General features: G+C 64.9%; 52 protein-coding genes (2 of these 52 running past the window's edge). 35 read left to right on the top strand and 17 right to left on the bottom strand.

Features of this window, described 5'->3' with window-relative positions:
* Both AB3147_RS01030 and AB3147_RS01035 read right to left on the bottom strand, forming a co-directional pair.
* A protein-coding gene (locus AB3147_RS01030; protein ID WP_175123893.1) for a glutamate synthase-related protein crosses the window boundary here: on the bottom strand, positions 1-871 show its start. 3,869 nt of this gene lie to the left of the window's left edge; 871 of the gene's 4,740 nt are visible here — the first part of the coding sequence; its start codon is at positions 869-871; its stop codon lies beyond the left edge, outside the window.
* 505 nt (positions 872-1,376) lie between these two features.
* A complete protein-coding gene (locus AB3147_RS01035; protein WP_175123892.1) occupies positions 1,377-2,141 on the bottom strand; it encodes a hypothetical protein in 765 nt (254 codons plus the stop codon).
* Between the two features lie 238 nt (positions 2,142-2,379).
* Here AB3147_RS01035 and fghA point away from each other — a divergent pair, with 238 nt between their 5' ends.
* The 3 genes from fghA to rpoH all read left to right on the top strand — a co-directional run bounded on the left by fghA (position 2,380) and on the right by rpoH (position 5,058).
* A complete protein-coding gene (gene fghA / locus AB3147_RS01040) occupies positions 2,380-3,246 on the top strand; it encodes an S-formylglutathione hydrolase (RefSeq protein ID WP_367351244.1) in 867 nt (288 codons plus the stop codon).
* A gap of 97 nt (positions 3,247-3,343) precedes the next feature.
* Positions 3,344-4,033 (top strand): hypothetical protein, encoded by a 690-nt coding sequence (locus AB3147_RS01045; RefSeq protein ID WP_105236942.1) that lies wholly within the window; start codon positions 3,344-3,346, stop codon positions 4,031-4,033.
* Between the two features lie 140 nt (positions 4,034-4,173).
* Positions 4,174-5,058 (top strand): RNA polymerase sigma factor RpoH, encoded by an 885-nt coding sequence (gene rpoH, locus AB3147_RS01050; RefSeq protein WP_175137069.1) that lies wholly within the window; start codon positions 4,174-4,176, stop codon positions 5,056-5,058.
* Between the two features lie 358 nt (positions 5,059-5,416).
* On the opposite strand, the gene cpdA is transcribed toward rpoH, so the two are convergent.
* Positions 5,417-6,256, bottom strand: a complete 840-nt coding sequence (gene cpdA / locus AB3147_RS01055) for a 3',5'-cyclic-AMP phosphodiesterase (protein WP_218342366.1) — start codon at positions 6,254-6,256, stop codon at positions 5,417-5,419.
* 197 nt (positions 6,257-6,453) lie between these two features.
* On the opposite strand from cpdA, the gene AB3147_RS01060 reads away from it, so the two are divergent.
* The gene (locus AB3147_RS01060) at positions 6,454-9,285 is read left to right on the top strand and encodes a cation:proton antiporter (protein ID WP_367351245.1); all 2,832 of its coding nucleotides are present in this window, start codon (positions 6,454-6,456) and stop codon (positions 9,283-9,285) included.
* A gap of 93 nt (positions 9,286-9,378) precedes the next feature.
* On the opposite strand, the gene AB3147_RS01065 is transcribed toward AB3147_RS01060, so the two are convergent.
* A complete protein-coding gene (locus AB3147_RS01065; protein WP_367351246.1) occupies positions 9,379-10,191 on the bottom strand; it encodes an NUDIX hydrolase in 813 nt (270 codons plus the stop codon).
* Between the two features lie 288 nt (positions 10,192-10,479).
* On the opposite strand from AB3147_RS01065, the gene coxB reads away from it, so the two are divergent.
* The 5 genes from coxB (at position 10,480) to AB3147_RS01090 (ending at position 14,653) form a co-directional block, all read left to right on the top strand.
* Entirely contained in the window at positions 10,480-11,637 is a 1,158-nt protein-coding gene (coxB, locus tag AB3147_RS01070) for a cytochrome c oxidase subunit II (RefSeq protein WP_175137072.1), read from the top strand.
* 104 nt (positions 11,638-11,741) lie between these two features.
* Entirely contained in the window at positions 11,742-13,349 is a 1,608-nt protein-coding gene (gene ctaD / locus AB3147_RS01075; protein WP_175123886.1) for a cytochrome c oxidase subunit I, read from the top strand.
* Positions 13,350-13,379: 30 nt separating this feature from the next.
* Positions 13,380-13,505, top strand: a complete 126-nt coding sequence (locus AB3147_RS01080; RefSeq protein ID WP_217467855.1) for a cytochrome oxidase small assembly protein — start codon at positions 13,380-13,382, stop codon at positions 13,503-13,505.
* 11 nt (positions 13,506-13,516) lie between these two features.
* Entirely contained in the window at positions 13,517-13,741 is a 225-nt protein-coding gene (locus AB3147_RS01085; RefSeq protein ID WP_056565538.1) for a DUF2970 domain-containing protein, read from the top strand.
* A gap of 36 nt (positions 13,742-13,777) precedes the next feature.
* Positions 13,778-14,653, top strand: coding sequence for a cytochrome c oxidase subunit 3 (locus tag AB3147_RS01090; protein ID WP_175123885.1), 876 nt, complete (start codon positions 13,778-13,780; stop codon positions 14,651-14,653).
* 164 nt (positions 14,654-14,817) lie between these two features.
* On the opposite strand, the gene AB3147_RS01095 is transcribed toward AB3147_RS01090, so the two are convergent.
* Positions 14,818-15,018, bottom strand: a complete 201-nt coding sequence (locus AB3147_RS01095) for a twin transmembrane helix small protein (protein ID WP_105236947.1) — start codon at positions 15,016-15,018, stop codon at positions 14,818-14,820.
* 36 nt (positions 15,019-15,054) lie between these two features.
* Here AB3147_RS01095 and AB3147_RS01100 point away from each other — a divergent pair, with 36 nt between their 5' ends.
* The 5 genes from AB3147_RS01100 (at position 15,055) to AB3147_RS01120 (ending at position 19,109) form a co-directional block, all read left to right on the top strand.
* The gene (locus AB3147_RS01100; RefSeq protein ID WP_175123884.1) at positions 15,055-15,867 is read left to right on the top strand and encodes an SURF1 family protein; all 813 of its coding nucleotides are present in this window, start codon (positions 15,055-15,057) and stop codon (positions 15,865-15,867) included.
* A gap of 77 nt (positions 15,868-15,944) precedes the next feature.
* Positions 15,945-16,520 (top strand): SCO family protein, encoded by a 576-nt coding sequence (locus AB3147_RS01105; RefSeq protein ID WP_367353505.1) that lies wholly within the window; start codon positions 15,945-15,947, stop codon positions 16,518-16,520.
* A gap of 21 nt (positions 16,521-16,541) precedes the next feature.
* Positions 16,542-17,579 carry a COX15/CtaA family protein gene (locus AB3147_RS01110; protein ID WP_175137074.1) on the top strand — a complete coding sequence of 346 codons (1,038 nt, stop codon included), beginning with the start codon at positions 16,542-16,544 and terminating at the stop codon, positions 17,577-17,579.
* A gap of 13 nt (positions 17,580-17,592) precedes the next feature.
* Positions 17,593-18,486, top strand: a complete 894-nt coding sequence (gene cyoE / locus AB3147_RS01115) for a heme o synthase (RefSeq protein ID WP_175123882.1) — start codon at positions 17,593-17,595, stop codon at positions 18,484-18,486.
* Between the two features lie 17 nt (positions 18,487-18,503).
* Entirely contained in the window at positions 18,504-19,109 is a 606-nt protein-coding gene (locus tag AB3147_RS01120; RefSeq protein WP_175137075.1) for an SCO family protein, read from the top strand.
* Between the two features lie 39 nt (positions 19,110-19,148).
* Here the strand turns inward: AB3147_RS01120 and AB3147_RS01125 are convergent, their stop codons facing one another.
* Positions 19,149-19,367 carry a DUF3717 domain-containing protein gene (locus AB3147_RS01125; RefSeq protein WP_175123880.1) on the bottom strand — a complete coding sequence of 73 codons (219 nt, stop codon included), beginning with the start codon at positions 19,365-19,367 and terminating at the stop codon, positions 19,149-19,151.
* 133 nt (positions 19,368-19,500) lie between these two features.
* Between AB3147_RS01125 and AB3147_RS01130 the strand changes: the two genes are divergently transcribed.
* The 6 genes from AB3147_RS01130 (at position 19,501) to AB3147_RS01155 (ending at position 26,419) form a co-directional block, all read left to right on the top strand.
* Positions 19,501-20,184 carry an outer membrane lipoprotein gene (locus AB3147_RS01130; protein WP_367351247.1) on the top strand — a complete coding sequence of 228 codons (684 nt, stop codon included), beginning with the start codon at positions 19,501-19,503 and terminating at the stop codon, positions 20,182-20,184.
* A gap of 44 nt (positions 20,185-20,228) precedes the next feature.
* Entirely contained in the window at positions 20,229-21,083 is an 855-nt protein-coding gene (locus AB3147_RS01135; protein ID WP_343736846.1) for a PhaM family polyhydroxyalkanoate granule multifunctional regulatory protein, read from the top strand.
* A 69-nt stretch (positions 21,084-21,152) separates the two neighbouring features.
* Positions 21,153-22,526, top strand: coding sequence for a bifunctional UDP-N-acetylglucosamine diphosphorylase/glucosamine-1-phosphate N-acetyltransferase GlmU (gene glmU, locus AB3147_RS01140; protein ID WP_175137078.1), 1,374 nt, complete (start codon positions 21,153-21,155; stop codon positions 22,524-22,526).
* Positions 22,523-23,911, top strand: a complete 1,389-nt coding sequence (locus AB3147_RS01145; RefSeq protein WP_367351248.1) for an MFS transporter — start codon at positions 22,523-22,525, stop codon at positions 23,909-23,911. Before glmU ends, AB3147_RS01145 begins: the two co-directional genes overlap by 4 nt.
* Positions 23,912-24,041: 130 nt before the next feature.
* Positions 24,042-25,364 (top strand): UDP-glucose dehydrogenase family protein, encoded by a 1,323-nt coding sequence (locus tag AB3147_RS01150; RefSeq protein WP_367351249.1) that lies wholly within the window; start codon positions 24,042-24,044, stop codon positions 25,362-25,364.
* Positions 25,361-26,419: a glycosyltransferase family 4 protein gene (locus AB3147_RS01155; protein WP_175123874.1), complete on the top strand. Its 1,059-nt coding sequence runs from the start codon at positions 25,361-25,363 to the stop codon at positions 26,417-26,419. Before AB3147_RS01150 ends, AB3147_RS01155 begins: the two co-directional genes overlap by 4 nt.
* 59 nt (positions 26,420-26,478) lie before the next feature.
* Here AB3147_RS01155 and AB3147_RS01160 read toward each other — a convergent pair whose 3' ends face one another.
* The gene (locus AB3147_RS01160) at positions 26,479-26,967 is read right to left on the bottom strand and encodes an Lrp/AsnC family transcriptional regulator (RefSeq protein WP_367351250.1); all 489 of its coding nucleotides are present in this window, start codon (positions 26,965-26,967) and stop codon (positions 26,479-26,481) included.
* A gap of 150 nt (positions 26,968-27,117) precedes the next feature.
* Between AB3147_RS01160 and glmS the strand changes: the two genes are divergently transcribed.
* The 11 genes from glmS (at position 27,118) to AB3147_RS01215 (ending at position 40,603) form a co-directional block, all read left to right on the top strand.
* Positions 27,118-28,950 carry a glutamine--fructose-6-phosphate transaminase (isomerizing) gene (gene glmS / locus AB3147_RS01165; protein WP_367351251.1) on the top strand — a complete coding sequence of 611 codons (1,833 nt, stop codon included), beginning with the start codon at positions 27,118-27,120 and terminating at the stop codon, positions 28,948-28,950.
* A 321-nt stretch (positions 28,951-29,271) separates the two neighbouring features.
* Complete coding sequence (locus tag AB3147_RS01170; RefSeq protein WP_438860958.1) at positions 29,272-29,772, top strand: sigma-70 family RNA polymerase sigma factor; 501 nt, start codon at positions 29,272-29,274, stop codon at positions 29,770-29,772.
* Complete coding sequence (locus AB3147_RS01175; protein ID WP_367351252.1) at positions 29,769-30,713, top strand: DUF4880 domain-containing protein; 945 nt, start codon at positions 29,769-29,771, stop codon at positions 30,711-30,713. The genes AB3147_RS01170 and AB3147_RS01175 overlap by 4 nt, the downstream gene beginning before the upstream one ends.
* An 81-nt stretch (positions 30,714-30,794) precedes the next feature.
* Complete coding sequence (locus AB3147_RS01180; protein ID WP_239216438.1) at positions 30,795-33,158, top strand: TonB-dependent siderophore receptor; 2,364 nt, start codon at positions 30,795-30,797, stop codon at positions 33,156-33,158.
* Positions 33,159-33,698: 540 nt separating this feature from the next.
* Positions 33,699-34,460, top strand: coding sequence for an enoyl-CoA hydratase/isomerase family protein (locus AB3147_RS01185; RefSeq protein ID WP_175137083.1), 762 nt, complete (start codon positions 33,699-33,701; stop codon positions 34,458-34,460).
* Positions 34,457-36,076 (top strand): AMP-binding protein, encoded by a 1,620-nt coding sequence (locus tag AB3147_RS01190; protein WP_367351253.1) that lies wholly within the window; start codon positions 34,457-34,459, stop codon positions 36,074-36,076. The genes AB3147_RS01185 and AB3147_RS01190 overlap by 4 nt, the downstream gene beginning before the upstream one ends.
* Positions 36,073-37,008: a hydroxymethylglutaryl-CoA lyase gene (locus tag AB3147_RS01195; protein WP_367351254.1), complete on the top strand. Its 936-nt coding sequence runs from the start codon at positions 36,073-36,075 to the stop codon at positions 37,006-37,008. Before AB3147_RS01190 ends, AB3147_RS01195 begins: the two co-directional genes overlap by 4 nt.
* Before the next feature lie 52 nt (positions 37,009-37,060).
* Entirely contained in the window at positions 37,061-37,588 is a 528-nt protein-coding gene (locus AB3147_RS01200; RefSeq protein WP_175137086.1) for a MarR family winged helix-turn-helix transcriptional regulator, read from the top strand.
* Positions 37,589-37,661: 73 nt separating this feature from the next.
* A complete protein-coding gene (locus AB3147_RS01205; protein ID WP_367351255.1) occupies positions 37,662-38,396 on the top strand; it encodes an enoyl-CoA hydratase/isomerase family protein in 735 nt (244 codons plus the stop codon).
* Positions 38,393-39,589: a CaiB/BaiF CoA transferase family protein gene (locus AB3147_RS01210; protein ID WP_367351256.1), complete on the top strand. Its 1,197-nt coding sequence runs from the start codon at positions 38,393-38,395 to the stop codon at positions 39,587-39,589. The genes AB3147_RS01205 and AB3147_RS01210 overlap by 4 nt, the downstream gene beginning before the upstream one ends.
* A 42-nt stretch (positions 39,590-39,631) precedes the next feature.
* Entirely contained in the window at positions 39,632-40,603 is a 972-nt protein-coding gene (locus AB3147_RS01215; RefSeq protein ID WP_367351257.1) for a Bug family tripartite tricarboxylate transporter substrate binding protein, read from the top strand.
* Positions 40,604-40,734: 131 nt separating this feature from the next.
* Here the strand turns inward: AB3147_RS01215 and AB3147_RS01220 are convergent, their stop codons facing one another.
* Positions 40,735-41,685: an NAD(P)H-dependent flavin oxidoreductase gene (locus AB3147_RS01220; protein ID WP_175137090.1), complete on the bottom strand. Its 951-nt coding sequence runs from the start codon at positions 41,683-41,685 to the stop codon at positions 40,735-40,737.
* Between the two features lie 270 nt (positions 41,686-41,955).
* Between AB3147_RS01220 and AB3147_RS01225 the strand changes: the two genes are divergently transcribed.
* Entirely contained in the window at positions 41,956-42,660 is a 705-nt protein-coding gene (locus AB3147_RS01225; protein ID WP_175123867.1) for a hydrolase, read from the top strand.
* Between the two features lie 68 nt (positions 42,661-42,728).
* A complete protein-coding gene (locus AB3147_RS01230; RefSeq protein ID WP_367351258.1) occupies positions 42,729-44,333 on the top strand; it encodes an MFS transporter in 1,605 nt (534 codons plus the stop codon).
* A gap of 92 nt (positions 44,334-44,425) precedes the next feature.
* Here AB3147_RS01230 and AB3147_RS01235 read toward each other — a convergent pair whose 3' ends face one another.
* Positions 44,426-44,680, bottom strand: coding sequence for a hypothetical protein (locus tag AB3147_RS01235; RefSeq protein ID WP_367351259.1), 255 nt, complete (start codon positions 44,678-44,680; stop codon positions 44,426-44,428).
* A gap of 105 nt (positions 44,681-44,785) precedes the next feature.
* Between AB3147_RS01235 and AB3147_RS01240 the strand changes: the two genes are divergently transcribed.
* Entirely contained in the window at positions 44,786-46,195 is a 1,410-nt protein-coding gene (locus AB3147_RS01240; protein ID WP_367351260.1) for an aminotransferase-like domain-containing protein, read from the top strand.
* Positions 46,196-46,614: 419 nt separating this feature from the next.
* Here the strand turns inward: AB3147_RS01240 and AB3147_RS01245 are convergent, their stop codons facing one another.
* Genes AB3147_RS01245 through AB3147_RS01265 form a run of 5 tightly spaced genes read right to left on the bottom strand, consistent with a single transcriptional unit; the run spans position 46,615 to position 51,707 of the window.
* Positions 46,615-47,904, bottom strand: coding sequence for a TRAP transporter large permease (locus AB3147_RS01245; RefSeq protein WP_367351261.1), 1,290 nt, complete (start codon positions 47,902-47,904; stop codon positions 46,615-46,617).
* Between the two features lie 3 nt (positions 47,905-47,907).
* Positions 47,908-48,516: a TRAP transporter small permease subunit gene (locus AB3147_RS01250; RefSeq protein WP_367351262.1), complete on the bottom strand. Its 609-nt coding sequence runs from the start codon at positions 48,514-48,516 to the stop codon at positions 47,908-47,910.
* A 16-nt stretch (positions 48,517-48,532) separates the two neighbouring features.
* Positions 48,533-49,585, bottom strand: coding sequence for a TRAP transporter substrate-binding protein (locus AB3147_RS01255; RefSeq protein ID WP_367351263.1), 1,053 nt, complete (start codon positions 49,583-49,585; stop codon positions 48,533-48,535).
* 59 nt (positions 49,586-49,644) lie between these two features.
* Entirely contained in the window at positions 49,645-51,027 is a 1,383-nt protein-coding gene (locus tag AB3147_RS01260) for an amidase (RefSeq protein WP_367351264.1), read from the bottom strand.
* On the bottom strand, positions 51,024-51,707 hold the full coding sequence (locus tag AB3147_RS01265; protein ID WP_175123860.1) for an RraA family protein: 684 nt from the start codon (positions 51,705-51,707) through the stop codon (positions 51,024-51,026). The genes AB3147_RS01260 and AB3147_RS01265 overlap by 4 nt, the downstream gene beginning before the upstream one ends.
* Before the next feature lie 113 nt (positions 51,708-51,820).
* Between AB3147_RS01265 and AB3147_RS01270 the strand changes: the two genes are divergently transcribed.
* Positions 51,821-52,753 (top strand): LysR family transcriptional regulator, encoded by a 933-nt coding sequence (locus tag AB3147_RS01270; RefSeq protein ID WP_175123859.1) that lies wholly within the window; start codon positions 51,821-51,823, stop codon positions 52,751-52,753.
* Between the two features lie 82 nt (positions 52,754-52,835).
* On the opposite strand, the gene AB3147_RS01275 is transcribed toward AB3147_RS01270, so the two are convergent.
* From AB3147_RS01275 to AB3147_RS01285, 3 genes are all read right to left on the bottom strand, one after another.
* The gene (locus tag AB3147_RS01275) at positions 52,836-53,834 is read right to left on the bottom strand and encodes a Bug family tripartite tricarboxylate transporter substrate binding protein (protein ID WP_367351265.1); all 999 of its coding nucleotides are present in this window, start codon (positions 53,832-53,834) and stop codon (positions 52,836-52,838) included.
* A gap of 293 nt (positions 53,835-54,127) precedes the next feature.
* Positions 54,128-55,156: a methionine synthase gene (locus AB3147_RS01280; RefSeq protein ID WP_175137100.1), complete on the bottom strand. Its 1,029-nt coding sequence runs from the start codon at positions 55,154-55,156 to the stop codon at positions 54,128-54,130.
* Between the two features lie 23 nt (positions 55,157-55,179).
* A protein-coding gene (locus AB3147_RS01285; RefSeq protein WP_218342345.1) for a DUF1852 domain-containing protein crosses the window boundary here: on the bottom strand, positions 55,180-55,916 show its 3' portion. 250 nt of this gene lie beyond the right edge of the window; the window shows 737 of its 987 coding nt (coding positions 251-987); its start codon lies off the right edge, out of view; its stop codon occupies positions 55,180-55,182.

Genomic DNA, 55,916 nt, shown 5'->3' on the forward strand with positions numbered 1-55,916 from the left:
CGCGCAGCCAGTTGAAGTTGCCCTTGACCGTATTGATTTCGCCGTTGTGGGCAATCATGCGGTACGGGTGGGCCAGCGGCCAGGCGGGGAACGTGTTGGTCGAGAAACGCTGGTGGACCAGCGCCAGCGCGGACACCGTGCGGGTGTCGGCCAGGTCGCGGTAGTAGCGGCCGACCTGATCGGCCAGCAGCAGGCCCTTGTAGACCACGGTACGCACCGAGGCCGAGGGCACGAAGTATTCCTTGCCGTGCGCCAGATGCATGTTCTGGATGGCGTGGCTGGCGGTCTTGCGGATGACGTAGAGCTTGCGTTCCAGCGCGTCCGGCACCATCACGTCGGCGCCGCGGCCGATGAACAGCTGGCGGATCACGGGTTCGCAGTCGCGGACGGTGGGCGACATGGGCATGTCGACATCCACCGGCACGTCGCGCCAGCCCAGCACAACCTGGCCCTCGGCGCGCACCGAGCGCTCCAGTTCCTGTTCGCAGGCCAGGCGCGACGCCGTTTCCTTGGGCAGGAACACCATGGCCACGCCGTACTCGCCGGGCGGGGGCAGGATGATGCCTTGCTGGCTGAGTTCGTCGCGGTACAGCGTGTCGGGGATCTGGATCAGGATGCCTGCGCCGTCGCCCATGAGCTTGTCTGCGCCGACCGCGCCGCGGTGGTCCAGGTTCTCAAGAATCTTCAGACCCTGCTGGATGATCGCGTGGCTTTTCTTGCCCTTGATGTGGGCAACGAAGCCGACGCCGCAGGCATCATGTTCGTTCTTGGGGTTGTACAGGCCCTGGGCCGAAGGCAGGCCGATGCGGGTCGCATCGATGGCAACTGCCTTGGAGGTGGGACAGGATTCGGTCGGGGTAATTTGGGGCATGGCGCGCTCCGCAGTGGGCCTGCGTCTAATGTTGCAGTGCAGGAGTCGGACAATACCCCCGGCGCAAGTAGGGTGCAACAGGAACAAACGGGGTATGACCCTAATTAAATAGGTGCGCCGTCATAGTGCATGAATATAGGGACACAACAACGGCCGCGCCGTTATTGGCTGTCTCTGGAGCAGATCTTTTGGCGCAGTCACTCGGGCGTCCAAAGCGGTGCAAAATCACGCTATACGTCCCTATTTAAAAGGATGTTTTTTCTGTGCGCGATCAATGTCAGGTGTGGCGAAATTGCACCTTGTCGTCGCGCAGGTCCCGCGATGATGTGAGTCAAGCGCACGCGCGGATCGCGCTTTTGCGGCGCAGATGTCGCCAAGCGCACGAGCAGATCGTGTTTTTGCGGCGCCGACTCCGCGGGCTGCCCGAATGCCTCGCGGCGGCAGCGCGGCACCGCAATGCCCGGACGCAGACAAACAAAACCCGCCGTGATGGCGGGTCGGGGGGTCAGGAGTTGTTGACCGGTGGCGTGGTGGTTGGTGGCGTCGGCGGGCTGGACTCATTGTCCGCGGGCGCCGCGGCCGGCTTCTTGCGGGGCCGGCCACGCTGGCCGGGTGCCACACGCCGGCTGGCCGTATGAGCCAGGCTGGCAATAAAGCTGGGACCGCCCAGCGCCCACTGGCCAGAGACCGCCTGGTCGATGCGTTGGGTTTCCTCGCGCGACAGCCCATCCTGAAGCCGCTTGCGGTAATTGGCCTGCCGGTCGAACGGCGTATTGCCGCAAGCCCAGTAGTCGGCGTGATCGGACTGCCATTGAGCCGGCGCGGCACTGGTGTTGCCGGTATGGCTGGACGCGGACGACCAGGGCCAGGAATCGGGGTCCTGCGAAGCCCCGCTGCGAACCGGATACGTTTCCAGCCAGACCAGCGAGGGCAGCACCCACGCGCCGGGTTCCAGCAGCGCCGACCGGTAACGGCCGGCGAACACCCGCCCGCCGCGCAGCCGCGCCGCAAGATTGCGGCCCAGCGTCTGCATCAGCCGCGGCAGGCCTTCTTCGTCTGCGGGCGTGGCAAGCAGCAGAATGCGGTCGTTGGCGAGGAGCCAGCCGTGCACCGATACGCGGTGCCGCTGGGCCGACTCGCCCAGCCACGTGGCGAGCTGATTCAGGATGTCGGCGGGCGCGGGTTGCGATGGCGCCGCCAACGGCTGAATAAAGTTGGCCTGCACCAGTTGGGGCAGCCCAGGGGCATACAGACGGGGCAGACGGGCCATAGTGTCAGGGCTTGCGTATCAGGAAGAACGGGTTGTCTTCACACACGGTATATAAATAGTGCCACGGTGGGCGCTGGTCAAGTGCCGTGATCACAATCTGAGCGCGGAATCGTATTTTTTTGTGGCGAGCGCTCATTGAGGGGCAGGTTAACATTCGGCGACGGAACGTCGCACCGTGGATTCCCCTAACCCGCCGACGTTTTATCCACCTCGATTTATTTTTCTCCGGAGCAAGCCCATGGCCGCGTCCCTCGAACTCATCTCGCAGCATCGGTGCTTCGGCGGCACGCAGCGCTACTACCGCCACGACTCCACCGAGATCGGCCTGCCCATGCGGTTTTCTGTGTACGTGCCGCCGCAGGCTGAGCACGGCCCGGTGCCGGTGCTGTTCTACCTGGCGGGCCTGACCTGCACCGAAGAAACGTTCATGATCAAGGCCGGCGCGCAGCGGCTGGCAGCGGAATTGGGCGTCATGCTAGTGGCGCCCGACACCAGCCCCCGCGGCGCTGGCGTACCCGGCGAGGACGAAAGCTGGGACCTGGGCACCGGCGCCGGCTTCTATGTCGACGCCACCACGACTGCATGGCGCGATCACTACCGCATGTACAGCTACGTCACGCAAGAACTGCATGGCATCGTCACCGGCGGCGCACTGCCGGGCGACGCGTCGCGCACCGGCATCTTCGGACACTCCATGGGCGGCCACGGCGCGCTGGTGCTGGCGCTGCGCAATCCCGGCAAGTTCGGTTCGGTCTCGGCGTTTGCACCGATCGCGGCGCCCAGCCAATGCCCGTGGGGCAAGAAGGCGTTCGGCGCCTACCTGGGCGCGCAAACCGAAGACTGGGCGGCCTACGACGCGTCCGCCCTGATGCGCGGACTGCAGCAGCCCTTCCCCGGCGGCATCCTAATCGACCAGGGCGAAGCCGACCAGTTTCTGGCTGAACAGTTGTATCCCGAGGTATTCGAGGCGGCCTGCGCCGCCGCCGGACAGCCGCTCACCCTGCGCCGCCAGGCCGGCTACGACCACGGCTATTACTTCATCTCGACGTTCATCGAGGATCACATCCGGTTTCACGTCGAACGGCTTGGAAAACCGGACGCCTGAAGACGCGCTTCTATACTGGGAAGCCTGCCGCGGCGGGTGGCGGCTTCCTGCGCCCGCCGCGCTGTACGACGCGGCGGCTTGAATAGGAACGCCTGATTTGATCAACGGAATTGCTCCCTTCGCCTGGATCCTGCTGGGCGCCGTCATCGTCCTGTTGCCCGGCATCGTCATGCTGCTGGGCAGGGGTGGTCCCCGCGACGAACGCGGACGCCGCATGTTCCAGTTCCGGCCGGTGCGCCGGGCGTGCGGCCTGCTGCTGGTTTGCCTGGGATGCGTATCGGGCCTGCTCGCGCTGTCGCTGGTGCAGTTCGTTCGCCTGACTACCGACCAGCCGGTCGCCCGCATCGACATCCGCCAACAGGCCGAGGGGCAGTTCCAGGTCAATGCCAATGCGCCGGGCATCGGCGACAAGCAATATGTACTTTACGGCGACCAGTGGCAGATCGACGCCCGGGTCGTGCGCTGGAAACTGCCGGCACTCATGGCCGGCGTGCCGCCCCTGTATCGGCTGGAGCGCCTGTCGGGCCGCTACAGCGATGCCGCCCGCGAAGCGACGGCCACGCGCTCGGTGCATCCCCTGGACGACTGGCCCGCGCCGGACCTCGGATCCTTAAAGAAAAGTTTTCCGAACTGGTTCCCCTTTGTCGATGTCCAATTTGGCAGCGGCGCCTACATGCCCCTGTTCGACGGGGCCCGTTACCAGGTCTTCATGGACCCGCGCGGCGCGCTCTTCATCCGTCCGGACGGCGAAGCCACCGCCGAAGGGCTGAAGCGCCTCGGGTGGTGAACCGCCCCGGCTCCCGAATAAACGGGGACGCGTCACGGAATTGAAACTTTGACGCGTCGCAACAGTCGAATTAGCACTCCTATTACTTGAGTGCTAACATCGAATTCATGTCGTTTTCTCGCCATCCGGAGACCCCCGCTATGAAGCAACCCAGTACCTCGTTGACCGCCTCCGGCAACGCTCTGGCGTTGGCCATCGCCAATCCGGGCGCTCTCGGTACGATCGACGCTTATATTTCCGCGGTCAACCGCCTGCCGGTGTTGTCCGCGGATCGCGAAACGGAACTCGGCCGCCGCCTGCGCGACCAGGAAGATCTGGGCGCCGCCCGTGAGCTGATTCTTTCGCACCTGCGTCTTGTGGTGTCCGTGGCCCGTCAGTATCTGGGTTACGGCCTGCCCCACGCCGACCTCATCCAGGAAGGCAACGTCGGCCTCATGAAGGCCGTCAAGCGTTTCGACCCCGAGCGCGGCGTGCGCCTGGTGTCCTTCGCGGTTCACTGGATCAAGGCCGAAATCCACGAATACATCATCCGCAACTGGCGGCTGGTCAAGGTGGCCACGACCAAGGCGCAGCGCAAACTGTTCTTCAATCTGCGCAGCATGCGTCCCGACGGCCAGACCCTGGATCCCGAACAGGTCGACCACATCGCTCGCGAGCTGAACGTGCGCAACGAAGACGTGAGCGAAATGGAAGTCCGCATGTCCGGCCGCGACATGTCGCTGGAAAACCAGGACGACGACGACGACAGCTACGCGCCGATCGCCTACCTGTCCGACGAAGGCCGCCAGGAACCCACGCGCGTGCTGGAGCGCGCTGCGCGCGATCACCTGCAAAGCGCCGGCCTGACCACCGCGCTTGAAGCGCTGGATCCGCGCTCGCGCCGCATCGTCGAAGCCCGCTGGCTGCAGGACGACGGCGGCGCCACCCTGCACGAGCTTGCGCAAGAGTTCGGCGTGTCGGCCGAACGCATTCGCCAGATCGAAGCGGCGGCGCTCAAGAAGATGCGCGGCAACCTCGCCTCGTGATTGCTGTCCCGCGCATAACAAAGGCCGCACATTGCGGCCTTTTTCTTTGGCGTCTGACATTGCGCGCCGCGTTCAACAGCCGGCCGATGACAATGGGACGGCCAATAAATTGATACAAATTCGGGGGCAAATTTTCTGCGTTCGCAGAAACTTAATGAGGAAGGCGCCGCCTAACTTCATGTAGACCGCGAACTTCGGTTAGCAGTCTTGTCATCCGTCTCGGCTTCTCCTCTTTCCCCTCCCCTATGAGACGGATGCTTACGGGGCACCTAGCATATCGGTGCCCCGTTTTTTATGCGCGCTCGGAACGCAGCGCCCATAAAAAACGGCGCCTGTTTCGACGCCGTCCTCGGACAGATCAAGCCGCGCGCGCGCTGTCTGGCGGTTGCAGCGCGGAGTGCCACAGCGCGTCCTGCACGCGGCGCACGCCGGTCGCCATCGATCCATCCTGATAAAGCTTGATCCACCGGTAGCCCGGCGCCATGTTGTCGACGATGTGCTTGCCGTCGCGGATGCTGAACTGAAAGCATGTGGACGGCGTGGCCAGCATGCGCAGGTTGTGGCGGCGGCGGTCGAACTCGTGGTGCACATGGCCCCACAGCAGCACGCGCACCTGCGGAAACCGTGCAAGCAGTTTGAAGAGCGCCTGCGGGTTGTCGATCATCATCGAGTCATGCCAGTGGCTGTCGATCTGCATCGGGTTGTGGTGCATCGCCACCAGCGTGTGGCGGTTGGGCGCCTGGGCCAGCGCCGCTTCCAGCATGTCGAGTTCACTGTTGCACAGATGGCCGGCGTTCGAGCCGGGCACCGTCGTGTCCAGCGTGACGACGCGCCATGCGCCCACGTCCGTCACCGGCATCGACCAGTCGGACAATTCCTGGCGCAGGACGGACGGTTGATCGTGATTGCCCGGCAGGCAACGGATCGTTGCACGATCCAGCGCGGCCGATTCGGACAGGATACGCGCAAAGCGCTGGTAGCCCGCGGCCTCGCCATCCTGCGACAGGTCGCCGGTGGCGAGCAGCAGGTCGGGATGTTTGCCATCGGCCTCGATCTGGCGCAGCACGGCGCGCAGGCTCGCGTCGGTATTGACGCCCAGCATCGACGTTTCGGGCTCGCCGAACAGATGGCTATCGGTCAACTGGACGAGCATCGCGGGCGCGTCGTGGCGCCGGGTCAAGGTGTGGATGCGTGCCACGTGCCGCTCCTGCAAAAGTTCGCGTGATGCCACATTACCCAAAAAACATGGCGCGGCACGTTTCGCAAGCGTCCATTGGGGTAACGAAACGTGCATTCTCCACGATTCCCGTCACGTCCCGACCGCGAGCGCCGGAAAAAAGCCGCTATTCTTGTGGAACTTTCCACACGCACTACGATCGGGACGCGGCGCTACCCATGGATGTTGGTTTTCTTGTATTTGGTCTTGCGGGCCTGCTCACGCTGGTCTGCTTCATGCCGCCTCTGGCCGGCCGCGTCAAGCTGCCCTATTCGGTGCTGCTCGCCATCGTTGGCTGTCTGCTGGGGATCGTGATTCACGTGCACGGCTGGGCGCCGGCCTGGATCGGCGACTTTCTCGATTCGCTGGAGCGCTTCGAGATCTCGTCAGAGACCTTCCTGATGGTGTTCCTGCCGGTGCTGCTCTTTGAGACGGCGCTGTCGATGAACGTGCGGCGTCTGATGGACGACATCGGTCCGATCCTGATGATGGCCATCGTGGCGGTGGTTGTCTGCACGGTTGTGGTCGGCGTGACACTGGACGCCATCTCGCCCTATGGATTGGTGGTGTGCCTGCTGCTCGGCGCCATCGTGGCCACGACCGACCCGGTGGCGGTGGTCGGCATCTTTCGCGAAGTGGGCGCGCCCAAGCGACTGACGACGCTGGTCGAGGGCGAGAGCCTGTTCAACGATGCGGCGTCCATCGCGCTGTATTCGGTGCTGCTGGCGGTGTTGAGCGGCAAGGGCGAATTGTCCGTCAGCGGCATCTTCAACGACTTCATCGTGCACTTCATCGGCGGCGGCGTGGCCGGCTTTGCGATGGGGCGTCTGGCCTGCTTCCTGTTTGCCTGGCTGCGCGGCTTTCCTACCGCCGAGATCACGCTGACCCTGACGCTGGCCTACCTGTCCTTCTTCATCTCCGAGCATTACCTGAACGTCTCGGGCGTGGTGGCCACGGTGATCGCGGGCCTGGTGGTGGGCTCCACCGGCCGCACGCGCATGTCGCCGACCACCTTCGAGCATCTGTCCAGCGCGTGGGAGCAGTTTGGCTTCTGGGCCAACTCCCTCATCTTCCTGTTTGCGGCGATGCTGATCCCCAAGCTGATGGCGGCGGCCGATTGGCAGGAACTGGTGCTGGTGGGCGTGGTGTTCGTGGTGACGCTGGTGGCGCGTGCGATTGTGGTGTTCGGGCTGCTGCCGCTTTTGGGACTGACGCGGCTGGGCACCAAGGTCAGCAATCCGTACAAGGTGGTGATGCTGTGGGGCGGCCTGCGCGGCGCCGTGTCGCTGGCGCTGGCGCTGGCGGTGACCGAACAGACCGGCGTGCCCGAAGAGGCGCGCCAGTTCATTGCCGTGGCGACGACGGGCTTCGTGCTGATGACCTTGTTCGTCAACGGCATCAGCCTGCGGCCGCTGATCCGGATGCTGGGGCTGAACCAGTTGTCGCCCGTCGAGCGCACCATCCGCAACCAGGTGCTGGCCGTGGCGCTGGAAGACCTGCAGGGCAAGACCGAGGAAGTGGCCAAGGCCGAGCATATCGGCAACGAAGTGCGTGACCGCATCCGTGCGGTGTTCGACGCCAGCCTGGCCAGCGTGCACGACGGCCGGGTCAGCCAGATGACCGACGAGCAGCGCGTGGCCGTGGGCTTGGCGATCGTGGCGCAGCGCGAAGAGGAAATGTTCTTCGACATCCTGAAGGCGCAGATCGTGGACTGGCGCATGGCGGAAACGCTGCTGGCGCGGGCCGAGCGGCTGGAAGACGCCATCCGGCTGGGCGGCGTGGAGGGCTTTGAGCGCGCTATTGCTGCCGACGTCCGCTATTCGACGGGCTTCCGGCTGGCGCTGCGGCTGCATTACGTATTCGGATTCCAGGGATGGCTGGCGCGCGAGCTCGGCCAGCGCTTTGCCAACCTGATGAGCAAGCGGTCGGTCGCGCAGCGCCTGATCGGCTTTGCTCGTGAGCAGATCACGCCGCTGCTGGGCGAAGAGGCCACGCAGCGCATCGTGTCGCTGCATCAGCGCCGCCTGGACCTGATCGAGAACGCGATGCAGGCGCTGAACCTGCAATATCCGTCGTACGCCCAATGGCTGCAGGAGAGTTACTTGGGCCGCGTGGCGCGCGAGCTTGAACGCATCCGCTACCGCGACATGCTTGAGCAGTTCCTGATCAGCGGCGAGGTCTATGCCGACCTGACCGAGCAACTGAAAAGCCGCTGGGCGCACATCGACAAGCATCCCCCGCTGGACATCGAAATGAGTGCGGCCGAACTCATCAAGCGCGTGCCGCTTTTTGAAGGCCTGTCGCCCGACTCCCTGCGCGCCATCAGCAAGCTGCTCAAGCCGCGCCTGGCCCTGCCCGACCAGCGGGTGTTGACTAAAGGGCGGCACGGCGAGGAGATGTGCTTTGTAGCGTCGGGCGCGGTCGCGGTCCATCTGCCCGACAACACCATGATCGAACTGGGCAGCGGCGAATTCTTTGGCGAACTGGGCTTGCTAGGCGAAGAGCAACTGACGCCGGACGTGACATCGCTGGGGTACAGCAAGCTGCTGATGCTGTCTTCGCGCGATTTCCATGCGCTGCTGGCCCGCGACGAAAACCTGCGCGATCGCATTCAGGTCGTGGCCAAGCAGCGTCTGCGGGCGATTGAAGTCTGGAAGCAGTTTTCGCAGGCTTCCGCGGCGGCGGCGGCCACGCCCGCGCCGGTGGCGGGGCCTAGCTCCGCGCAGGCGGCCGAAGCGGCGGAAGCGGCCGGCGCAGGCGGTCCGCCGGAAGGCGAGGACCTGCGGGCGGCGCGTGAACTGCGCGGCGAGCCGGCTGACGGCGGAGAGATTCCGGGCGCCAATGCGTCGGACGCCGGTGCCCCTGGTGTCAAGGCCCCGGTTGCCAATGCACCCGTTGCCAGCGCGCCGGACGCCAATGCCCCGGACGCGAACGCCCCGGGCGCCGATGCGCCGGGCGCCGCTGCGCCCAGCGGCCCCGTGCTGGGAACGCCGGAACCAGCGTCCCGCTAGCCGCACTCTGCCGGGCGCGCCACCGCGCGCGTGCCGGCAGTTTCATTTGAGGGTGACTGGGCCCGCCCCGTGGGCGTGGCCCGATCCAACGATTCAGATCTTGATGTCGCCGGCGGCCTGGCGCCGCATGATGTCTTCGACCAGCACCAGGGCCGCTTCCAGCGTGAACTCGCCTTCGGCGATATGGTGCAAGGCCGTCGCGACGTCGACGGTGGCGATTTCCATGACCTCGCCATCACGGTTGGCGGGCCGCGCGTCCGGAGCAAGGATGCACGTGCTGGTCAGCACATCTTCCACCTGATAGCCCTCGGGCAGCCGGCGGTGGATGCGCAAAATCGTGCGCAGCGGCGTGCGGCGCGCGAGGTCGGGTTCGTCCAGGCCGGCTTCTTCGCCGCATTCGCGCACCAGCGCCAGTTCCAGATCCTCGCCCCTTCCTGCCAGTCCGCCGACCAGCGTGTCCCACATACCGGGATCGGTCGACTTGCTGAGCGAGCGCCGGGCGACCCACAGCTTGCCGTCGGGCGTCCACGCATTGAGATGCACGGCCTTGGTCAACAGACCGAGCGGCCGCACGGCGGCGCGTTCGATGACGCCCAGCGGCTCGTCGCCATCCAGAACGTCCAGCAATTCATCGCGCCAGCCGCGCAGGCAGTTGGCTTGGCGCAACAGTTCCGCGGCCTGTTCCAGCACGGCGTCGAGCGCATTGCCGGGGGCAAGGCCTTCGCCGATGCGCAGCGCCGTGTCGTCCGCGTGCGTTTCCGGTGCATCGCGCAGCGCATCGCAGGCTGCGTGCGTGGCCCAGCCGCAGCGGCGCCCCGCTATATATAAAGCGCGCGCGCCTTCTGGGGCGGGCTCCTGCGCGCGGGCGCACAGGGCGGCATACAAATCGGGCAACTGCTTTTGCATCGTGGCGCCAAGGAGATGAGGTTGCTGGCGATTTTAAGCCACCCGGTTTACGGCCCGTAGTCAAGGGGCGAGCGCACATGGGGGCGGGCCGCATGAATTCAAGAGCACTAAATTACATCTGTTTGCGCGTCCGCTATAATCCGCCAGTTTCTTTGTGATTTCGAGAGGGAACGACAGGGCCGCTCTATCTCCCTGCATCGCCCTGCCATCTAATAATTGCGTGTTGCCCGTATTCCGGTGACTTCCGCCACCAGCAAATGGGCCTTCGCGCCGTATTTCGAGGTAAGCATGAAGAAGTGGAGAGGGATACTGGGGGCTTGTGCGATGCTGATTGGCGGCGTGGCCGGTGCCCAGGTGCAAAACATGCCCGGCGGTCCGAAGGTCAATCAGCTGAACCTGCATGAAGGCGTCACCGCGATTTCGCGCGACATCATGTGGCTGCATTGGTTGCTGCTCACGATCTGTATTGTGATTTTCATCGGCGTCTTTGGAGTGATGTTCTACTCCATCTGGGCGCACCGGAAGTCCCGCGGCCACAAGGCGGCGACCTTCCACGAACACCTGGGCGTCGAAGTCGCCTGGACTGTCATCCCCTTCATCATCGTCATCGCCATGGCGCTGCCGGCCACCAAGACGGTCGTCGCCATGAAAGACACTTCCAGCGCGGACTTGACCGTCAAGGTCACCGGCTACCAATGGAAGTGGGGCTACGAATATCTGGACGGCTCGGCCGCCGGCATCAAGTTCCTCTCCACGCTTTCCACGCCGCGCGCCCAGATCGAGAACCGCGAGCCCAAGGGCGAGTTCTATCTGATGGAAGTGGACAATCACCTGGTCGTCCCCGCCAACAAGAAGATCCGCATCGTTCTCACGGCGGCCGACGTCATCCACTCGTGGATGGTTCCGGACTTCGGCGTGAAGCAGGACGCCATCCCCGGGTTCCTGCGCGACACCTGGTTCAACGCCGAAAAGCCTGGCATCTATCGCGGCCAGTGCGCGGAATTGTGCGGCAAGGACCACGCCTTCATGCCCATCGTCGTGGAAGTCCTGGCGCAGCCCGACTACGATAAGTGGGTTGAAGACCAAAAGAAGAAGATGGCGGCAAACGCCGACGATCCCAATAAAGAGTGGACGGAAGCTGAACTGGTTGCCCGCGGCGAAAAGGTTTTCGCGGCAAATTGCGTGGCCTGCCACCAGGCCAACGGCAAGGGCATTCCCGGCTCCTTCCCGCCGCTCGACGGAGACAAGGTTGTTCTGGGCCCCAAGGGGGAGCAGATCAACACCGTGCTGAAGGGCAAGCCCGGCACCGCCATGGCGGCGTTCGGCGGGCAGCTCAACGATGTCGAGATCGCAGCGGTCATCAGCTATACGCGCCATGCCTGGAGCAACGCCGGCAAGGGGCAGGACCCGACGGTTCTTCCGAAGGACATCACGCCCGCGCGCTGATTGCGCGTGGGCCGTTCCTTCACCGGTAGAACCGGTTCCGTTTAGTCAGAGATACCCTGCCGCCCCGTTGAACGGGGCTGGCACTCAGCAGGAAGGAGTCCATCATGAGCAGCGTCACTGTAGACCACGTGTCGCCGGGCCACGGCCACGGTCACGATGACCACCACCACGGCGTGCCCACGGGCTGGCGCCGGTGGCTTTTTGCAACGAACCACAAAGACATCGGGACGATGTATCTCATCTTCTCGTTCGTCATGCTTCTGGAGGGCGGCACGCTCGCCCTTCTGCTGCGCACCGAGCTCTTCGAGCCCGGCCTGCAGTTCTTCCGCCCCGAGCTGTTCAACCAGTTCACCACGATGCACGGCCTGATCATGGTGTTCGGCGCGATCATGCCGGCCTTCGTGGGCTTTGCGAACTGGATGATTCCGATGCAGATCGGCGCATCCGATATGGCGTTCGCGCGGATGAACAACTTCAGCTTCTGGCTGCTGCCGGTCGCCGCGATCATGCTGACCGCCTCGTTCTTCGTGCCGGGCGGCGCCACCGCCGCGGGCTGGACGCTGTACGCGCCGCTGTCGCTGCAGATGGGCCCCGGCATGGACCTGGCCATCTTCGCCATCCACATCATGGGCGCGTCGTCCATCATGGGCGCGATCAACATCATCGTGACCATCCTGAACATGCGCGCGCCCGGCCTGACGCTGATGAAGATGCCGCTGTTCTGCTGGACCTGGCTGATCACGGCGTTCCTGCTGCTGGCCGTGATGCCGGTGCTGGCCGCGGCCATCACCATGGTGCTGACCGACCGTCACTTTGGCACGGGCTTCTTCAATGCCGCCGCCGGCGGTGACCCGGTCCTGTACCAGCACGTGTTCTGGTTCTTCGGGCACCCCGAGGTCTACATCATGATCTTGCCGGCGTTCGGCATCGTGTCGGCCATCGTGCCCGCGTTCGCCCGCAAGAAGCTCTTCGGCTACGCCTCGATGGTGTACGCCACCGCCTCCATCGCCGTGCTGTCGTTCATCGTGTGGGCGCACCACATGTTCACGACGGGCATGCCGGTGACCGGCCAGCTCTACTTCATGTACGCCACCATGCTCATCTCCATCCCGACCGGGGTGAAGGTGTTCAACTGGGTCGCGACGATGTGGCGCGGTTCCATGACGTTCGAGACGCCGATGCTGTTTTCCATCGGCTTCATCTTCGTGTTCACGATGGGCGGCTTTACCGGTCTGATCCTGTCCGTGGCCCCGATCGACATTCAGGTCCACGACACCTATTACGTGGTGGCGCACTTCCACTACGTGCTGGTGGCCGGTTCCCTGTTCGCGCTGTTTGCCGGCGCCTACTACTGGGTGCCCAAGTGGACGGGCCGCATGTACAGCGAAAAGCTGGGCAAGCTGCACTTCTGGTCGACGCTGATCTCGTTCAACGTGACCTTCTTCCCGATGCACTTCCTGGGTCTGGCCGGCATGCCGCGCCGTTACGCCGACTACGCCGCGCAGTTCACGACGTTCCATCAGCTCGCCACCATCGGCGCGTTCTGGTTCGGCCTGTCGCAGCTGATTTTCCTGGTTGCGATCCTGCGCTGCTACATGGGCAAGGGTGAACCGGCCCCGGCCAAGCCGTGGGAAGGCGCCGAAGGACTGGAATGGACGGTGCCGTCGCCCGCGCCGTTCCACACCTTCGAAACGCCGCCCGAAGTGAAGTAAATCCCTATCCATGTTCCAGGTAGCACAGCAATGACACCCGAGCAGCGCCGCCGTAACAAGATCGCAGGACTGGTTCTTCTGGTTTTCGTCGTTGCCGTGTTTGCCTGGACGGTGATCCGCGGTTCGGCCTTGCTGACCGGCAAGGCCGTCGGCTAGGAGCCGAGGCCATGAGCGACGACCTTCGCGAAACGTCTCAGCGCAAGCTGAGTTTCCTTCAGACGATGAAGGCGGTGGCGTGGGGGTTCTTCGGTGTGCGCAAGGGCGCGGGCTACCGTGAGGACAGCGCCAAGCTCAATCCGGTCCACGTGATCGTGGCCGGACTGCTGGCAGCGGCAATCTTTGTGACTGTGCTGGTTTTAATTGTTCGTTGGGCCGTATCCAGCCTGACTTGAATTACCTAAATCTAAATCTGTACCAGGGAGAAAGCCATGAGTGCAAGCCACTCGGTTCAAGGTAAAGAGGCACCGTACTACTTTGTCCCCGCCGACTCGGGCCATCCCGTGCGCATGGCCGTGGCACTGCTCTTCATGGGCCTGGGAGCCGCGGCCTGGGTCAACGGCGCGGACTGGGGCAAGTGGTCCGTGCTGGTGGGGTTCATCGGCGTGGTCATCGTCATGTATTACTGGTTCGGCGATGCCATCCACGAGTCCGAGACCGGGCTGAACAGCAAGCGCATCGACGGTTCGTACCGCTGGAGCATGAGCTGGTTCATCTTCTCCGAGGTCATGTTCTTTGCGGCGTTCTTTGGCGCGCTCTGGTACACGCGCACGATCACGACGCCGTGGCTGGGCGACATCGACCACCGCCTGATGCTGTGGCCGGATTTTCAGGCCGCGTGGCCGAACTTCGGTCCGGCTGGCGTGGTGGAACCGTTCCAGACCGTGGGTCCTTTCTGGCTGCCCACGATCAACACGGCCCTGCTGCTGAGCTCCGGCGTCACGCTGACCATCGCCCACCATGCGCTGCGTGAAAACCACCGCGGCAAGGCGAAGTTCTGGCTGGCGGCCACCGTCATCCTGGGCTTTGTGTTCGTGGCCTGTCAGGCGTTTGAGTACATCCACGCCTACCAGGACCTGAACCTCAAGTTCAACTCGGGCGCGTACGGGTCGCTGTTCTACATGCTGACCGGCTTTCACGGGTTCCACGTGATCCTGGGCGCCACGATGCTCACCGTCATCCTGATCCGCCTGATCCGCGGCCATTTCACGCCGGACCATCACTTCGGGTTCGAAGGCGCGGCCTGGTACTGGCACTTTGTCGACGTGGTGTGGCTGGGCCTGTACCTGTTCGTGTACTGGTTCTGACGTCGTGGTTCTGATCGCGGCCGGCGGCGCCGGCTGCGGTTGCAGCACGGGAAAGCGCGAAGGGATGGCTGGGCGGCAAGCCGGCATCCATCGCGCTTTCAGGCTATTTGGAGGGGCGCGCCGGCAATGCGGTGCAGGACCCGGGGAACCGGGACCCGTGCAGCCTATCTAAAACCGGTGCTTTCGATCCAGCCCATGTGATGGGCGAACAGCACGAACAGGAACAGGGCGACCGACAGGCCGATGCGGACCGTCAGCGCGTTGACCGTGCGGTTGGTGGTACCTTTGTCCCGCATCAGGTAGACCAGGGCGGATGCCAGACTGGCCAGTATCCCGATGAAGGCCAGAACGACGAAAACGCGCATTGTGGTCTCCCGACTATTCAGATTCAGCAACGACAGATGTCCCGACCGCATTCCACCCGCTACACGGTAGCCGCCTTATTGCTGCTTGGCCTGGCCGTGATGGTCCTGGTGTCGCTGGGGCAATGGCAGTTGCGCCGCAGCGATGAGCGACGCGCCATTCTGGCCTCGATCGAAGCGGGCCGCAAGCAAGCGCCGCTGGCGTTGACGCCGTCAACGCCGCCCGCCGACATGACGCCCTGGCGCGTGGCGCAAGCAAGCGGCACGTGGCTGCCGCAATTCAGTGTACTGCTGGACAATCGCAACCATGAAGGCCGGCCGGGCTACTGGCTGGCCACGCCGCTGCTGCTGGACGCGGCCACGAATCGCGCGGTGCTGGTGCTGCGGGGCTGGCTGCCGCGCGTCATCCAGGGCCAGGGCGAGCCGCAACTGCCCGCCACGCCCGAGGGCGTGCAGACCGTGCAGGGCGAGCTGTCAGTGCGTGTGCCGCGCATGTTCGAGCTGTGGTCGCTGAGCGGCGCGGAAACCTCCACCCTGCCCGCGGCGCTGCCGGTGGCGGGCGGCACGGTGCCGCAGGTGCAGAACCTGCCGCTGGACGCCTATGCCCGCGCGACCGGACTGAATTTTTTGCCCACGGTGCTGAGCCAAGGCGGCCAGGCCGATGATGGCCTGGTGCGCGACTGGCCCCAGCCCTCTGTCGATTTCCAGCAGAACACGTCGTACGCGGTACAGTGGTTCGCTTTTGGCGCAATTGCCGCCATTGCATGGCTGGTGGTGCTGGGGGGCGCCATCCGCCGCTCACGCCAGCGCGTGGACCAGCAGGCCCAGGCGCGCATGCGTGCGCGCAGATGACCAACGCTAATCCAGGATAAAAAGTGGCTCGCGACATTCCAACCAACAAGCCCGCAGTCAAGCGTTCGCTGACGCCCATGGTGCTGGTGTTCCTGTGCTCGCTGGCGCCCATCGTCGCGGCGTTCGTGGTCTACCTGAACCCGCAGTGGTGGCCCACCGATTCCAGCAATTACGGTACGCTGCTGTCGCCCCAACGGCCCATGCCCGCGGCGTCCGAACTGCGTCTGACCACGCTGGACGGCAAGCCCTTCGATCTGGAAAGCCTGAAGGGCAAATGGCTGCTGGTGGCCGCCGACGGCGCGGCCTGCCCCGAAAGCTGCGCGCGCAAGCTGTTCATCACGCGCAACAGCCACGCCAGCCAGGGCAAGAACGTGGACCGCCTGGCGCGCGTCTGGTTCATCACGGACGACGCGGTGGTGCCGGACAAGGTGCTGGAGGCCTACAAGGGCACGGTGATGGTGCGCGTGGATCCGGATCAGCTGGCGCGGTTCCTCCTGGCGCGCGACACGGCCGCCGGCCAGCCCGGCCTGCAGGATCCGATCTGGGTGATCGATCCGCTGGGCAACCTGATGATGCAGTATCCCGCCGAGGCGGATGGCGAGCGGGTGCGCAAGGACATCAGCAAGCTCGTCTATAACTCGCGCATTGGTTGAATGTAGGTTTTTGATTTGAATATGGAACGCATCAAAGCGCGTTATCGCAAGCTCGTCTTCTTTACCTGGTTCCTGACGCTGGACCTCATCATGTTCGGCGCCTTCGTGCGCCTGACGGATTCCGGCCTGGGCTGTCCGGATTGGCCCGGCTGCTACGGCAGCGTCACGCCGATCGGCGCGATGGGCGACATCCACGAGGCCTCGCAGGCCATGCCCTTCGGGCCGGTGACGTTGTCCAAGGCCTGGATCGAGATGATCCACCGCTATGTCGGCGCCATTCTGGGCATGCTCATCATCGGCATCGTCTACATGGCGTGGCGCTATCGCCGCGAACTGGGCCGTTCGCCCGCGCTGGCCATCACGACGCTGGTCGCCGTGTGCGTGCAGGGTGCGTTCGGCGCCTGGACCGTGACCCACAAGCTCATGCCCGCCGTCGTGACGGCCCATCTGGTCTTTGGCCTGTCGGTGCTGGCGCTGATGACCTGGCTGTCTTCGCGCGAGCGTCCGCACCTCCCGGTGAGCGCGCAGGCCGTGCGCTGGAAACCGTGGGTGGCGGTCGGATTCGGACTTCTGCTGGTGCAGGTCACCTTGGGCGGCTGGGTCAGCACCAACTATGCGGCGCTCGCCTGCATGGACTTTCCCACCTGCCACGGGGTGTGGGTGCCGGAAATGGACTTCCACGGCGGCTATTCCGTCATCCGGGGCCTGGGCGAGCTGCCCTCTGGCGAAATGATCTCGCAGCCCGCGCTGACGGCGATCCACTGGGTGCACCGCAACTTTGCCTTCGTGGTGTTCGTCTACCTGGGCATCCTGGCGTGGCGGCTGCGCGCCGCCGAGCCCGGCCTGCGCGGCCCGGCCACGCTGATGCTGGCCCTGCTGGCCGCGCAGCTGTTTACGGGACTGACCACCATCTTCTTCCAGTGGCCGCTGCTGATCGCCGTGCTGCACAATGGGGGCGCTGCGGGCCTGACGCTGGCGGCCGTGGTTTTGATGGTGCGGCTGGCGTCGGCCGGCCGCGAGCCGGTGGGGCGGTACGACCCCAATTTGGTGCGCGTTTAAAATGAGGTCCACTATGACCAGTCTTGCCGCTCCTCAATCCGGATTGCTCCGCCAGTACCTCGTTCTCACCAAGCCGCGCGTCACGCAGCTGGCAGTGTTTTGCGCCGTGATCGGCATGTTCCTCGCGGCGCCCGGCATTCCCGACATGCGCCGTGTGCTGTTCGGCACGATCGGCATCTGGCTGCTGGCCGCTGCCGCGTTCGCCATCAACTGTCTGATCGAACAGGAAGTCGACGCCCGCATGCTGCGCACCGCGCGCCGGGCCACGGCGCGCGGCACCATTTCGGCATTCCAGGTGCTGAGCCTGTCGGGCCTGTTGGGCGGCGCGGGCATGTTCGTGCTCTACAACATGGTCAACCCGCTGACCATGTGGCTGACGTTCGCCACGTTCGTGGGCTACGCCATCATCTACACCATCATCCTCAAGCCGCGCACGCCGCAGAACATCGTGATCGGCGGTCTGTCGGGCGCAATGCCGCCCGCGCTGGGCTGGGCCGCCGTGGCGGACTCGGTGCCGGCCGAGGCCTGGGTGCTGGTCCTCATCATCTTCATCTGGACCCCGCCGCACTTCTGGGCGCTGGCGCTCTATCGCAATCACGATTACGCCAAGGCCGGCCTGCCCATGCTGCCGGTGACGCACGGCAACCAGTTCACCCGCCTGCACATCCTGTTGTACAGCCTGGCCCTGATGGCGACCACGCTGTTGCCCTACGCCATCCGCATGAGCGGCGAACTCTATCTGCTGTCCGCCCTGGTGCTGGGCGGCATGTTCGTGTCCTATGCCTGGCGCCTGTACCGCGCGTACAGCGACGAGCTGGCCCGCAGCATGTTCCGTTTTTCCATTCTCTACCTGGCGCTGCTGTTTGGCGCGCTGCTGGTGGACCACTGGGTCGGCCTGTTGCGCTGATCCCCTGGAGGTTGTTGATGTCCGTGTTTTCCGCCAGCCGCCGGCTGGCCCTGCGACTGGGCGCAGCTGCCGCCGTCGCCGCCGCCCTGGCTGCCTGCGGCGAAAGCAAACCCGTGTTCAAGGGCAGCGACATCAGCGGCACGCAACTGGGCCGCGCCATGGAACTGCCCGATCACAACGGCAAGATGCGCCAGCTGTCGGACTTTTCCGGCAAGGTCGTGGTCGTGTTCTTCGGTTTCACGCAGTGTCCAGACGTGTGCCCCACGTCGCTGGCCGAACTGACCGAAGTCATGAAAAAGCTGGGTCCGGACGCCGATCGAGTGCAGGTGCTGCTGATTTCGGTGGACCCTGAGCGTGATACGCCCGAGGTGCTCAAGCAGTACGTCACGGCATTTGATCCGCGGTTCCTGGGGCTGACCGGCACGCCGGATCAGGTGAAGAAGGCGGCGGCGTCGTTCAAGGCGTATTACGCCAAGGCGCCCACCAAGGACGGCAACTACACGATGGACCACACGGCCGCGTTCTACCTGCTGGACGGCAAGGGCGAGTCGCGCGTGCTGGTCAACAACAATGTCGGGGTTGACGCCCTGACGCATGACATCCAGGCGCTGCTCAAGGGATAACGGCGGGGTCGATTGCGGCGGAACTGGCCGCCAGCCTGCTCAGACCTTTGCAGCCGCCCAGGCCGCCAGCGCCGCGCGCGCTTTATCGCCGAGTTCGGCGGCGGCGATTTCGCGTTGATGGCTGATGATCATCAGCGCATAAGGGGTGGCCAGCGCGGCCGCCTCGGGGCACAGGCGAGACTCTTCTCCCACTGATGGCGAGGTGTTGCGCCAGTAGTTGATTGCCTGTTCCAGTTGGGTCAGCGTGATCGAATCCATGGGGCCTATTGTCCACGAATGCCCCACCCTGTCCACCCTCCATCTGCCCTGCAATGAAGGGTCACCATCGCAACATGCCGAAACCGCGCGCGGGTGCTATACCACTGCCGGTTAGTTACGATGGAGCATCGTCATGAATACCTCGACCTCTTCCGCGTCGCCGCGCCGCGGCTTGCATCCGCTGCTTGCCGCCGCGGCGATCGCCGTCATCGTCATGTGTTCGGTAGGCGTCGCTGCCGTGCTGGGCTGGCTGCCGTCGCCGTCCGCCAATCCGCACGCGGAGGCCGTGGCCGAGGCCGGACCCGAGGACGCCAACCTGGCGCCGGCGCCGGCCGCTGAACCGCCCACCGCCGCGAATAGCGCACCGCCGGGCGCGGGCAGGCCCGCCGGCCAGATGCATCAGGCGCAGCAATCGCAGCAGCCGGCTCAGGCCCAACGTCCGGCCGCAGCGCCGGCGCAGCAGGCCTGCGCGACCTGCGGCGTGGTCCAGACCATCCGCCAGGTGCAGGTGCCCACCAAGGACGACAGCAACCATCTGGTCGGCACTATCGCGGGCGGCGTGGCCGGCGGCGTTGTGGGTAATCAGTTTGGCGGAGGCAACGGCAAGACGGCGCTGACGGTGCTGGGCGCGGTCGGCGGTGCTTTGGCAGGCCGTGAAGTTGAGCGTAATATCAGACAGCAACAAACAGTGACGCACTATGAACTCACGGTGCGCATGAATGACGGCAGCACGCGCCAGTTCCGCAGCGCGCAGCCGTTCGCGTTCGCCTCCGGCGACCACGTGCGCGTGGAGAACAATCAACTGCTGCCCGGGTGACCCCGGCCGCCGGCGGCAAGCACCCGACTATGGAGACACCTGGAATGAGCGACCAATACAACAACCCGTTCGTCCTGCCCGGCATGGGCCAGAGCTCTGATTTGTCGGGCAACCCGCTGCTGGCCAGCATGGAGATGATGCGTCAGGCGTGGGCCGGGTTGACCGGTCCCGGCGGCCTCGCCAGCAGCCTGCCCATGGCCCCGCCGATGAATTTGGAAGACCTGGACCGCCGCATCGCCGAACTCCGCTCGGTGGAAAACTGGCTGCGCATGAATCTCAGCATGCTCTCGAGCACTATCCAGGGCATGGAAGTGCAGCGCTCCACCATCAGCACCTTGCGCGCCTTCGTGGACAGCGCATCGCGTATGGATATGGGCGCAAGCCAGGACGGCGCCGCGGCGTCGCCGCTGGAAGTTGCGCTGGGGTTGAAGCCGGCGCCAAAAACGGCGGGGTCTGCCAGTGCCGCTTCTGCGCAGTCCAGCAATGCGACCCCTTCAAGTGAAAAGGAAAACGGCGCCGCGCAGTCGGGTGCTCAACCGCAAGGCGCGGACGCATCGGCCGGGACCGGACCGGAATCGGCGGCCGCCATGAGCGAACAGATGGGCGCCGCGGCGCAGTCGGCGTCCAAGGCGTGGTGGGACCTGCTGCAGCAGCAGTTCAATCAGATCGCAGCGGCTACCGCTGCATCCATGCCGGCCGGCGCACCGGGCGCAGCAGGCGCGCCGGATGCCGCCAAGTCCAGGGCCAAGTCCGACTCCGAGGCCCCCAAGGCGTCGGCCCAGCCGGACGCCAAGACCGGAAAGCCGCCCGCCAAACCCGCCGCCGCGCGCAAGCCGGCCGCCGCCAAGCGCACGGCCAAGACCGCCAAGAAAAATGGGCCTGCCGACGGCAAGCCCTGAACCCATCCTTCAATCGACACGCGGGTAGGCCGCAAGGCCGCCCGCCCGTCTCTCAACCTACTGGAACCTATGCTTAATGTTGTGATTCTTGCCGCCGGACTGGGTAAACGCATGCAGTCCGACCTTCCCAAAGTGCTGCACACGCTGGCCGGCAAACCCATGCTGTCGCACGTGCTGGACAGCGCGCGCCAACTGAAGCCCGCGCGCATCATCGTGGTGGTCGGCCATGGCGCTGAACGCGTCAAGCAGGCGTTTGAAGGCCAGCCGGATCTGCACTTCGTGCTGCAACAACCGCAACAGGGCACGGGTCATGCCGTGCAACAGGCCGTGCCGCTGCTGCTGGAAGGCGACGGCAAGGACGACGTCACGCTGGTGCTGTATGGCGACGTGCCGCTGGTGCAGCCCGAAACGCTGCAGCGTTTGCTGGACGCGCGCGGCCAGGGCGCCGCCGTGCTGACCGAAGTGCTGGCCGATTCCACCGGCTACGGCCGCATCGTGCGCGATGCCAACGGCAACGTGTGCCGCATCGTCGAACACAAGGACGCATCCGATGCCGAGCGCGAAATCAAGGAAGTGAACACCGGCATTCTCAGCGCGCCCACCGCGAAGCTGAAGAACTGGCTGACCCGCATCGACAACAACAACGCCCAGGGCGAGTACTACCTGACCGACGTGGTCGGGCTGGCCGTGGTCGACGACGTGCCCGTGGGCGCCGCCCAACCGGGCGCCGGCTGGGAAACGCTGGGCGTGAACAGCCGCGTGCAGCAGGCCGAACTGGAGCGCCGCTGGCAGGCCGAGCAGGCCCGCCGCCAGCTCGAAGCCGGCGTCACGCTGGCCGACCCGGCGCGCTTTGACGTGCGTGGCACGCTCACCTGCGGCCGCGACGTGTTCATCGACGTGGGCTGCGTGTTCGAAGGCCAGGTCTCGCTGGCCGACGGCGTGCGCGTGGGCCCGCATTGCGTGCTGCGTGATGTCAGCGTCGGTGCGGGCACGCAGATCGAAGCCTTCAGCCACCTGCAGCAGGCCGAAGTCGGCCGCGATGCGCGCGTGGGTCCTTATGCCCGCCTGCGTCCCGGCGCCGAGCTGGGCGATCGCAGCCACGTCGGCAACTTTGTCGAGATCAAGAAAAGCGTGCTGGGCGCCGACAGCAAGGCGAACCACCTGGCCTACATCGGCGACGCGGACATCGGCGCGCGCGTGAACGTGGGCGCGGGCACCATCACCTGCAACTACGACGGCGTGAACAAGCACCGCACCGTCATTGAAGACGACGCTTTCATCGGCTCTGACACGCAGCTCGTCGCGCCCGTGCGCGTCGGCCGCGGCGCCACGCTGGGCGCCGGCACCACCCTCACGCGCGACGCACCGGCGGACAAGCTGACGGTGTCGCGTCCCAAGCAGGTCACCGTCGACGGATGGCAGCGCCCGGTCAAGAAGTCGTGACGCAGGAACAGGAAGCGGCCGCGGGCAGCGGGGCCAAGCCCGCGCCGCCCGACGGCCTGCCGGCGCCGCGCCGGTACTGGGCGGCGGCCACCGTGATGACGGGCATCAGCCTGTCGGTGCTGGACACCACCATCGCCAACGTGGCGCTGCCCACGATCGCCAAGGATCTGAACGCGCTGCCCGCGCAGGCGGTGTGGATCGTCAACGCCTATAACCTGGCCGTCGTGATGGCGCTCTTGCCGCTGTCCGCGCTGGCCGAGCGCATCGGCTTTCGCCGCATGTTCACGTTCGGACTGGTGCTGTTCACACTGGCCTCGCTGGGCTGCGCGCTGGCCGGCACGCTGTGGCAGTTGACCGCCGCGCGCGTGTTCCAGGGGCTGGGCGCCGCCACGCTCATGTGCATGTTCGGCGGGCTGGTGCGCAACATCTATCCGCTCAAGATGCTGGGGCGGGGCATCAGCATCAACGCCACCACGGTGGCGGTGATGTCGGTGCTGGGTCCCACCATCGGCTCGGCGATTCTGTCCGTCGCGCCGTGGCCGTGGATCTTTGCCGTCAACCTGCCGATCTGCGCGCTTGCCATGTTTGGCCTGCGCCATCTGCCCGAAGTGCCGCGCAACGATGTGAAGCTGGACTGGATCAGCGCACTGCTCTGCATGGCGACGCTGGGCGTGTTCATCTCCGGCGTGGACATGATGGGCGAGGACCTGCTGCGGGGCATCGGTCTGGTCGCGATTTCGGCAGTGGCGGGTATTGTGCTGGTGCGCCGCGCCAGCCAGCAGACCGCGCCGCTGGTGCCTGTGGATCTGCTGCGCATCCGGCCGCTGGCGTTCGCGGTGGGCGCGTCGGCGTGCACCTTCGCCGCGCAGATGGCCTCGTATGTGTCGCTGCCGTTCTACTTCCAGCAGGTGCTCGGCCGGCCGTATCTGGAAGTGGGCATGCTGATGGGGGCGTGGCCGGTCGGCACGGCCATCATCGCGCCGCTGGCCGGACGCCTGTCCGACCGCTATTCCGCCGCCACACTCAGTGGCATTGGCGCGGCCACGATGGTCGCGGGCATGCTGTGGCTGGCGCTCCTGCCGTCCACGGTGTCGAACTGGCCGGTCATCGCCGGCATGTTCGTGGCGGGCGTGGGCTTCGGTTTCTTCCAGACGCCGAACAACCGCGCGCTGCTCTCTGCCGCGCCCCGGCTGCGCAGCGGCGCGGCGGGCGGCTTGCAGGCCACCACCCGGGTCTTCGGGCAGAGCTTCGGCACCGCGCTGGTGGCCATTGCCTTCAGCGTCAGCGCGGCCCACGGGCCGGGACTGGCGCTTGTGCTGGGCACGGTGTGCGCGGCGCTGGCCGTGGTGGTCAACACCGTCCGCTTCAACAAGCTGCGGGCTTAAGGGCTGCTACGGCCGCTATTGCCGCCCGGAACCCGCTCGGACCCCCGGGCGCGGGCCGCTTCTATAATGGCGGCCGGCGCCCGGTTTCACTTTCCGGGCGCAAAGATTACCTATTTGAAGGCGCACAGGCATGAAAATCACGGTCGTGGGTACCGGTTACGTAGGATTGGTGTCGGGAGCGTGCCTGGCCGACATGGGCAACGATGTCATGTGCCTGGACGTGGACGCGGCCAAGATCGCGCTGCTGCGCCAGGGCGGCATCCCCATTTACGAGCCGGGTCTCGAAGACCTGGTGCGCCGCAACGTGCAGGCCGGCCGGCTGCATTTCACCGATGACGTCGCCCAGAGCGTGGCGTTTGGCGATGTCCAGTTCATCGCCGTGGGCACGCCGCCCGGCGAAGACGGATCCGCGGACCTCAAGTATGTGCTGGCCGCCGCGCAGAACATCGCGCGCCACATGACCTCGCGCAAGCTGATCGTGGACAAGTCCACGGTGCCCGTCGGCACGGCCGACAAGGTGCGCGCCGTGGTCGCCAAGGAACTGGCCGAGCGCGGCGTGGACCTGCCGTTCACGGTGGCGTCCAATCCGGAATTCCTGAAGGAAGGCGCGGCCATCAACGACTTCATGAGCCCCGACCGCGTCATCGTCGGCGCCGACGACGACTACACGATCGGCGTCATGCGCCGCATCTACGAGCCCTTCCAGCGCACGCACGACCGCCTGATGGTGATGGACGTGCGCTCCGCCGAACTGACCAAATACGCCGCCAACGCCATGCTGGCCACGCGCATCTCGTTCATGAACGAGATGGCGAACCTGGCCGAAGTCCTGGGCGCCGACGTCGAACAGGTGCGCCGCGGCATCGGCGCCGATCCGCGCATCGGCTATCACTTCCTGTATCCCGGCGCGGGCTACGGCGGCTCGTGCTTTCCGAAGGACGTGCAGGCGCTGGTCAACACGGCGTCCGAGCACGGCCTGCCGATGCGCGTCATCGAAGCCGCCGAAGCCGCGAACCACGCGCAGAAATTCCGCCTGTCCGAGAAACTGATCGAGCGCCTCGGCGAAGACCTGCGCGCCCGCAAGATTGCGTTGTGGGGCCTGTCCTTCAAGCCCAACACCGACGACATGCGCGAGGCGCCCAGCCTGACCGTCATCGCCGAACTCACGCGCCGCGGCGCCGAGGTGCGCGCCTACGATCCGGTGGCCATGCACGAAGCCGGCCGCGCGCTGGCTGGCCAGCAGGGCGTCAGCTTCGCCACCGACATGTACGACGCGCTGGACGGCGCGGACGCCCTGCTCATCGCCACCGAATGGAAGGTCTTCCGCGCGCCCGACTTCGATCGCGTCAAGGCCCTGCTCAAGACGCCGCTCATCATCGACGGCCGCAATCTGTACACGCCGGCCGACGTGCGCGGCCTGGGCTTCGAGTATTCAGGCATCGGCCGCGCATGAAGATCCTGCAACTGAACTTCGAGAAAGGCTGGCGCGGCGGCGAGCGCCAGACGCTGTACTGCATGCGCGCGTTCCGCAAGGCCGGGCATGACGTCGAAGTGATGTGCCGCGAAGGCGCGCCGCTGGCCGAGCGCGCCCGCCAGGAAGGATTCGTCGCCCACACCGTGCGCAACGTGCCCGGACAGCTCGCATTTCTGGCAGGCGCCGGCCGCTACGACATCATCCACGCGCAGACCGCCAACACCATCACGTGGGCCGTGCTGACCAAATGGCTGCACCGCCGGCCGGTCGTGTTCTCGCGCCGCACGTCGTTCGTCGTCAAGCCGGGCGACGAATGGAAGACCGGGTACAAGTGGCGCCACACGGATCTGTTTGTGGCCATCAGCGAGATGGCCGCCGGCGAGCCGCGCCGACTGGGCATCGAGCCCGTCATCATCCGCAGCGCCGTCGAACCGCATCAGATCAACACCGAGAACGTCGCCAACCTGGTGCGCGAGTTCGACCTTGAGGGCAAGAAGGTCATGGCGACCTCCGCCGCCCTCATCCGCGACAAGGACCCCGTTACGCTGGTGCGCGCCGTCGGCGAACTGGCCAAGACGCGCCGCGACTTCGTCTTCCTGCATTTCGGCGCCGGCGGCGACCGCGAACAGCAGGCCAAGGACGAGGCCCGCAAGCTCGGCATCGAAGACGTCTACCGCTTTGCCGGCTTTCGCAAGGGCGTGGAAGACTTCTACAGCATCCTCGACGTCTTCGTCATGAGCTCCGAGGAAGAAGCGCTGGGCAGCAGTGTGCTCGACGCCTTCCTGCAACGTGTGCCCGTTGTTTCCACCGACGCCGGCGGCTTGAAGGAAAGCCTGGCCGACGGCCGCGGCGTGCTATGCGCCGTGGGCGATCATCAGGCCATGGCGGCCGGCATGGCGCGCTGCCTGGATGATGCGGCGTTCCGGCACGAGGTCACCGAACGTGCGTATGAGTACGTGCGCAATGAGCACGACGTACAGAAGATGGGGAACCGGTATCTGGCGCAGTTTGAGCGGTTGGTGGGGCGGAAGTAGGCCGCTTCATCTGCCGCGTTTCTCTGCGGCTGTTGATAGCCGCACCTTATGCCGGCACTTCACCCCCGCACATCAATCCGCGTCTCGAACTTGGCGCGATGCACAGAGAAAAACGTGCGCACGTTGCGCACGTTGGCCTGCGCGGTGAAGGCGCGGTGCACCAGCGCGTGATACGCCGGCATGTCCTTCACCTGCGCGATCACCACAAAATCCGGACCGGGCGATACGCGGTAGCACTGCAGCACCGCGGGTTCCGACAGCATGCTTTGCTCGAACGCGTCCAGGCTTTCAGCCGCCTGCACGTCCAGCGTGATCTCCACAATCGCCGTCAGCGTGCTGCCCAGCTTCTCGGCCGACAGGATGGCCACCTGCCGGTCGATCACCCCTTCTTCCACCAGTCGCCGCACCCGCCGCAGGCAGGTCGGGGGCGATGCGTGCACCCGCGCGGCCAGATCCTGGTTGGTCAGCGAACTGTCTTCTTGTAACTGTTCAAGAATGCGCCGGTCCAGATCATCCAGTTCAGGCCGAGGAATGGACGTGTTTTGCATGATTAATTCAAAATGTCTATTTTGACGAAAGATAATTTAATCACATTTGTGTAAGGGAATTAACTGCCAAATTGTCGAACATAAAGAAATCAAATTTCTTTAAGGGTCGCGCACAATGCGTCGGTACTGAACTTACCCGGAGTCACTCCTATGTGCGGCATTGTTGGCGCCGTCGCCCAGCGCGACATCACCCCGATCCTCGTTGAAGGCCTGAAGCGCCTGGAATACCGCGGCTATGACTCCTGCGGCGTCGCTGTCTACGCCGACGGCCATCTGCGCCGCACGCGCAGCACGCAGCGCGTGGCCGAGCTGGCCGACCAGGTTGCGCAGGACAGGATCCAAGGCTTCACCGGCATCGCCCACACCCGCTGGGCCACGCACGGCGTGCCCGCGACGCACAACGCCCACCCGCACTTCTCGCATTTGGGCAATGACGAGCCGCGCATCGCGCTCGTTCACAACGGCATCATTGAAAACCACGACGAACTGCGCGCCGAGCTGCAAGCCGTCGGCTACGTCTTCGAAAGCCAGACCGACACCGAGGTCATCGCGCACCTGGTGAATCACCTGTACTCGGGCGACCTCTTCGAAACGGTGCAGAACGCCGTTCGCCGCCTGCATGGCGCCTATGCGATCGCCGTGTTCTGCCGCGACGAACCGCACCGTGTGGTCGGCGCGCGCCAAGGCTCGCCGCTGGTGGTGGGCGTGGGCCAGAACGAGAACTTCCTTGCGTCCGACGCGCTGGCGCTGGCCGGCACGACCGACCAGATCATCTACCTGGAAGACGGCGACGTCGTCGACCTGCAGCTCTCGCGCGTCTGGATTGTGGATGCCGCCGGCAAGAACGTCGATCGCGAAGTGCATACCGTGCACGTGCATACCGGCGCCGCCGAGCTGGGCCCCTACCGCCACTACATGCAGAAGGAAATCTTCGAGCAGCCGCGCGCGGTCGGCGACACTCTGCAGGACATCGAGTCCATCACGCCCGAACTCTTCGGCGACGAGGCCTACAAGATCTTCAAGGAAGTCGATTCCCTGCTGATCCTGGCCTGCGGCACCAGCTACTACGCCGGCCTGACCGCCAAGTACTGGATCGAATCCATCGCCAAGATCCCGGTCAACGTCGAAATCGCCAGCGAATACCGCTACCGCGACAGCGTGCCGAACCCGCGCTCGCTGGTCGTGACGATCTCGCAGTCAGGCGAAACCGCCGACACGCTGGCCGCGCTGAAGCACGCGCGCTCGCTGGGCATGGAAAACACGCTGACCATCTGCAACGTGTCCACCAGCGCCATGGTGCGCGAGTGCAAGCTGTCGTACATCACGCGCGCCGGCGTCGAAATCGGCGTGGCCTCGACCAAGGCCTTCACCACCCAGCTCACTGCGCTGTTCCTCTTGACGCTCGCGCTGGCGCAGACGCGCGGCAAGCTCACGGATGAGCAGGAAGCCGAGCACCTGAAGGCCCTGCGCCACCTGCCGTCCGCCATCGGTTCGGTGCTGGCGCTGGAACCGCAGATCATGGCCTGGGCCGATCGTTTCGCGTCCAAGGAAAACGCGCTGTTCCTGGGGCGCGGCATGCACTACCCGATCGCGCTGGAAGGCGCGCTCAAGCTCAAAGAAATCAGCTACATCCACGCCGAAGCCTACCCGGCGGGTGAACTCAAGCACGGCCCGCTGGCGCTGGTCACCGAGCACATGCCGGTCGTCACCATCGCACCCAAGGACGAGCTGCTGGAAAAGCTGAAGTCCAACATGCAGGAAGTGCGCGCGCGCGGCGGCGAGCTGTATGTCTTTGCTGATGCCGACAGCAAGATTCAAAGCGCCGAAGGCATGCATGTGATTCGTATGCCGGAACACTATGGCAAGCTGTCGCCGATTCTGCATACGGTGCCGCTGCAGTTGCTGTCGTATCACACGGCATGCGCGCGGGGGACGGATGTGGATAAGCCGCGGAACCTGGCTAAGAGCGTGACGGTGGAGTGATGCGGTAGCGCAGCGCTTATCCAAACGTGAACAGGGCCGCGAATACGCGGCCCTGTTCACATTTGGCACGTGGATCTGCTCAGCATGAAAACGACAAATAAAGTCGGTCGCGCGTGCCTCACGATTGCTTTGCCTAACTACGTGCGGCATCGTCGACGCCAACCTCGACTACATGCATCCCCATCTCACGCGAGCGTTTGCTGAGATTGCCGAGTCGTACCGTGGCGGGGAGTTTTCGCAGGAACAGGGGGTGGAACTGGAAACAGCGGCGCGAGCTATGCGATAATTGATAACGATTCCTATTTGTTTATAGCGCAGCCCGTGGCCTCGACACGCGATAGCCGGTTTTCCACCATTTATAAGAATGACCACCCGTGGCTGGAGCGGCGGCTGCGCAATGGCCTGCGCAACCGCGAGGACGCGGAGGACGTGGCGGGCGAGACGTTTACGCAGTTGCTTTGCCTGCCAGCGTTGGAGCAGCTAAACGAGCCGCGGGCCATGCTGGTCACGATCGCCCGGCGCATTACGTGGCGGCTGTGGCGGCGGCGCGAGCTGGAGCAGGCCTGGCTGGAGACGTTGCGGTTGCAGCCGGAGCCGCTGGAGCCGTCGGCGGAGGAGCGGGTGCAGACCCTGCAAGCCTTGCAGGCGCTGGATGTGGCGCTCGATGGGCTGTCTGCCAAAGCCAGGATGGCGTTTCTGTATAGCCAGCTCGATGGGATGACGCATGTGGAAATTGCGGCGCGGCTGAAGGTATCGCCGACCATGGTGCGCAAGTACATCGTGCAGGCCTTGCGCCGTTGCTGCGAGGTGTTTTGGGTATGACGGCCTTGGATGCGCGCACCCGCGAGGCGGCGATCGAGTGGCAGGTCTGCTTGTCCAGCGGGCAGGCCAGCGATGCAGACCGCGCGGCGTTTGAACGATGGCTGGCGGAGAGCCCGGGCCATGGCGCGGCGTGGCAGCGGCTGAACGCAGCGCTCAATGGTACGTTGCATGCGCTGCGGCCAGGGCTGCTGGCCGACGGCGATGCGCTGCGGCGTTCGCTGGTGGGGCCGCAGCTGGCGCAGCGCCGGCGGCTGGGGAAGCTGGCGCTGGCGGGCGGGGCGCTGCTGCTGGGAGCGGGCGTGGCGGACCGCTATGTGCCGTTGCAATCTCTGGCGGCGGGCTATGTCACCCGCACCGGTGAGCGCCGGCGGGTGGCTTTGCCGGACGGCAACACCATGGAGCTGGATGCGCGCAGCGCGGCGTCGTGGGAGGGGCCGCACGTGGTACGCGTGTCGGCCGGGGCGGCGATTTTTGAGTTGGGGGGCAGCCAGGAGTTGCAGCTGCGGCTGCCGCAAGGCGAGGTCAGGCTTGCCCAGGGGCGCGTCATGGTGCGCTGCGCTGCCGGGCGCAGTTTCTGTCTGTCATTGAGCGGGACCGCCGTGGTGACCACGCTAGCAGGCGTGCGCCAGCCCTTGGCGCCGGGGCAGAGCGTGTGGTTCGATGCGCGGCAGGTGGATGCGGTGCAGAACGGCCAGACACACGCCGCCGCATGGCAGAACGGCGAGTTGGAAGTCCATGACGAGCCCCTGCAAACCGTGGTGGATGCGCTGGCCCGTTACCGGGCGGGCTGGCTGCGGATGTCGCCGCAGGCGGCGCGGCTGCGCGTGACGGGGCTGTTTCCGTTGGACGATGGCGACCGGGCGCTGGAGGCGCTGAGGAATACCTTGCCGATCCGGATGCAGCGGGTGAGCCGCTGGTACGTGATGATCGATCTGGCCTGACTATTTCACGCGCCGGGTGTTTTTTTGATGGAGCCGATGCACATACAGGGAACGCGTACTCACGCAACCACGGAGTGATTCATGCTTTCCCTGAGGTTTCCGGCCGCCTGCGTCATCGCAGCCGCCGCCTGCACCGCCCATGCCCAGGCGCTGCGCCAATACGATTTGCCTGCGGGCCGGCTGGATGTGACGCTGACCCAGATCGCGCGCATCGCGGGCGCGGTGATCTCGTTTCGGGCGGATCTTGTGGCGGGCAAGTCCGCGCCGGCCGTCTCTGGCCGGATGTCCTTAGAAGAAGCCACCGCTCGCGCCCTGGCCGGAAGTGGGCTGGAGCTGCGGCGTACGCCGGACGGCAGCCTGTCGGTAGCCCCGGCTAACACGACGACGCTGGCGCCGGTGTCGGTGGAAGCGGACACGCTGGGCGTGACGGAAGGCACCCATTCCTACACCACGACGGTCATGTCCACGGCGTCCAAGTTCGCGCTGTCTCCGCGCGAGACGCCGCAGTCGGTCAGCGTGGTGACGCGCCAGCAGATCGAGGACCGGGGGTTTCAGTCGCTGGACGATGTGGCGCGCGACACGACCGGGCTGACCACGCGCCAGATCGGCGGCGGGGAACGCACGCAGTTCTTCTCTCGCGGGTTCGAGATCAGTTCGTTCCTGGCTGATGGGGTGCCGCTGGGCTACGACTACGACACGCAGGGCGTGGCGACGTTGGCTATGTACGATCACGTCGAGGTGCTGCGCGGCGCGGCCGGGATGATGACGGGGGCCGGCAATCCCTCGGGCACGATCAACCTGGTGCGCAAGCGCGCCACGGCGGTGCCGCAGTTCTCGGTAACGGCGAGCGCCGGCAGCTGGGACAATTACCGGGGCGAGGTCGACGGCTCGGGCCCGCTGAACGAGGCCGGCACATTGCGCGCCCGGGGTGTGGTGGCGTATCAGGATTCCAATACCTTCAAGAAGGCCTACGAGCACCAGCGCCAGCTCTTCTACGGCACCATCGAAGCCGATCTCACGGCAAACACCACGCTCAGCGTCGGCGGCTACTACAACCGCGAGGACAACCCGGGCGCGGACTGGAATGGGCTGCCCACGCGCCGAGACGGCAGCTTCTACGACTTCAATCGCTCGATCCGCTTGTCGCCGGACTGGGCCTATTGGAACAAGGAAAACACCAGCTTCTTCGCCGAGCTCGACCACCGTTTCGAGAACGGCTGGTCCGGCAAGCTCACCGCCCGCACGTTGCGCGCCAGGATGAACATGCTGGGCAGTTATCTGTACCCCCTGGAAGACTCGACGTTCTTTGGGCAGGGCCTGGGCCAGTATGCCTATGACAAAACCCAGTACAGCGTGGACGGCTACCTGAGCGGCCCCTTCTCGCTGCTGGGGCGCACGCATGAATTGGTGTTGGGCGGCAGCTTCCTGAAGAACAAGGACGACGACGGCCCCGGCGGGTGGCCGTTGGACTACAACATGACGGTCGACCCGGAACACTGGAATTCCAGCGCCGTGGAGAAACCCGCGTTCGTCTACCCCTGGTCGCGCAAGGGATACCAGCGCCAGATGAGCGGCTACGCCACCACCCGCCTGAGCCTTGCCGACCCGCTGACGCTAATGCTGGGCGCTCGGTTGGACTGGTATGAATACGACATGACGCTGAAGTCCGGCGACTACGTCAGCCCGCCCGCGGACTATAAGGTCAAGCACGAGCTGACACCCTACGCGGGCCTGATCTACGACCTGGACCGCCACCATTCCGTCTACACCAGCTGGACCAGCGTGTTCCAGCCGCAGAGCAGCCAGTCAACCAGCGGCGCGCCGCTGGACCCGGTCATCGGCACCAATCTGGAGGCCGGAATCAAGGGGGCGTATTACGACGGACGGCTCAACGCCAGCGCGGCGGTGTTCCAGATCCGACAGCGCAACCGACCGGTCGCGCTGGCCACGTCCGCGTGCAGCCCGGGGGTGATCGAATGCTATGCGCCGTCGGGCAAGGTGCAAAGCCGGGGGGTGGAGTTTGAAGTGGCGGGCGCAATCACGCCGGGCTGGCAGGTGGCTGCCGGCTATACGTACAACCAGTCCAAGTACCTGGAGGATTCGGGCAGCCTCCGTGCGGGCGCGCCCTACGACACGCAGACTCCGCGTCATCTGTTCAAGCTCTCGACCATGTACACATTGCCGGGCGCGCTGAATGCGTGGCGGGTGGGGGGGGCGGTACGTGTGCAAAGCGCGATCAGTGTGCCCGCGTATAACGTGCGCCAGCCGGGTTATAGCGTGTGGGATGCGGTGGTGGCGTATCGGGCCTCACAAAATCTGGATCTGCGCCTGAACGTCTATAACCTGTTCGACAAGTATTACTACCAGGCGATCGGCAGCACCCAGGACAACAACCATTTCGGCGCGCCGCGGTCGTTCTTGCTGACGGCGAAGTACACGTTTTAAGTGTGGCGCAACGTGCGCCTGTACCTCGCCAACATTCGCCAGCCATCGACAGGACGAACGGCCGAAATAATCATTCGCCTCCGGCACCCCAGGGCGCCGGAGAGCGCTTCTGCCGATGCTCGCTGTCAATGCCTGCTGTTGGCTGATAGCTGTCTTATGACGGCGGTGCCGGGTGCCCGCCCGCTTTTTGCGCCACCCCGCTTCAACTTCCCCGCATAATTTTCTTCGCATACCCCGCATGGTTGAAAAGGCCGCTTTCGCGGCCTTTTTCCTTTCGCCCGGGTGCATGTTTCCGATCGGCATCCTGAATGGCACGAAGTCGGCTCCATGCGCCGTGCCTGCCGCGCCCTCCCGTACACCCCGCGCTTCGAAGTCCGGCTGACCATGTCCCGTATCGCAGGGAACAACCGGCATTCCCGGTCGAAAGCAAGCCGTGACCAACCGTCAAAAATATAGTGGATTAAATCAACTAATCGGCATATAGTGACTTTCTGGCCGCGGCTTCTTGCTGTGACGAGAACCGAACATTCAGGAGCAGGCATGACCCAGACTTATCACACGATTCTGTTTGAGGTGCAGGACCGTGTCGCGACGGTGACGTTGAACCGCCCCGATAGCCGTAACGCGCTCAGTTCGCAGATGTGCGCGGAGCTGGTGCACGTCATGGAGGCGATTGCTGCGGATCCCGGCGTGCATGTGGCGCTGATCATGGGCAGCGGCCCGGCCTTTTGCGCCGGCGCCGATCTCAAAGAACGCAAGACCATGAACAACCAGGAGATGACGGCGCGCCGGGTTCAGGGCTTTGCCGCCTATGCCTCCATCGAGCGTTTGCCGCAGCCGGTGGTGGCGGTGGTCCAGGGTCCGGCGTTTGGTTCGGGGTGCGAGATCGCCGCCGCCTGCGACTTTGTGCTGGCGTCCAGCGAGGCCGTATTCTGCTATCCCGAAGTGGGTTGGGGCACGGTCGGCGCGACGCAGCGTCTGCCGCGCGTTGCCGGCGCTCGCAAGGCCAAAGAGCTTTTGTTTACGGGCCGCCGCTTCGGCGCCGAGGAGGCGCGCGAGATCGGCCTGGTCAACCATGTGTATGCGCCCGATGCATTGCGCCAGGAGGCGCAGGCCATGGCGGCCGCCATGGCGCGTGCCCAGCCGCTGACCATGCGGCTGACCAAACGCAGCATCGATCAAGGCCTGGCCACGACGCGCGAAGGTGCGATGGCCATTGAACTGCTGGCCATCGAAGAAAACCTGCGCGGCACGGATTGGCAAGGCGCCATCGCGGGCTTCGGCAAGGAGTCGCAGGCATGAAGGCGATGACTCTGGCTGCCGTATTGGCGCAGACCGTGGCGGCGCGTGGCCCGGAAGAGGCGTTTGTCGCCCCGGGTGAACGCTTGAACTGGAATGAGCTGGCCGCAGGCGCCCGACTCCGCGCGCGGGCGTTGCATGCGGCCGGGGTGCGCGGTGGCGACCATGTCGGCATCTTTCTTGGCAATGGCGGCGACTGGCTGCAGCTGTTCTACGCCTGCGCCTTGATCGGCGCCGTGACGGTGCCGGTCAATACCCGCTTCAAGACCGAAGAGCTCGCCTTCTGCCTGCAACAGGCGGACGTCAAGCTGCTGCTGACGGCCGACACGTTTCTGGGCATCGACTTCCTGGAACTGCTGCAGCAGGTAGAGCCGGCCTTGACTCAGCGCCTGCCGGGCGCGGCGCTGCCGGTACTGGAAAAAGTGGTGGTGCTGGGTGATCGCAACCTGCCGGGCACGACCTCCTGGCAAGACTTCGTCGAAGGCGCACATCGTGCCGACGATGCCGGCTTCGATGCGGCCGTGCGCGCCGTCAGCAGCGATGACGTGCTCCTGATCCAGTACACCTCCGGCACGACGTCCTTTCCGAAAGGCGTCATGCTCAGCCACGGCAATATGCTGGGCAATGCCGCAGCCGTGGCGCAGCGTATCGGCGTGCGGCCCGAAGACCGCTATTTCAGTATCCGGCCGTATTTCCACGTGGCCGGCACCACGCTGTCCATTCTGGTTAGTCTGGTGACGGGATGCTGCCTGTTGACCTTGCCGCGCTTCGAGGTGGGCGAGGCTTTGCGCATGCTGGATGAAGAGCGTTGCACGCTGACCTCCGGCAACGACACCATCTTCCTGATGCTGATGGGCCATCCTGATTTTGACCGCCAGCGGATCCATCTGCGAGGCGGTTGGGCTGCGGCAGGCCCCGAGGTAATGCAGAAGATCCGCGATGTCATGGGTGTGCCTTCAGTGTGCAATGCCTATGGGCAATCCGAAGCTTCGCCCAACATCGTCATGTCGGCCTGGGACGACGAGTTCTCCCTGCGCGCCCAGGGTTGGGCGCTGCCGCATCCCGGCATGGAAATTCGCCTGGTCGATCCGGCCACCGGCGCGGTGGTAGCCGCCGGCGAGCAGGGCGAAATCCAGGCCCGTGGCTGGAGCGTGATGAAGGGCTACTACAAGATGCCCGACGCAACTGCGCGCGCCCTGAGCGCGGACGGCTGGCTCAGCACGGGCGACCTGGGCGAGATGAATGCCGACGGCCGCTTGCGCATGGTGGGACGCTTGAAAGATATGTTCCGGGTCGGTGGTGAAAATGTGGCGCCGGCCGAGGTGGAAGAGGTTCTGCACAGTCACCCGGCCGTGCGCATGGCGCAGGTGGTGGGGGTGCCGGATGCCCGTCTGGGCGAGGTGCCGGCCGCCTTTGTGCTGTTGCGCGAAGACCAGCAAGTCGATACAGCCGAGCTGATCGCCTGGTGCAAGAGCCGTTGCGCCAATTTCAAGGTGCCGCGCTATATGGAAATTGTCGATACCTTCGAGAACATCGGCATGACAGGCAGCTCCAAAGTGCAGAAAAACAAGCTGCGCGCCCATGCGCTCGGACTGTTTGGACTGGGGGAAAAAGCATGACGCGCGATGTGGTGCTGTGCGAGTGTTTTGCCCGCGATGGCTTGCAGCACGAGCCGGATTTCATTCCTACCGACATCAAGACCGAACTGGTCGATGCCTTTGCGGCGCTGGGTTTTGAGCGGGTGGAGGCGACTTCGTATTCCAATCCCAAGGTCGTGCCGCAGTTCGCAGACGCCAGCGACATGCTGGCATCGCTGCCGCGGCGGGACGGTGTCTGGTACAAGGCGACCTGCGCCAACGCGCGGGCCGTGCAACGGGCGCTGGCCGATCTTGAGCGGGGCCAAGGCGCCAATGAGATCAGCCTGCTGGTCTCGGCCAGCGAGTCGCACTCCGAGCGCAACCTGAAGCGCAGTCGCGCCGATCAATGGGGCAACATTGCCGAGATGGCCGGCATGGGGCGCGGCCATTTCCGGATGATAGGCACGATCTCGGTGGCCTTTGGTTGCCCCTTTGAGGGCGCAGTAACGGCCGACAGCGTGCTGCGCGACGCCGAGCGCTACGCGGCGCTGGGCGTGGACATCGTCACGTTGGGCGACACCACCGGCATGGCCACGCCGCAGGCGGTGCGCGAGCTGTACGGCGTCTTGCAACGCGAACTGCCGCAGCTCACGCTGGTGGCGCATTTCCATGACACCCGCGCAACCGGCCTGGTGAATTATGTGGCGGCGCTGGATGCGGGCGTGCGCTGGTTCGACTGCGCCGTGGGCGGGGTCGGCGGGCATCCGGCCAAAGTCAAATATGGCGGCGGCCATACCGGTAATGTGGCGACTGAAGACCTGGTCAATCTGTTCGAATCCATGGGCGTTCGCACCGGCCTGGATCTGGACGCGCTGGCTGTCGTATCGCAGCGCTGCCGCGAGGTGCTCGGTCGTGATCTGCACAGCCGTGTGGCCGACAGCGGCTTCAATCCGCTGATCACCGCCGGCGCTTGAGCTGCGTTTGTATATCATGCCCTCGTCACCCCAGCCGCTCCAAGAGGACTCCATGGCAACCCGAAGCAAGCTTTCCCCCCGCCGCGCCCCGCCTGCCGCGCTCAAGGAGCTGTTTTCCTACCGCTTGAACAGGCTGGCATATGTGTCCAGCCGCATTGCTGCAGGTCTGAACGAGAGCCGCTATGGCGTGGGCCCGCGTGAGTGGCGGATCCTGGCCTTGCTGGGTGCGGCGCCCGATATGTCTTTGAATGCACTGGCCAGTGAGGCCAATATCGACAAGAGCCAGGCCAGCCGCACGGTGTCCGACTTGATCGAACGCGGCCTGATCGAGCGCAGCGCCGATGCCCAGGACGCTCGCGGCGTCAGCCTGGACCTGACGCGCGCCGGAAAAAAGCTTTACCAAGAGATGTTTCCGGCCGCCGTCGAGCGCAATGAGGAAATGCTGGCCGTACTGAGCGAAGACGAGCGCGAGGTGCTGGAGCGCGCTTTGGAAAAGATGACTTCGCACATGCTGAACATGCTCAATGACCTGAAGGCTGAAGTGCCGGCACGCCGCGGTCGTGGCGTCCAGCCGCGCTGAAGCGACAGCCTGTCCGCGACAGGCTTTTTTATGCTCATAAAGTTGATTAAATCAATTAATTGGAGGTAGAGACATGGCCGAATTGATTATCGAAAACCAGGGCGCGGTACGCGTGCTGCGGTTGAATCGCCCGGAAAAGCACAATGCCCTGAACACCGCCCTGACCACCGGCTTGCTGGCGGCCCTGCGGGAGGCCGATCAGGATCTGGCGGTGCGCGCCGTCGTGCTGACCGGCAATGGCAAGTCCTTTTGCGCGGGCGCGGACACAACCGAGTTTTCGGCGCTGACGCCCGAGCATCCCGAGGCCGTGCTGGCGCGTGCCAGCCTGACCACCGATCTGCATCTGGTTTTCTCGCGCATGAGCAAGCCGGTGATCGGCGCCGTGCATGGCAATGCGCTGGGCGGCGGCGCAGGCCTGGCGTTGGCGTGCGACATGGTCGTCATGGCTGAGGACACGCGTTTTGGCTATCCGGAATTGCGTCACGGCATCGTGGCTGCCGTGGTGATGGCCAATCTGGTGCGGCAGTTGGGCCGCAAGCAGTCCTTCGAGCTGGTGGCCATGGCCGAAGCCATCGACGGCCAGCGGGCGCTGGCCCTGGGATTGGCCAATCGGGCCGTGCCGGCCGCCGACGTCTTGCCGCAAGCGCTCGCGTTGGCCGAGCGTCTCGCCGGCTGGGAACCCGCCGCCATGGGCCTGACCAAGCGCGCATTCCATCGGTGCGCGGATCTGGCGCTGGAAGATGCGTTGGGCGTAGGCCGCGACGCCAACGTCATCATGCGTGGGTTTCGTCAGGGAGCGGCGCGATGAAGCCGCTTGATGGCGTCACCATCCTGGACTTGTCGCGGGTGCTGGCCTGCCCTTTCGCGTCGATGATATTGGCGGAATTGGGGGCGACGGTGATCAAGGTCGAGCAGCCCGAAGGCGGCGACGAGACGCGCGGATTCGAGCCCAAAGTGCACGGCGAGGGCGGCGACGAGTCGGCTTATTACCTTGCATTCAATCGCAGCAAGCAATCGATCACGGTCAATTTCCGCAAGCCCGAGGGTCAGGATTTGATACGCCGGTTGGCCCGCGACGTCGACGTGGTGATCGAGAATTTTCCGGTGGGCACCCTGGCGCGCTATGGCCTGGACAAAGAACATATCGCGCCCGAGAACGCCGACCTGATTTACTTCTCGTGCACCGGCTTTGGCATGACCGGGCCGTATGCGCCGCGCAAGGGCTACGACACGGTGTTCCAGGCCATGGGCGGCATCATGAGCTTGACCGGCGAGCGCGATGGCGGGCCCGTCAAGCCGGGGTTACCGGTGGCCGACTTGACCTCGGGCCTGTGGGCGGCGATAGGCATTTTGTCCACCCTGGTCGGCCGTGAGCGCAGCGGTCGCGGGTGCCATGTCGATTTCTCGATGCTGGACGGGCAGGTCGGTCTGTTGTCGCTGGCGGCGGCGCGCTACTTCGCCTTGGGTGAAGTGCCGCCGCGCATGGGCACGGAGCATCCGGGACGTGTCCCGTCGGCGGCGTTCGAATGCCGCGACGGCAAATGGGTGCAGATCACCGGCAGCGATCAACACTGGAAACCGCTGTGCGACCTCCTGGATCTGCCGCAATGGAGCGCCGACGGCGAGTTGGCGCGCAATGCCGTGCGGGTGGCGCGCCGCGAGGAAGTCATGGCCGGATTGCAGCAGGCCGTGGCCAGGCTGGACCGCGATGAGCTTTGCCGCCGTTGCGATGCGGCGGGCGTGCCCGCCGGGCCGATTCTGGATGTCGGCGAAATCCTGAACAACGAACACGTGCGCGCGCGCGGCATGGTCGCGAGCTACGACCATCCTCGCATCGGCCGCTTCGGCGCGGTGCCGGTGCCCTTCAAATTCCAGGGTTACGAAGATCCGCAGGTCGAGCGTCCTCCCTTGCTGGGCGAGCATACCGACGAGGTGCTGCGCACCAGGCTGGGATTGTCGTCCGAGGAAATCACGGCGTTGAGGGAGCTTGGCGCCATTTAGCAACACAAAAACAAGCATCCCAATGAGGATCAGGAGACAAAGATGAAAACCTTGAAGCGATTGCTGTGCGGCCTGAGCGTCAGCGCGGTCTGCTGCAGTGCGAGCCTGGCGGCGGACAGCTATCCGAATCAGCCGATCACGCTGGTCAATCCCTATGCGGCGGGCGGCCCTGCTGACGTGCTGGGGCGAGCGCTGGCACGCGAACTGGAAAAGCAGCTTGGCAAGACGATCATTGTCGAGAACAAGGCCGGAGGCGGTGCTGCAATCGGCGCAAACTTCGTGGCGCGCGCCAAACCGGATGGCTACACCTTGCTGCTGGGAACGTCAGCCGCGCATGTGGTGACGCCCTTGATGCAGCGCACGCCGTACGACGGCATCAAGGATTTTGCTTTTGTGACGATCGTGGCCAACCAGCCCAACATGCTGGTCGTGCGCTCGTCCTTGCCGGTTTCGACCTTGCCGGAGCTGATCGCCGTCGCGCAAAAGGAACCGGGCAAGATCAACTACGCGTCGGCGGGGCCGGGCAGTTCGCCGCATCTGGGCGGCGAGTTGTTCCGTCAGCAAGCCAAGGTCGACGTCATGCATATTCCGTACAGCGGCGCCGCACCGGCCATCAATGATCTGGTGGGCGGGCAGGTCGACATGGCCGTCTTGAACCTGGCGGCCAGCGTCCAGTTCATCCGCAGCGGCAAGCTCAAAGCGCTGGCCTATGCCAACCCCAAGCGTTCGACCCTGTTTCCCGATGTGCCCACCATGGCTGAAGCGGGGGTAAGCGGGGCGGAATCGGCGTCGTGGTACAGCCTGGCCGCGCCCAAAGGCACGCCGCCCGAGGTGCTGGAGAAATTGAACAAAGCCGTCCAGGCCGTGAACCAGTCGGCGGAATATCGCAAGCTGATGGACGCCCAGGGGGTCGAGCTCTGGACCATGACTCCGCAGGAAGCCACCCAATTCGTGGAGAAGGATCAGGTCGCCATGCGCAAGCTGGTCGAAAGCGCGGGCTTGTCAAAGAAGTAAGGAAGTCGACGACTTCCGGCATGAAATGCGGTGACTCCCGAAGATTGAATAAGTCGATCTTCGGAAGTCACCGCGTAGAAAGATGACTGCTCGCCCCGATCAACGGCTGCAGGTTATGAAACGCCCTTCGTTCAGACCAGCGCGCTGACCCGCTTGATCGCAGCCAAGGTTTCCTCGACCAGGCGCTGCATCAATTCGCCGGCGGGCACCAAGTCACCAATCAGTCCGGCGCTTTGCCCAGCTTCGACTTTGCCCTGCTCGACGTTGCCTTCCAGCGCCGCTTGCTTCAAGGTGCTTTGCGCGAACAACGCATCCAGTTCATCATCGCCGCTGCTGCGCTCGGCACTGAGGTACTGCTGGGCAAAGGCGTTGCGCAGCATGCGCACCGGCGAGCGCCCGCGGCCTACCAGAGTGGTATCACTTACGCTTGCCTGCATCACCGCCGCTTTGTAGGCGGCGTGTACGCTGGCCTCGGGCGTCAGCAAGAACCGCGTTCCGAGTTGCGCGCCGGCTGCACCCAAGCAAAGCGCGGCGGCAATCCCCGCGCCGTCCGCAATGCCGCCCGCCGCGACGACCGGCACGTCCACGCGCTGCACGGTCGCTCGCAGCAGCACATGGGTGGCGATCTCGTCGGGGCCAGGGTGCCCCCCGGCCTCCAGGCCGACCGCGATCACGCCGTCGACACCGGCAGCCTGGGCTTTCTCGGCATGGACGGGGCTGGCAATAACTTGAAGCCATTTCATCCCGGCATCGTGGACTCGGCCCAGATGCTCTCGCGGTCCACCTTGCGAAGCGATGATGATGGGCGCGCCTTCCGCGATGGCGATGTCCAGATGCTCGCGTGCGCGCTTGTTGTAGAGCGGAATGTTCACCGCGTAGGGGGCGTCAGTCAGGCTGCGCAGTTTGCGCAGCGCGCCTTGCAGTGCCTCCGGGTACATCGGTCCGGACGCCACAACGCCCAGGCCGCCGGCTGCGGAAACGGCGGCCGCCAGTTCCGCATTGGAGGAGGCCCAGCTCATGCCGGCTTGAACAATGGGATATCGGATGCCTAAAAGGCGGGTCAGCGGAGTCTGCAAGGTCATGATGGCATCTCATCGGAAAGCAACCATTCTCGTGCAGATGGTTGATTAAATCAACTAAAAGCATGTTCCGACTTGGTCGTTCGCTGGCGATCGAACCAGGCGCGATTCACGGCGCGGGCGACCTCGGCTTTACCGCCATCGTTCCATAAAAAGAACGATGAAGTCAAAAATCGCCATCTACCGCCCGATTGTCCCGAAGAATATAGTTCTGTTCATCGCAGCAACGCGCTGCAAGCAACACCCCAAACCTACCTCTCCAAGGACACTGAAATGACCAACGCCACCGCCAAGCTCGAAGTTCTGACCCCCGAAAACAGCCAGATCATCTTCATCGATCACCAACCGCAAATGGCCTTCGGCGTGCAGTCGATCGACCGCCAGACGCTGAAGAACAACGTCGTGGGTCTGGCCAAGGGCGCCAAGGCGTTCGACATTCCGACCATCATCACCACCGTCGAAACCGAGTCGTTCTCCGGCTACACCTACCCCGAACTGCTTGATGTCTTTCCGGAAAAGAAAGTGCTGGAACGCACCTCGATGAATTCGTGGGATGACCAGAAGGTGCGCGACCAGCTCGCCGCGAATGGCCGCAAGAAGGTGATCGTGGCCGGCCTGTGGACCGAAGTCTGCAACACCACGTTTGCGCTGTGCGCCATGCTGGAAGGCGAGTACGAGATCTACATGGTTTCCGACGCGTCGGGCGGCACGTCCAAGGAAGCGCACGACATGGCCATGCAACGCATGATCCAGGCTGGCGTGGTGCCGGTGACGTGGCAGCAAGTGCTGCTGGAATGGCAGCGCGACTGGGCCCGCCGCGATTCGTACGATGCCGTGATGGAAATCGTCAAGGAACACTCGGGCGCGTACGGCATGGGTGTGGACTACGCCTACACGATGGTGCACAAGGCCGCGCAACGTACGCAGACGAAGCATGAGGCGATCGCGCCCGTCGCTGCGCCGGTTATCGCTCGCTAAATCCCCAGGCCCGCGGCCGATGCCGCGGGCTTTTTTTCTCGTATTGACCGGCAGCCCCGGAGCCTCCCATGACGACCGCCGACACCCGCCCCGCCGACGCCCAGCCGTCCTCGCCTTTCGCCTATTCCGCCTTCTCCGTAATCTGGGTTGCCACCGTGCTGTCCAACATCGGTACCTGGATGCATGACGTGGGCGCCGGATGGCTCATGACGTCGCTGTCGCCGTCGCCGATGTTCGTGGCGCTGGTGCAGACGGCGGGCGCGCTGCCGGTCTTCCTGCTGTCGCTCCTGGCCGGCGCGCTGGCCGACACGATGGACCGCCGCAAGCTGTTGCTGATGGTGCAGATCGCCATGGGATTCATCGCCCTGGCGCTCGGTCTGGTGGTCTGGTTCGGTCTGACCACGCCGTGGGTGCTGTTGGGCTTCACGCTGCTGATGGGCATCGGCACCGCGTTGTCGGCGCCGGCCTGGCAGGCCATCGTCCCCAGCCTGGTGCCGCGTCCTTCGCTGCAGCAAGCCATCGCGACCAACAGCGTGGGCATCAACGTGAGCCGTGCGATCGGCCCGGCGCTGGCCGGCGTGCTGATCACCAGCCTGGGCGTGGCGATTCCGTTCTTCGTCAATGCGCTGAGCTTCATCGTGGTGGTGGCCGCACTGATCTGGTGGAAGCCGCCGGTTGCCGCCGAAAAGCGTCTGCCCCGCGAGCAGCTGTTTCATGCCATGCGTGCCGGCCTGCGCTTTGCGCTGCACAGCAAGCCGCTCAAGTCCACGCTGGTCCGTGCCGTCGCGTTCTTTCTGTTTGCCAGCGCCTACTGGGCCCTGCTGCCGGTGATCGTGCGCCAGGTGCTCAATGGCGGCGCCATGCTCTACGGGATCATCCTGGGCTGCGTCGGTGCGGGTGCGGTGATCGGCGCGATGGTGCTGCCGCCGCTGCGCAAGAAGCTCGGTCCTGACCGCAGCGTCATGGCGGGTACGCTGGGCACGGCGCTCACGCTGGTGGTCTTTGCGGTGATCCCGCATCCCGTGGTGGCCGGTGCGTTCAGCTTCCTGGCCGGCGCGTCGTGGATCATGGTGCTGACCTCGCTCAATGTATCGGCGCAGGTCGCCCTGCCGGACTGGGTGCGTGCTCGTGGCCTGGCGATCTTCGTGACGGTGTTCTTCGGCTCGATGACGGCGGGCAGCATGATCTGGGGCCAAACCGCGGTGTATGCCGGCGTCCCCGCCGCGATGCTGATCGCCGCCGCCGGCTCGGTGATTGCGATGCTGCTGACCCGCAAGGCCAAGCTGCAGTTGGGCGCCGACCTGGACCTCGCGCCGGCGATGCACTGGCCCGAGCCCCTGATCGATCAGCAGGTGTCGCATGACCGCGGCCCGGTCATGATCACGGTGGAATACCTGATCGATCCGGCACGCGGCACGGACTTCGTGCAAGCCATGCAGCATGCCGGCGCCGAACGCCGCCGCGATGGGGCCTACGCCTGGGGGATCTTTGAAGATGCGGCGCAGCCGGGCCGCTACCTGGAATACTTCCTGGTGACGTCGTGGCTGGAACACCTGCGCCAACATGAGCGTGTGACGCACGCCGACGCGGACCAGCAGGCCGAAGTGCGCGGTTTCCACATCGGCGATGCGCCGCCGAAGGTGTCTCACTTCGTGGCACCGCAGCAGTCCTAAGCATTGTTGTTATCGAATGCGGCTCACTCGAGCCGCATTTTTTTATGCCTGGATGCAATGCGGGGCATCATCTCGGGGTGAAGCTGATCTGCTCAACGTTCCTGAGATAGCGCCTTGAGACTTTCAAGGCGTTCCATCTCCTTCTTCTCTTTCTCTTTTCTAGCGCCTTCGCGATGCGACTTGATGGCGAGGAACATGCACACGCCCAGCACGCCGAGCTTGAACGTACCGAAGGCTAAAGGGACCCAGAAATTCATCATTTCCTCAAAACGCTGCTTGAGCAGCTTGATCGCTACGCGCGGACGCTGAACCGGACAGGAACGCGTGGAGCGAGTGCTAAAATCCATACAAGATTGCCAATTCTACTGCCAAAATCCATACAAGCAGTTGAATTGTCCGGCCCGTACCTCCTTGCCACCTGCGGAAGTGGCCAAAAACCCAAAAAATCAAACATGGCTCTCTCGCGTCGTCTGAAAAAAGCAAGCCTGTCGTGGGTGCGGCCCCTGACCCCCGGCGCGGGCTCGCGGTATCAGCAAATCGCCACGCAGATCGTCACCGCGGTGGAGGATGGAGTTCTCCGGCCGGGTGATCGCCTTCCCACGCAGCGTGAACTGGCCCAGACATTGGGCGTCGATCTCACGACCGTCACGCGGGCGTATTCGGAAGTTCGCCAGAAAGGGATTCTGGAAGCACAGGGGGCCGGCGGGACCTATGTGGCGTATGCCGGGTCGGCAACAGGCGGCACGATCGATCTGGGGATGAACATCCCGCCATTGCTCGGCAGTGCCGCCTTTTCGCAGATGCTTGCAGAAGGCAGCGGCTCGACGCAGGCCGCGGCGAGCTCGATGGATCTGATGAGCTATCACGTGGGGGCGGGAGACGCACGGCATCGTGCAGCCGGCGCGAAATGGCTGCAGCCGGTGCTGGGCAGCGTGGACACTGACCGGATCGTGGTCTGCCCCGGCGCCCAAACCGCGATCGCGGCCCTGCTTCTGGCCAGGAGCCAGGCCGGAGATGCGATTGCGTGCGATGCGCTGACCTACCCTGGCTTCCTGGCTGCGGCCCGCCTGCTGCAGCGCGTGGCCGTCGGGGTGGAGGCGGATGCATTCGGCATGGACCCCGCCGACCTCGAGCGCGTGTGCCGAAAACATCGTCCGGCAATGCTGTACTTGAATCCGACGATTCAGAACCCGACCGCACTGACGCTGTCCACTGAGCGGCGAACCGAGCTGCTGCGGGTGGCCAAGAAATTTGCGTTGCCGGTTATTGAAGATGATCCGTACTGGCTGTTGGCGGAGCAGCCGCCGAGCACGATGTTTTCGGTGGCCGCCAACACGTCGTCGACGCCGGTTTACTACGTGTCGACGCTATCGAAATGCATCGCGCCTGGCCTGCGGACCGCATACCTGGTCGTACCCGCCGGCGAGCCGTTGACGCCCGTGCTTGATGCCCTGCGCTCGCTGGCGCTGATGCCTACGCCCTGGATGACGGAGATGGCGTCGACGTGGATCGAATCGGGCGCTGCGGTGCAATGGATGGCGCAGGTCAAGCGTGAGCTGCAGCATCGGCAAGCCATTGCGGCGTCGATCCTGCCGGGAGAGATTCAGGCCGACCCGAACGGGCTGCATCTCTGGCTGCAGTTGCCGGGTCATATCGATCTGTACCGGCTGATTCAAACCGCGCTTGAACAAGGTGTGAGTGTCACGGATTCGGCGTCATTTTCGACGGGGGCGTTCAGTCCCTTGGCGCTCCGTGTGTCGTTGGGGGGCGCGATTGATCGGACACGTTTGACGCACGGGCTGAACCGGTTGGCGGACTTGCTCCGGGGCGATATGGCCGGGCGGGTTTCAGACATTGTCTGAGTTGCCGAGGCGTTCAGTCCCCGTCCTCGGCTTCAGGCCTTGCGGGAACGCCTTTAGGATTCACGAGCGGTCGATGCGCCCGCGTCGACGGCCCGTTGAATCGCCCCTTCGAATCCCGCGTGGATCGCGGCAGCGCTGCGGCGGTAGTGCCGTTGTAGTCCAGGAATTGGTGGGCCACGTCGCCGGGCTGATGGTGTTCATCGCCAAGTAACTGCGCAGCATCGCGAACCACGTCCAGTGCGGCCCGCAACGCAACGTGCTCGGGCCGCCCACGCGAAACGGCGACATCCGTGTGTTCGATTCAACTCCACGCGGTGAAGGTTAAGGCGGCCGGCTGCCTGGCGTGGGCTGCCGGCGGGACTAATGCATCTGCTCGAAAAAATGGTACTCCGCTCGAGCGTGCACCCGCCGCGCCTCGTTCACAGCGTAGCCATCTGCCCCGGCAACCACAGCGCCAGTTGCGGCACCGCCAGCAGCAGCACGATCATCAGCAACAGCATCGCCAGGAACGGCAGCACGCCCACCACCACATCCATGAACTTCCCCTGCCCGCGCACGCTATGCACCACGAAAAGATTCATGCCAAACGGCGGCGTGAGCTGGCCCATTTCGCACAGCACGATCAGCAGCACGCCGAACCACACCGGGTCATAGCCCAGCGCGATGACGATCGGCACGGTGAGCGGCGCGGTGGTGACCAGCATGGCAAGCGTGTCCATGAAGCAGCCGAGCAGGATGTAGAACAGGATGATGGCCAGCATCATGCCCAGCGGCGGCAGGTCCAGGCTGGTCACGGCATTGACCAGCAAGGTGGTGAGACCAATCGAGGACAGCACGAAGTTCAGGAAGAACGCGGCCAGCGTGATCAGGATGATCATGCCGGTGGTGCGCAGCGTGGCTTCGAAGGCGCGGCCCAGCATTTCCCAGGTCAGCACGCGCTTGTAGGCGCACAGCAAGGTGGCGGCCACCACGCCGAGCGCGGCCGACTCGCTGGCGGTGGCGATGCCGCCGTAGATCACGCCGATCACCAGCGCGAAGATCGCGAGCGGCGGCAGCAGGTGCGGCAGGGCGGCGATGCGTTCGGCCCAGGAGACCGCAGGGCGTTTGCCGGCGAGGCCCGGACGCCACAGGCACAGGCCCACGATCAGCGCGATGAACAGGCCGGTGAGCAGGATGCCCGGCAGCGTCGCGGCCAGATAGAGCTTGGGCACCGACACGTTGGCGATCAGCGCGTACACGATCATGTTGATCGAGGGCGGGATCAGGATGCCGAGCGTGCCGCCGGCCGCGATCGAGCCCAGGAACAGCGGCGCGTTGTAGCCCGACTTGCGTTGCTCCGGCAGGGCCAGCGTGGCGATGGTGGCGGCGGTGGCGACGCTTGAGCCGCTGGTCGCCGAGAACATGGCCGAGGCGCCGATGTTGGCGTTCATCAGGCCGCCCGGCAGCCACGAGACCCACTTGGACACAGCGCCATACATGCGGCCGGCGACGCCGGAATGCACCAGCAGCTCGCCCATCAGGACATACAGCGGAATCGCGACCAGCAGGAATTCGGCGCTGGTGCCCCAGGCCAGTTCACCGATAGCGTTGGTCAGTTTCAGCGGGGAATAAGCGCCGGCCAGGCTCATGCCCAGCAGGCCCACGGTGGCGGCCGCGGTCACGCTCAGCGCCAGCAGGCCGAGCAGCATGGAAATCGTCATTATCAACATGGCTCACTCCTGGGGTTGCGTGCGCGCGGGCACCGGTGCGTCAGCGGTTTCTTCTTCGATGCCCTCTTCCACCGAGTGGATGCCGATCAGCGCATTGACGGCCTGCCAGCGGCCACGCATCACGCGGCCCAGCGCGCCGGCGCCGAGCACCACGATGGTGAGCAGGAAGAACGCGTAGCCGGCGAACCAGAGCGACTGCGGGATCCATTGCGGTACTTGCAGCGGCGTGTTGGACACGGACTGGAAGGCGATGGAGTCGGCCAGCACAAACCATGCGTGCCACGTCAGTGTGCCCACGAACACGCCCAGGCAGGCCAGCGCGAACAGGTCGAGCACGACGCGCGTCTTGGCGGGCAGATGCGTGTAGACCACGTCGACCCGGATGTGCGAGCGGCGCAGCAAGGTGATGGGAAAGGCCCAGGCGCTGGCCACCGCCAGCGTGTAGCCGGCCAGCTCGTCGGCGCCGCCGAGCGAGACGCCCGCGACCTTGCGGGCGATCAGGTCGGCCACGATGAGCCAGGACACGAGCAGCAGCCCGAGGCCGCCTATCCATGCGCCGATGCGGGCCACGCGGTCGAGCAGGCGTAGCGAACCATGCGTTTCTGTTGTCATGAGATTTCCTTGAAGTTCAGCGCAGCGTCACGCCCAGGGCCTGGCCCACGGACGCGCTCCAGTTGGCGGCGCATTCCTCGCCGCAGCGCCGCGCCCAGCGGCTTGCCATCTCGGTGGCGACCTCGCGCAATGTGGCGCGCTCGGCCTCGGTGGGCGCGGTGGCCTGCATGTCGGCCTGGGTGTGGATGCGGCATTCGCCCTGCCCCGTGTTGCAGGCGAGCGCATAGTCGCCCTCGCGGCCGGTCTCGTCCCACAGGCGATCTTCCAGCACCTTCGCCTCCTTGAGCATGAACTGCTGCACGGCGGGATCCAGCTTCTGCCAGCGGCGTTCGGCGATGGCGTAAAAGCCGATGGACCAGTCGATGGGAAGCAGGTAAAGATTCTTGGCGACGTCGTACCACTTTGCGGCGTTGCCCGAGCCGATGCCGGTCACCGCGCAATCGACCACGCCGGTCTGCAGCGCGGGGATGACCTCGGCAAACGGGATGGTCACCGGCGACGCGCCCAGCGCGCGCACGTATTCGGCCATGTTGCTGCCGCGGGTGCGCACCTTGCGGCCCTTCAGATCAGCCAGGGTCTTAACCGGTGCGCGGCAGAAGAACACCTGTGCGGTGTACGGCACCGTGGCCAGCAGCCGCACGCCGTGGCGTTTGAGCATGCGCTGTTCCAGCACCGGGCGGTAAGCGGCCACCATTTTGCGCGCGGTGGCGTAGTCGGTCGCCATGCCGGGCAGGTCGACGCCTTCGAAGGTGGGGTCGTCGCCGCTGACGAAGGCGAACACGCCCATGCCGACGTCAAGCGCGCCGGCGCGCATCAGGCGCACGATCTCAGGGCCTTTCAGGCCGCTCTCGGACAGGCCGATCAGTTCGGCCGTGACCTTGCCGCCGGAGGCTTCGGGCAGGGTCTTTTCCCAGAACGGCTTTTCAACCGCGCCGAAAGTGTAGTTGTGACTGCCGCCGCCGACGACCGCAAAGTGGGTCTCAGGCAAGGCGGCGGTCTGGGCGCGGGCGGGTGCGGCGAGCGAGGTCGCGACGGCCGCCAGCAGCGCCGCCAGAATGCTTCGTTTCATGTTTTCCCCCTGTTTGTGTATGGGCACGCGCGCCGCGCGCGCTCTGCCACGGCATCGGGTTATGCCGTGGTCGCTTGCGCACGCGTGTCTGCGCGCACGCGATGCCAATCGGAATGACGCTGGAAGACCTCGGCCAGATACAGCGCCAGCCGGTCTTCGCCGCCCGGGCAGAGAATCTGCAGGCCGGTGGGCAGATCCGCGTCGTCGCGGCCGTTGGGCACCGAGACGCCGCACATCTGCAACAGATTGCCGATGCGTGTGTAGTGGACGGGCGCGTTGCCGTGATCGACCTCGTCGAGCGGCAGCGCGGTGGTGAGCGTGGTGGGCGTCAGCAGCCCCGCCACGCCCTGCAGCCGCGACTCCATCGCCGCTTGCAGGCGGTCGCGCTCGCGCAGCGCGGCGAGGTAGCGCAAGGCCGACACGTCGAGGGCAGCAAGCAGGCGAGGCCGCACCGAGTCGTCAACGGGAAGGTCGAGGTCGGTCATCTCGCGCTCGAACGACGCCACGCCTTCGGTCATCATGATGTCGCCCGTCACGGCCTTGAACTCGGACAGCGTGGCGGGCGGCGTGATTTCGACGATCTGCGCGCCAAGGCTCTGATACAGCGCGATGGATGCTTCATAGGCGCGTCGCACGGCGGGCGTGACGTCATTGAGGAACGCCTCCGGCAGACGGCCCAGCGTGGCGCCGGCAATGCCAAAGCGCGACGCGTCGAGCGGCTCACGCCACTCGCCGGGCTCAACCGGCACCAGCGCGTCGAACACCAGGCGCGCGTCCGCGGCGCTGTGCGCGAAGATACCTACGCTGTCGAGCGTCTGGCTCAGCGTGACCACGCCGTGCGACGAGATGCGGCCCACGGTCGGCTTGAAGCCCGTGATGCCGCAGTAACTGGCGGGCACGCGCACCGAGCCGCCGGTATCGGTGCCGATGGCGGCCGGCGTCAGGCGTCCCGCGACCGCAACCGCGGAGCCGCTGCTCGATCCGCCGGGGATGCGGTGTACGCGGTCATCCCACGGATTGCGCGGTGTGCCCATGTGCTGATTGGGCCCCCACGCGCCCATGGCGAACTGCACCATGTGGGTCTTGCCCAGGATGATGGCGCCGGCGCGCTGCAATTGCCGCACCAGCTCGGCCGTGTGCGAGGCAATGGTGTTGGCGTGGATGGGCGAGCCGATGGTGGTGGGCTGGCCAGCGATGTCGATCAGGTCTTTAAGTGCGATCGGCACGCCATGCAGCGGGCCAAGCCAGATGCCCTGGTCCAGTTGCAGGTCGGCTGCGCGTGCGGCGGCCAGCGCCTCGTCGGCGTATACGGCGACGTAGGCGTGCAGCCAGCCGTCGAGCGCGGCGATGCGCGCAAGGTAGTCACTCACCAGCGCTTCGGATCGCAGCTCGCGGCGGCGCAGCCGCTGCGCGAGGTCGGTGATGTCGAGGTCGATGCTCATGCGTTTGCTCCTTGGGCTGCCGCGATGGCGCGTTCGATCAGCGCGCGCGAGCCCACGATGTCAGGAAACTTCTCGCCGGCACGCAGGCGCGCCAGCGTGGTCTGCTCCTGGGTCTGGAAGTCGATAGCCTGCTGCGCGGCGGCGCGCACGGCGGCGCGATCAAGCACCAGCACGCCGTTTTCGTCGGCCAGGACGGCCGCGCCGGGCCGCACCGTGACGCCACCGCAGTGGATCGTGCCGCAGAATTCGCCCTCGTGACCCAGCAAGCGCGTGGTGATGGGAGAAGGCCCGCGCGACCACACCGGCATGCCGTGCTGGCGCAATTCGCCAAGATCGGTCACAAGGCCGTCCACGATGATGCCGGCCACGCCGGCCTGCTTGGCGGCGTAAGCCATCGCGCCGCCGAAGGCTGCGGTCACGGCCTCGCCAGCCCGGTCGATCACCAGCACGTCGCCGGGACGCACGCAGGCCATCGCATGATGCAGAATGCCGCCATCGTTGCCGGGCATGCGCACGGTCACGGCTGGCCCGGCGATGCGCACGTCCTGCTGATGTGCGCGGATGTCGCCGCGCATGAAGCCGGTGGTCTGGAAGTGCCCGATAGTGGCCGGCTCCGCCTTCAGCAACAGCGCCAGATCTTCATGCGGCAAGGCCTCGGGCATGGGATGAATCAGATACATCGCTTGTCTTCACTACAATGAAAAAGGCTCGGAAGCCGGTGAAAAAAGGTATCACGCGGGCTTTCCGGGCCAATAATCAAAGTTTCGGCGCAGTTTGAAAAAGAGTTCTTATCATGCGGATAACCCTAAGCCAGCTTGAGGCCTTTTACTGGACCGCCAAGCTGGGCAGCATCCACGCGGCCGCGCGCCATCTGCACGTGACGCAGCCGGCCGTCTCGGCCCGCATCCGCGAACTTGAAGGCGCGTTGGAGGTGCAGCTGTTTGATCGCTCGCGCCAGCGCGTGACACTGACCGATGTGGGGCAGTCGGCGTTGCGTCATGCCGAGAGCGCGTTGCACAGCACGCGCCAGCTCGAACACTTTGGCAAGGATCGCAGCCTGGGCGGCAAGTTGCGGCTGGGCGCGGACGAGTGCTCGGCGAACGTAGGCCTGACCGCGGTGATCGCACAGCTCAAGGAACACTACCCCTCGCTCGCGCTGGAGATGACGGTGGACGTGGGGTCGGTGCTCAACAGCAAGCTCAACGCGGGCGAATTAGACATGGCGCTGCTGACCAATCCGGCCACGGGCGACACCATCACCGACGTGTTCATCGGCTGGATGACGTTTCATTGGGTGGCCTCGCCCACGTTGCACATCACGGCCGATCCATTCCGCGCAGAGCACGCGCGCGGCCATCACATCGCCACGCACTCGCCGCCTTCCACGCTCTACACCGTGGTTGAAAACTGGCTGGCGTCGGGCGGTGTCGATATGTCTGGGCCCAGCACCACCAATTCGCTGGCGCTGATCTCGCGCCTGATCGCGGCGGGCCATGCCATCGGCATCCTGCCCGTGCCGCTTTTGCAGGACATGCTGACCATGGGCGTGTTGCGCGCCCTGCCCGCCGATCCGCCGATTCCGCCGGCGCGTTTCTATATCTCGTATCTGACCGCCTCGCATGGTGCGCACATCGACTCGATCGTTGACATCACGCGCGACACGCTCATGCGCCTGAACTTCCTGGCGCCCATCGACGCCGCGCCCGCGAACGCTGGACAGGCATGACAACGGGGCCGCGCTAGCGGCCCCGATCTGGCTTCAAGTGATCGCGCACGTCCTGGGCCGCCCGGACTGCGCTGCGTCACGCTCAATCGATGCGCGCGCCAGATACTCGCACGACCTCGCCCCACTTCTCTACTTCGGCATCCACCAGCGTCACGAATTGCTTGCGATCCGTAAGCTGCGGAATCACCAGGCCGACGGCGCCCAGCTTTTCCTGAATGGCGGGCGACTGCATGGCGGTGCGGGTGGCCTCGAAGAGTTGCTGGAACACCGGCGCCGGCACACCGGCCGGGGCTGACAGGCCAAACCAGTATTCGGACGAGAAACCCGGATAGCCGCTTTCCGCCACGGTGGGCGTATCGGGATAGGTGGGATTGCGCTTGGCGCTGCCAATGGCAAGCGCGCGCAGCTTGCCGGCGCGCACGTGCGGCAGCGCCGTGTCCTGATTGACGAACAGCACATCCACGCGACCCGCCAGCACGTCGTTGATGGCAGCCGAGCCGCCGTTGTAGGGCACATGCATGATGTCGAGCTTGGCGCGCTGCTTGAGCATTTCCATGCCCAGATGGCCGGTGGTGCCGTTGCCCGACGAGGCGTAGGAGTATTTGCCGGGCTCTTTTTGCACCAGCGCGACGAACTCGGCCAGCGTCTTGGCCGGAAACCCGGGTGCGGTCCCCAGCACGTCGGCGCCGAAGGCCAGGATCGCGATCTGGTCGAGCTGATCGAGCTTGTAGGGCAGCTTGCTATAGAGGCCCTGGTTGGTGGCGATGCCCACGCCCGACACGAGCAGCGTGTGGCCGTCGGGGCGCGCCTGGGTCACGTACGCGGTGCCGATGTTGCTGTTGGCGCCGCCCTTGTTCTCGACCACGATGGTGGTCTTGAGCGCCTTGCCCATCTCGGAGGCGAGCAGGCGGCCGATGAAGTCGGTGCCTCCGCCGGCGGGGAACGGCACGACCAGGCTGATGGGCTTGTCGCCCGGGAAGTCCGCGGCCTGGACTGGCGCGGCGGTCATGCCCAGCGCCAACCCGGCGATCAGCGCCGGCGCCATCAACTTCAAGAACGTGCTGCGAACGGACGATGCCATCCCTGCCTTGCGGCATGCTTTTCCCACGGCGTGCATGGTGTGATTCCCTTGAGTGTTATGAAGCGAGCTTTGAATTGCAGGGAAAAATTAGCACGCGGGTTCGGGCGGCAAGTAATCACAATTGGCCGCTGATTTGAGAGATTTTTCTTATTACGGGTAATCCCGGCGTGGGTTGTCGGGTCGGTTGGAACCAGGGTCGCTGGACGAAAAAAAGGGGTCGCTCAACCATGAACGGACCCCTTTCCATTGCGCGCGGCGACGCTATCCCGCCGCGCCGCCTGCTGCCTGCTTCATCAGCCCGCCAGTTCCCGGCGAATGATCTCCGCACCCGCGCTCAGCGCATTCAACTTGCCCTTGGCCACCGCACGCGGCAACGGCGCCATGCCGCAGTTGGTGCACGGGTACAGCTTGTCGGCGTCCACGAACTTGAGCGCCGTGCGCAGCGTGTTGGCGACTTCTTCCGGGGTTTCGACGGTGTGATTGGCCACGTCGATGGCGCCGACCATCACCTTCTTGCCGCGAATCAGTTCGATCAGGTCGATGGGCACGTGCGAGTTATGGCATTCCAGCGAGACGATGTCGATGCTGGACTTCTGCAGCTTGGGGAACGATTCCTCGTACTGGCGCCATTCCGAACCCAGCGTCTTCTTCCAGTCGGTGTTGGCCTTGATGCCGTAGCCGTAGCAGATGTGCACGGCGGTTTCGCACTTGAGGCCTTCGATGGCGCGTTCCAGCGTCGCGACGCCCCAGTCGTTCACTTCGTCGAAGAAGACGTTGAACGCAGGTTCGTCGAACTGGATGATGTCGACGCCGGCGGCTTCGAGTTCGCGGGCCTCCTGGTTCAGGATCTTCGCGAATTCCCAGGCCAGCTTTTCGCGGCTCTTGTAGTGGGCGTCGTACAGCGTGTCGATCATGGTCATGGGACCGGGCAGCGCCCATTTGATCGGCTGTTTGGTCTGCCGGCGCAGGAACTTGGCGTCTTCGACGAAGACGGGCTTCTGGCGGCTGACGGCGCCGACGACGGTGGGCACGCTGGCGTCATAGCGGTCGCGGATGCGGACGGTTTCGCGTTTTTCGAAGTCAACGCCGTCCAGATGCTCGATGAACGTGGTGACGAAGTGCTGACGCGTCTGTTCGCCGTCGCTGACGATGTCGATGCCGGCCAGTTCCTGTTCCTTCAGCGCGAGGATCAGGGCGTCCTGCTTGCCTTCGGTCAGTTGTTCGTCTTGCAGGCTCCAGGGCGACCAGAGCTTTTCGGGCTGGGCCAGCCAGGAGGGTTTGGGCAGGCTGCCGGCGGTCGAGGTGGGCAAAAGCTTTTTCATGGCGGGTGTCCGTCTGTGTTCGTTTATTGGTGAGAGTGGCTGGCAGCCCATTGATCAAGCACGTGCTTGTACGGCTTGATGAAGTGCGCCTCGGCAAACTTGCCCTGTTTGACGGCCAGCTGGCTGCGTTCGACGCGGTCGTACACGATCTGCGTCAGCGAGTAATCCTGGTTTTTCAGGCTGGGTTGATAGCGCTTTCCGGCCGCGGAATTGGCGTTGTAGATTTCGGGGCGGTAGATGCGCTGGAACGCTTCCATCGTGCTGATGGTGCCGATCAGCTCAAGATTGGTGTAGGCGCCCAGCAGGTCGTCCTGGAAATAAAACGCCAGCGGCGCAACGCTGTTCGGCGGCATGAAGTAGCGCACTTGCAGCCCCATCTTCTCGAAGTACTGATCGGTCGGCGAGAATTCGCTTTGCTGATATTCCACGCCCAGGATCGGGTGGTGGTTGTCGGTGCGGTGATAGGTCTTGCTGCTGGAAACGCTGATGCAGATGACCGGCGGCTTCTTGAAGTTTGCCTTGTAGGCCTCGGATTCAACGAAGTGCTTGAACAGCTTGCCGTGCAGGTCGCCGAAATCGTCCGGCGTGCTGAACGTGGATTTGTTGTCGTTGTATTCGGGCAGCAACACGCTGAAGTCGTAGTCGCGCACGTAGGACGAGAAGTTATTCCCGACGATGCCGTCGATGCGGTTGCCGGTCTTCTTGTCGACGATGTTGGTCTTCAGCACCTCGATCAGCGGAAACGCATTGGCATTGCCGT

The sequence above is a fragment of the Achromobacter animicus genome (assembly GCF_040775605.1).
Taxonomy (GTDB): Bacteria; Pseudomonadota; Gammaproteobacteria; order Burkholderiales; family Burkholderiaceae_B; genus Achromobacter; species Achromobacter animicus.

What these genes read in the sequence shown, in the direction of transcription:
- AB3147_RS01035 (WP_175123892.1), bottom strand. Translation starts at nt 2,141, where the DNA reads ATGGCCCGTCTGCCCCGTCTGTATGCCCCTGGGCTGCCCCAACTGGTG.
- fghA (WP_367351244.1), top strand. Translation starts at nt 2,380, where the DNA reads ATGGCCGCGTCCCTCGAACTCATCTCGCAGCATCGGTGCTTCGGCGGC.
- rpoH (WP_175137069.1), top strand. Translation starts at nt 4,174, where the DNA reads ATGAAGCAACCCAGTACCTCGTTGACCGCCTCCGGCAACGCTCTGGCG.
- AB3147_RS01060 (WP_367351245.1), top strand. Translation starts at nt 6,454, where the DNA reads ATGGATGTTGGTTTTCTTGTATTTGGTCTTGCGGGCCTGCTCACGCTG.
- AB3147_RS01065 (WP_367351246.1), bottom strand. Translation starts at nt 10,191, where the DNA reads ATGCAAAAGCAGTTGCCCGATTTGTATGCCGCCCTGTGCGCCCGCGCG.
- coxB (WP_175137072.1), top strand. Translation starts at nt 10,480, where the DNA reads ATGAAGAAGTGGAGAGGGATACTGGGGGCTTGTGCGATGCTGATTGGC.
- ctaD (WP_175123886.1), top strand. Translation starts at nt 11,742, where the DNA reads ATGAGCAGCGTCACTGTAGACCACGTGTCGCCGGGCCACGGCCACGGT.
- AB3147_RS01080 (WP_217467855.1), top strand. Translation starts at nt 13,380, where the DNA reads ATGACACCCGAGCAGCGCCGCCGTAACAAGATCGCAGGACTGGTTCTT.
- AB3147_RS01085 (WP_056565538.1), top strand. Translation starts at nt 13,517, where the DNA reads ATGAGCGACGACCTTCGCGAAACGTCTCAGCGCAAGCTGAGTTTCCTT.
- AB3147_RS01090 (WP_175123885.1), top strand. Translation starts at nt 13,778, where the DNA reads ATGAGTGCAAGCCACTCGGTTCAAGGTAAAGAGGCACCGTACTACTTT.
- AB3147_RS01095 (WP_105236947.1), bottom strand. Translation starts at nt 15,018, where the DNA reads ATGCGCGTTTTCGTCGTTCTGGCCTTCATCGGGATACTGGCCAGTCTG.
- AB3147_RS01100 (WP_175123884.1), top strand. Translation starts at nt 15,055, where the DNA reads ATGTCCCGACCGCATTCCACCCGCTACACGGTAGCCGCCTTATTGCTG.
- AB3147_RS01105 (WP_367353505.1), top strand. Translation starts at nt 15,945, where the DNA reads ATGGTGCTGGTGTTCCTGTGCTCGCTGGCGCCCATCGTCGCGGCGTTC.
- AB3147_RS01110 (WP_175137074.1), top strand. Translation starts at nt 16,542, where the DNA reads ATGGAACGCATCAAAGCGCGTTATCGCAAGCTCGTCTTCTTTACCTGG.
- cyoE (WP_175123882.1), top strand. Translation starts at nt 17,593, where the DNA reads ATGACCAGTCTTGCCGCTCCTCAATCCGGATTGCTCCGCCAGTACCTC.
- AB3147_RS01120 (WP_175137075.1), top strand. Translation starts at nt 18,504, where the DNA reads ATGTCCGTGTTTTCCGCCAGCCGCCGGCTGGCCCTGCGACTGGGCGCA.
- AB3147_RS01125 (WP_175123880.1), bottom strand. Translation starts at nt 19,367, where the DNA reads ATGGATTCGATCACGCTGACCCAACTGGAACAGGCAATCAACTACTGG.
- AB3147_RS01130 (WP_367351247.1), top strand. Translation starts at nt 19,501, where the DNA reads ATGAATACCTCGACCTCTTCCGCGTCGCCGCGCCGCGGCTTGCATCCG.
- AB3147_RS01135 (WP_343736846.1), top strand. Translation starts at nt 20,229, where the DNA reads ATGAGCGACCAATACAACAACCCGTTCGTCCTGCCCGGCATGGGCCAG.
- glmU (WP_175137078.1), top strand. Translation starts at nt 21,153, where the DNA reads ATGCTTAATGTTGTGATTCTTGCCGCCGGACTGGGTAAACGCATGCAG.
- AB3147_RS01150 (WP_367351249.1), top strand. Translation starts at nt 24,042, where the DNA reads ATGAAAATCACGGTCGTGGGTACCGGTTACGTAGGATTGGTGTCGGGA.
- AB3147_RS01155 (WP_175123874.1), top strand. Translation starts at nt 25,361, where the DNA reads ATGAAGATCCTGCAACTGAACTTCGAGAAAGGCTGGCGCGGCGGCGAG.
- AB3147_RS01160 (WP_367351250.1), bottom strand. Translation starts at nt 26,967, where the DNA reads ATGCAAAACACGTCCATTCCTCGGCCTGAACTGGATGATCTGGACCGG.
- glmS (WP_367351251.1), top strand. Translation starts at nt 27,118, where the DNA reads ATGTGCGGCATTGTTGGCGCCGTCGCCCAGCGCGACATCACCCCGATC.
- AB3147_RS01175 (WP_367351252.1), top strand. Translation starts at nt 29,769, where the DNA reads ATGACGGCCTTGGATGCGCGCACCCGCGAGGCGGCGATCGAGTGGCAG.
- AB3147_RS01180 (WP_239216438.1), top strand. Translation starts at nt 30,795, where the DNA reads ATGCTTTCCCTGAGGTTTCCGGCCGCCTGCGTCATCGCAGCCGCCGCC.
- AB3147_RS01185 (WP_175137083.1), top strand. Translation starts at nt 33,699, where the DNA reads ATGACCCAGACTTATCACACGATTCTGTTTGAGGTGCAGGACCGTGTC.
- AB3147_RS01190 (WP_367351253.1), top strand. Translation starts at nt 34,457, where the DNA reads ATGAAGGCGATGACTCTGGCTGCCGTATTGGCGCAGACCGTGGCGGCG.
- AB3147_RS01195 (WP_367351254.1), top strand. Translation starts at nt 36,073, where the DNA reads ATGACGCGCGATGTGGTGCTGTGCGAGTGTTTTGCCCGCGATGGCTTG.
- AB3147_RS01200 (WP_175137086.1), top strand. Translation starts at nt 37,061, where the DNA reads ATGGCAACCCGAAGCAAGCTTTCCCCCCGCCGCGCCCCGCCTGCCGCG.
- AB3147_RS01205 (WP_367351255.1), top strand. Translation starts at nt 37,662, where the DNA reads ATGGCCGAATTGATTATCGAAAACCAGGGCGCGGTACGCGTGCTGCGG.
- AB3147_RS01210 (WP_367351256.1), top strand. Translation starts at nt 38,393, where the DNA reads ATGAAGCCGCTTGATGGCGTCACCATCCTGGACTTGTCGCGGGTGCTG.
- AB3147_RS01215 (WP_367351257.1), top strand. Translation starts at nt 39,632, where the DNA reads ATGAAAACCTTGAAGCGATTGCTGTGCGGCCTGAGCGTCAGCGCGGTC.
- AB3147_RS01220 (WP_175137090.1), bottom strand. Translation starts at nt 41,685, where the DNA reads ATGACCTTGCAGACTCCGCTGACCCGCCTTTTAGGCATCCGATATCCC.
- AB3147_RS01225 (WP_175123867.1), top strand. Translation starts at nt 41,956, where the DNA reads ATGACCAACGCCACCGCCAAGCTCGAAGTTCTGACCCCCGAAAACAGC.
- AB3147_RS01230 (WP_367351258.1), top strand. Translation starts at nt 42,729, where the DNA reads ATGACGACCGCCGACACCCGCCCCGCCGACGCCCAGCCGTCCTCGCCT.
- AB3147_RS01235 (WP_367351259.1), bottom strand. Translation starts at nt 44,680, where the DNA reads ATGGATTTTAGCACTCGCTCCACGCGTTCCTGTCCGGTTCAGCGTCCG.
- AB3147_RS01240 (WP_367351260.1), top strand. Translation starts at nt 44,786, where the DNA reads ATGGCTCTCTCGCGTCGTCTGAAAAAAGCAAGCCTGTCGTGGGTGCGG.
- AB3147_RS01245 (WP_367351261.1), bottom strand. Translation starts at nt 47,904, where the DNA reads ATGTTGATAATGACGATTTCCATGCTGCTCGGCCTGCTGGCGCTGAGC.
- AB3147_RS01250 (WP_367351262.1), bottom strand. Translation starts at nt 48,516, where the DNA reads ATGACAACAGAAACGCATGGTTCGCTACGCCTGCTCGACCGCGTGGCC.
- AB3147_RS01255 (WP_367351263.1), bottom strand. Translation starts at nt 49,585, where the DNA reads ATGAAACGAAGCATTCTGGCGGCGCTGCTGGCGGCCGTCGCGACCTCG.
- AB3147_RS01260 (WP_367351264.1), bottom strand. Translation starts at nt 51,027, where the DNA reads ATGAGCATCGACCTCGACATCACCGACCTCGCGCAGCGGCTGCGCCGC.
- AB3147_RS01265 (WP_175123860.1), bottom strand. Translation starts at nt 51,707, where the DNA reads ATGTATCTGATTCATCCCATGCCCGAGGCCTTGCCGCATGAAGATCTG.
- AB3147_RS01270 (WP_175123859.1), top strand. Translation starts at nt 51,821, where the DNA reads ATGCGGATAACCCTAAGCCAGCTTGAGGCCTTTTACTGGACCGCCAAG.
- AB3147_RS01275 (WP_367351265.1), bottom strand. Translation starts at nt 53,834, where the DNA reads ATGGCATCGTCCGTTCGCAGCACGTTCTTGAAGTTGATGGCGCCGGCG.
- AB3147_RS01280 (WP_175137100.1), bottom strand. Translation starts at nt 55,156, where the DNA reads ATGAAAAAGCTTTTGCCCACCTCGACCGCCGGCAGCCTGCCCAAACCC.